Here is a 49,572-nt window from a genome sequence, read left to right on the forward strand (position 1 = left end):
GGGTGGAACTGGAGTAAAAGTAGACATTATAAGACCCTGAGAGGGTCTTATTTGCTTAGGATGGGCTGGAATGTGAGTGTTGCGGGCGTGCGGCGGCCAAGCTTAACGATGTGCCGCATCGTTAAGGCAGCTAGGAGGCGGGTAAAAGCAGTGCTTAACGATGCGCGACATCGTTAAGGAAAGAGAAAAGCCGTCAAAAGGAGCGAATCCGGCTGAATTGGGCGAGCTTAACGATGTGCCGCATCGTTAAGGCAGCTGGGAGGCGGGAAAGCTGGCCGCGTTTACGAAAGAAGGCACGGGGTACATCATAACGTTCGAGATAATAACGAAATCCCCCGCTTTCAAAATGGTATCTCATGCAAGATTACCAGCTTGCCGCGGGGGATTCAAAAGGGCTATAAAAAGATAATTCCGGCTGCTCCCGCCGCCGCGATCACGGTTAACGGGTGCAGCTTGTATTTGAACAAAAGCCATAGGCAGCCTGCGCAGATCAGCAGCGTAAACCCGGTCGTCCAGGTGTAGCTGCCCGGCTTGTCGAAGCCGCCGAAATGAAGCGCCGCATAAAAAATTAATCCGGTAACGACGGGTCGCAGGCCATAAAAGAGAGATTTCATCGTCTTATTATTCCGAAGCTTGAAGAAGAAGGCCGACAGCAAGATTACGACCAGCAGCGAAGGGAGGACAATCCCCACACAGGCGGCAATCGCACCGGCTATACCCGCTGTATCGTAGCCGATTAACGTTACGGCATTGGTGGCGATTGGCCCCGGCGCCATGCCGGCAAGGGAGACGGCCTTCTGAAATTCGGCGGTTGTCATCCATCCGTGCGAGATCACCTTGGTCTGAATCATCGGAATAACGGAATAACCGCCGCCAAACGAGATAAATCCAATTTTGAAGAAAGTCAGGAATAAGTCCCAGATCATACGTAACTCTCCCTTGCGCTTATCAAATATAATACTCCGGATACATCAGCTCTTGGCTGCTGGAGGATGGCTTTTCCGTATTGGCTTGTTTGCCTGTTTTCTCTTTGACCCGAACCATGCCGATACCAACCAGAATACCTGCTGCAACGATAAATAGCGGAGTAAGCGGAAGCGCGAGCAGAATGAGAAGCGCGAGGACCAGCATAACTAACGTTGTCTTATCAAAGATGGCAGCCTTGGCCATCCGGTACGCGGACATTGCGATCAGCGCCACAACCGCGCCGTGAATTCCCTTCAGGGCAGCCACAACCTTGGGATTGTCTTGAAACTTAAGATAAAAAAGGCTAAGCGTGATGATAATAATAAAGGTTGGCAGCGTTACGCCTATAACCGCCATAGCCGCTCCCGGTATGCCGGCTTTCCGGTACCCGATGAAGGCTGCGGCATTGACGCCAACGCCTCCCGGAGCGGATCCGGCTAGCGATACGACATCAGCAAGTTCTTTCTCGGCAATCCAATTACGCTTATTAACGACCTCACGTTCAATGACGGGCAGCATGGCATAACCGCCGCCAAAGGTGGAAGGGCCGATCCGTACAAACACCCAGAATAGCTGTGCCAAAAAATAGAGTCGTTCTTTCCAGTTTGTCTGCATGTAAACTCTCTCCTTTTTGACTCCTATATAGCTATTATAGCAACTTAAATTCATTTTGAATTAAAGTTCTTTTGATTTGGATTATAAGAAATGCTTATACCGATAAAAACAAGCGGATAACCCTTAGTACTCTGTTTAGTTTTGTTCAAAATTGAATAAAGTGGGGAAAACCAATCGGCATAGCCCCTATTCTAGATCTGGGGTATAATTGCAGGTAGCAACGACAATCTACCCGGAAAGGATGAAACGATGAGTCATTCTCTGCGTTCCGTCCCCTCGCATAAACAGCTTATTTACGATTACATCGCTAATCTTGGACCAATTGCAAAAGCGGAGCTGCTGGAAGCCCATGATATTACGAGCAGCACAATGACCCGTCTATTGGACGATATGGCCAAGGAAGGGCTTATCCTCGTTACCGGATTAGGTCCGTCGAAGGGCGGCAGAAAACCGCTTCTCTATCAGATTAATCCCGATTACGGATATATATTTGGCCTCGAAATCTCCAGGTTCACTTCAACGCTTGGTTTATTTGACATGAATATGAATCAGAAGTCCGTTGTCCGGTGGCGGATGGACGAGACGATGACGCCCGAGCGTCTGGTTGCCCATACGGTCGGTATGATGCTTGCTTTTAAGAAGGATCATGCCCTAACGCAAAGCCGTATTCTGGGGCTGGGAATCGGGGCGGTAGGACCGCTTGACCGCAGCAGCGGGGTTATTATTAATCCTCAGTATTTTCCGGCCAAGGGCTGGGAACAGGTTCCGATCTGCGCGATGTTCGAGGAGGCCGCGGGGCTGCCGACCTTGCTTGAGAATGGAGCTAATACGGCTCTGGTTGGAGAGCATTGGTCTATGAGGCAAGATAACGTGGAGCATGCGTTGTACGTCTCCGCGGGGATCAGCTTGCGATCGGCCATGATGTCCCATGGACAAATCGTGTACGGAAAGGTAGACATGGAGGGTTCCATAGGGCAAATGATTATCGATGTGGATGGCCCTAGGCTGGAGGAATCCGGCAACTACGGCTCCCTCGAAACCTTTGCTTCGGTTCAAGCGCTGGAAAGACAGGTGCGGACGAGGCTGAAGGTTGAAGGCGGCTTATTATTAAATAACGTTGCACCGGAAAAAGTAAACCTGGATACGATTACGGAGGGACTAAACGCCGGCGATCCTTTTATACGGGAGATATTCCGGCAATCCGCCTCTTATTTCGGAGTAGGGCTGGCCAATCTGATCAATACGTTCCACCCGGAGCTGATTATTCTAGGTGGGGCTCTGATTAGCGCCAATCCGATGTATTATCGGGTAGCGACGGAGGTAGCGGTTAAGAAGACGTATTACGGCGAAGCGTATATCCCGCAATTTTCGATGGGCCGATTAAAGGAAGACGCGGTTGTGACGGGTGCCGCATTAATGGTAAGAAGCCGCATGAAATTATAAGCAAATACCCAAGCCATTCCATACTTACCTACTTATAATAAATAAGCGGTTAAGTATGCTTGGGGAGGGGAAGCGCGTGAAAATGTATAGCCGGGGCAAAAAAGAATCCGCACCGCTGCTGATGTACCTGCCTCAGAAGCAGTCGGGTTTTCTAAGCCCCCCTAGTCGCATAGAACAGACAGTGAAACCAAAGAAACAGCAGAAAAAAGCAGTGAAGCCAAGCGTAACGAAGACAACGGCAGCCGCTGCCGTAACAGTAACTCCGCAACAACGCTACAAACAACCGGCAAGGAAGCTACGGAAAAGGAAATTGCAGCCGCTGCCGCAATGGCTGGATATGCTTGACGATGAGATCGGGCAAGAATCCGATTATGAAATGGAAGAGCTGCCTGAGGCCGAGTTTATAGAGGATCCTGCTCCTTCCATTACTCCGCCTTCGGCCGAAGTCCAGGTCTCGCAACTGGCTGCAGCGGCTCCAACGCCAACTCCTGCTCCAACACCGGTCCCAGTACCAACTCCAACAGCAGCAACAACTCCAACAGCAACTCAAACGTCATCTCCAGTCCCAGTGCCTGCCCAAACAGCAACTCAAACACCAGCTCCAGCCCCAGTGCCAACTCCAACAGCAGCTCAAACGCCATCTCCAGTCCCAGTGCCAACTCCAACAGCAGCTCAATCCCCAGCTCCAACAGTAGCTCCAACACCAACTCCAATGCCGGCTCCAGCTGAGGACAAAACTCCGGCAGCAATGAGGAACAATCAGCTGTTTGTCTCTTTGTCAGAGAAGGGACAGATCCTGGTTATCGACGGGGAGACGGATACCGTCGCCGATACGATTCCGTTGCCGTCTGCCGGCTCCGTTAAGGGGATAGCTCTTAACCCGGTGACGAACCGGATTTATGCAATTAACAGCGGCAAGCATCAGCTTATAGTGCTGGATGGGAGCACGAAGGAAGCGGTAGCCGTTGTACCGGTAAGCCCGTTTCCTTCGCTCGCAGCCGTCAACGTGAAGACCAACCGGGTCTATATTGCAAGCTCGCTTCTTAATACCGTGGATGTTCTGGACGGGGAAGCCAACCATCTTATCGATTCCGTTGGCGTAGGCAACATTCCTGCCGGAATCGTTATTAATGCCGATACGAATCGGATTTACGTAGCAAACGGCAGCCCGGATCATGATATTTCGGTTATAGACGGATACACCCATACAAGGCTGTTCCCGGATATTCCTGTCGGACATGAGCCGGGCCTTGCGGGTATTCACGAGGACGCGAATCTCATCTATGTGCCGAATTTCTTAAGCGATAGCTTGAGCGTTATTTATGGCGGGACCAACACGGTCTTGAAAACAATAACGGAAGGGATCGGCAAAAATCCTTATGCTGCCGGAGTGGATACCTTCGCCAATCTGGTGTACGTCTCGAATTCCGGAAGCGATACCGTCTCGGTTATAGATGCATCCAAACACAAGGTTATTGAGACTATTCCGGTAGGAAGCTGCCCGAAGGCGGTGGCCGTTCATACAAAGACCAACCGGATCTATGTAGCGGTAAGCGACGGGATAATCGTCATTGACGGAGAGACCTTTGAGGTGACGAACAAGATTGAGACAGCCGCCAGCCCTAGCGGTCTGGCTCTTCATGAATAATAGCGAAAGCCGGAGCACACTCCAAATGGAGTATGCCCCGGCTTTTCTAATGCCTTGCTTACCTAGTTGCCGTCGTTTTATAGACCTCGCGGATGGCGTCTTCCACGTTAGGCTCTTTGACGCTAATATCCTGAATCGGAAGCTTCTGCGAGAGGGCGGCGATAAGCTCCGAGGCGGAGATGCTTTCCTTTTCGAACTGGTACCAGATTTTCAGCCCTTCCTGCTTGATAACGGTGGCATGCGGAGTGGTGAGATCGTCGGCAGGCTCGTGAAGCTCCACAACCAGCAAGCGGTGAGGAGTAAGCTTATGGATAATGGAGCCGATAGGACCGTCCTCTACGAGCTTGCCGTTATTAACGACAATAATTCTGCTGCAGAGCTGCTCTACGTCATCAAGATCGTGAGTGGTCAGAATAACGGTAACGCCGCGGGTACGGTTAATCTCTTTAATGAAGTTGCGGATCGCATGCTTCGCGTCGGCATCCAGCCCAATCGTAGGCTCGTCGAGGAACAAGACCGACGGCGAATGCAGCATGGCTGCCGCGATATCGCCGCGCATGCGCTGGCCAAGCGACAGCTGGCGCACCGGCGTATTGATGAATTCCTGCAGCTTCAGCACGTCGGTTAAAATGGCTAGATTGTCGTCGTAGGCTTGTTGATCAATCTGGTAAATCCGGCACAGCAGCTCAAAGGATTCCCCGAGACGCAAATCCCAATACAGCTGCGTGCGCTGCCCGAATACAACGCCAAGCTTGCGGACGACGGCCTTCCGGTCGGCTTGCGGGGAGATGCCGCATACCTTGATGGAGCCCGAGGTCGGATGGAGAATGCCGGTCAGCATTTTGATGGTGGTGCTTTTGCCGGCGCCGTTTGGTCCGATATAGCCGACAATCTCTCCGGGCGCGATGGAGAAGCTGATGCCGTTTACGCCGTTAAATTTCGTTTTTTTCGGGAAAAGAAGACTCTTGATCGAGCCGCGCAGCCCGCTTTCTTTTTTTACGATTATATATTCTTTCACGAGATCCTTAACCTCAATAACGGTTTCCATTCCAGTCAGATCCCCCTATGGTTTAAGAGCCTGCGCTCTCGTAATTTCTCATGCCGAATTTAAAGATGCCGCCCGCAATCAGGAAGCAGATCACGCCCACGAGCGGTGTCCACAGCGCAAAGCTTAGCGGGAGATCGAGGCCGCCGCTGTCCGCATTCAGAAATTCCGCGGCAGGATAGAAGCTGATAAAGCCGATTGGGATGATGAAGGTGAATAACGCCTGCAGGAAATACGGATACATGCTAAGCGGATACATGGTTGCGCGCTCGAGCATCGTCAGGGCGAAGCCAACCATGGAGCCGTTGCGCTTGGTCCAGAATGCGATCGTTCCAAGACTGGTGAACAGCGCGGCACGGATCAGAATACCGCCAATCAGCACGAGAATCAGCTTGCCGATGTTCGCGAGCGTCCAGTCAAAGCCGGCGATATCGGCCCCATAGAGGAAGATGATAACGCCCGGTATGCAATCGATTAACCCGATAAAATTCACGTAGCTCGCAACGAGCTGGAAGAAAACGTTCATCGGTCGAAGCAGAAGACGGTCGAAGCCGCCGTTGATGACCATATGGTCGATACTCCACGTATTGATGAAGAAGACGACAAAAATGCCGTGGCTGATCAGGCCAAGTCCATACAAAAAGGTAAGCTGCGGGAAATCCCAGCCGTTAAGAGCCTGGAAGCGGTCGACGATAATCTTGAGCATCCAGATGCCGGAGAAGTATTGAATCGGAATCATGAGGAGCCAACTGAACAGGAACAGCGGATACTCAAGCTGCCGCTGCACGGCGAGACGCGCCCAGCAGGAAGCGACGGAAACATAATGCTTGATCGTAGATACCATAAGGACGTTCTCAGCCTCCCTGGATTAACGTTTTTTTCTTCGTGCGCGCCCATCCGGCTGCCAGGATCAGATACAATACCGCGATCCAGACGGCTTGAACAGCCATGGAGGTTAAAGCTTCGGACATGCTTGTGTTGCCGATATAAATGCCGAGCGGAGTCTGGTACGTGTATTGGAACGGAAGAAATTTCGAGACGGTCTGCACCGATTCCGGGAAAAACCACAGCGGCACGATACTGCCGGACAATACGCGGACGATAGCGTCCTTGACATTCCCCATGTTGCCAAGCTCCATCACCCAGAACGCAATCAGTCCGATAAGCGCGCTAAGCAGCCATAGAATGGCGTAGCTTAACAGGCAGCTTGGAAGGAAGAGCAGGAAGCTCCCGAAGGAAGCGGGCCACGGAATGCCAAAAAAGATGGAGGCAAATACGACTAGCGGAAGCGCCCTGTTTAACAAGGAGCTGAGCATTTCTCCGATATCTTCGGCCAGGTAGCAGGCAAAAAGAGGGATGGGACGGTAGAAGTCGGTCACAATTTGGCCTTCCCGTATTTTGTAATAGATGGTATTCTGTACATCGCATACGAAGATGGTAGAGATAATGATCGAGAGAATGGTGTAGGTCGTAATATCCTGCAGGCTAAGCGATTCTACCGATCCGGAGCCGCCTTTGTAAGCCGTCTGCCATAAGAATACGGAAGCCAGCATCAGAATAAGATTGGTTGCAACGGAAGTGAACACTTCAAACCTGTAAGTCAGATTAACGAGAAGCTTCATTTTCGTTATGTACCAGTAAGCTTGAAGCATATTAACCCCCTTAAAAGTGACTTGATATGTAAAATATTACAATTACAATGCTCTTATATTAATCGATTTCAATCCCGCAGGCTACGGATATTTTTAATATAGTTATTTATAAGGTTCGGCCTAAAATTGCAGGGGAGGCGTAACGGAAGTGGCAATGATTCTGATCATTCTTATCGTGGCATTTTATTTAACTTTGCTGAACTTTAAACGGTTTTGGAAGCTGGCCAAAGGCTTGAGATGGCTCTTGTATGCTTTAATGCTTTTCCTAATATGCGACGGCATTTATTCCTCTGCGAGGCACTTTAATCCCGATAATGCCGTTAATAGTCTTATTCCCAGCCTCTGCATGGCACTGCTGATTGAAGGAGCGCGATATGTGTTTAGAAAAAGGCGTGACCATGAAAAGAACTGGTCTGTGGATGATTATCCGATCGAATACATTTGCCGGAAAGGAGCGGGCATCCCGTGGGAAGCAAGCGTTAAGGATTGGCAGGAGATGAAGGGAACTGGCGAAGACCGGGAGCAGGCTTACCTGGACCTGGTCAAGAAGTTTAATGCCTTTAAAAACGAAGGGAATCAGCTGCCTGAACCATTAAGTTTAAAAAGGAGATAAGGGATCATGCTAAACCTAAAGATAACCGACAGTGATCTTATAGGAGGCGACCTGGCGTATCTGGATATCGTCTCGCGTTATGCCGCAAGGGGAGTGCTATTCAACGATCATGGACAAGTTGCGATGATGTATATGGCCGAGCTTGATCTCTACAAGCTGCCCGGCGGAGGAATGGAGGAAGGCGAGTCCCCCGAGGATGCTTTTGTACGGGAAATAAAAGAGGAGACCGGTTGCGAAGCGGATGTAATCTGCAAGCTTGGCTTTGTGGAGGAGCATAAGAATCGGAACGGGTTTCTGCAGCATTCGCATTGTTATCTGGCAAAAGCGCGGCATGGCGCGGGTGAGGCTGTTCTCACCGAAGCCGAAGAACAGCTCGGAATGTCCGTTCAATGGCTGTCTGCCGCACAAGCGCTGGATATTATGGAAAAAGCAGTGGCGGGCGGCGGCGATAATCACGCCAAGCTTTTTATGCTGATGCGCGACCGGATTATTCTGAAAGAAGCTGCGAAGTTCATGGAGAGAGAAGGCTTTTTATAAGCCTTTTTTCCAATATATACTTTATTGAAATTGCCTATGAAGATTATTGTTTTTATATATTATTCAAATAGGCTTCTTGGTTATATGATGGATTAAATATAAAAAAGGGGAGAGGGATTAATGATGAACAAGTCCATCTATGACATTCAGGTTAATGAGATAAATGGGGAGTCTATTCATCTGTCTGCTTTTTACGGCAGGGTTCTTCTAATCGTAAACACAGCAAGCCAATGCGGCTATTCCAAGCAGTTCGAAGGCCTGCAGCATTTGTACGAAAAATATTGGATGCACGGCTTCGAAATACTGGGTTTCCCGTGCAATCAGTTCAACGGCAAAGAGCCCGGGAGCAATGCGGAGGTGGAAGAGCATTGCCGGCGCAATGCCGGAGTAACCTTCTCGCTGTTCGAAAAGGTAGAGATCCGCGGTGAATCCGTTCATCCTCTCTTTCAGTATTTGACGGAGCAGGCGCCTTTCGGGGGCTTTGACGCGGATAATTCCGATGAGCTGTGGATGAAGAATTTTCTCCAGCAGAATCATCCGGACCTATATGAAGGCGACGGCGTAAAGTGGAATTTCTCCAAGTTCCTTGTTAACCGGGAAGGTAAGGTTATCGCCCGATTCGAACCTACGACGCAGCCAGCCGATTTGGAACTGGCCATCGAGGAGGCATTATCCTCGGAGCAATAAGTCTAATTATTGCGAAAATAGTAAAGAGGCAGGATAAACATGCGTCCCGGAGAAGTTTCTCTGTAGGAAAAATTTGAGGGAGGCATTCGCATTGAGCAAGCTTTTGAAGGTAGCTATGGCGGTTACGGCTGTTTTTGCGCTGCTTATGCAACCGGTCTCGGCTTCGGACAAAACAACCAAATTCAAAGTAACGCTTGTCAGCGTGGAGCTGGTCGAGAATAACCATGTCGGTAACGAGTGGTTGACTAAGGCTTACGTGAACGGCAAGGAAGTACAAAAAAACAAAAGTATCACCCTGAGCTTGAAATCGACGGACAGCATTAAGCTGAAGGCATATGCCGAAGAGCAGGATAAAATTCCCGATAGCAATTCAGCCAATGATACGGTAAAAGCATCTTCTATTACAAAAACCGTCAATAAAGCGTTGAAGGTCGTTGTGACGGAGAACCGCGGCAGGTATTCGGGGAATACGGCCGAGTGGAAGTTTACCTATAAAATCGAAAAGTAATCCGTCAGCCGATGCTTCCCAAGAAGTTTCGGCTTCTATTTTTTAGCGCTCAAACCTTGCCTTAAATTGCTCGTAGTCTCCGTTAAAAACGTTAATATCGACGTACGAGTCGATGCCTGGGATATGACCCCGGTTGTTGTATTGCCAGAATAACCAGCTGCGGTCACCTCGTAAACGCGGATGCTTGACGATATCCCTGATCCAGATTTCGTAATCCTTGAAGCTGCCTGCTATATAGGTATTAAAAGTATCGTAAGTGACATACAAGATAGGCTTCTGCTTATAATGCTCCTCCAGATGGCTGGAGAGGATGGTCAGTTCCCGCTGAATGAGGGCGACATCCTTATCAAGAGCAATCTCGATATCGATAACAGGCGGGAGATTGGCGGACTCATTGGGTACCTCTTCGATAAAATGCGCCGCCTGCTGGGCGCCGGTGCTTTGCGTCGTGAAAAAATGATAAGCGCCGATCCTCATCCCTTGGCTTCTGGCTTGCTCCCAATTCGATTTGAAGTCCTTATCCGTCATATCCTTTCCTTCGGTTGCCTTGATATAGACGAACCGCCATTTGCCGCTGCCGGCAACCTTGCCCCAATCAATCTCGCCCTGATAGTGGGACACATCGATTCCCCGAACCTTGTATTTAGACGCGAACAGGTTGTTATGCCAAATGATGCCCTTATATTCCAATACACCGGCGATCACGAAGAGCAGCAGTATACATGCGGTGCTTATCTGCCATCTTTTTAGCTTCATAGCCACCTATCCTTTGTTCCTGCCCTTAATTTTACTTTGAACATTCCGATACATAGACGTCAGCATGTCCTTATTTGTTTCCGCAAAATTTAACTTGCCCCGCGCATATGCCCGGTTTATGATAAAAGTAAATATATGGTATGTGCAACTGGCGTAAACGTGGAGAACCACGAGGGAGCACATATGTCATGAGCCGTACGCCTGGGCAGAGTATCGTTTCTCTTCAAGAGAGGCGATGCTCTTTTTTATTGGGGAGGATGAAGCGGATGCAGAAGAGAAGGAATGTAGCTATTCTGATCTATGACAACGTTGAAGTGCTGGACTTTACGGGACCGTTTGAAGTGTTTATTACGGGCAGCAATCGCGGGCAGGATTTCCATGTGTTCACCGTGGCGGAGAATAACAGTCCCGTTACGGCCTTAGGCAATCTGAGCGTCAATCCGGCCTATGCCATTCACGACTGTCCCAAGCCCGATATCGTGCTTATTCCCGGCGGCTGGGGCTCCCGTCAGGAAATGCACAACAAGGTGCTGACCGATTGGATCAGGAAATGCACTGACGAGTCGGAGCTGCTGCTATCCGTCTGCACGGGCGCGCTGCTCCTTGCGAAGGCTGGAGTGCTGGAAGGGCTGAAGCTGACGACGAATCGTCTTGCAACCGAGGAGTTAAGGCAGGTCGCTCCGGCATCCGCCGAAATATCCGAGACCGCCAGATATGTGGATAACGGAAAAATAATAATGTCTGCCGGCATTTCGGCCGGCATAGACATGTCACTCTATGTCATCAGCCGCCTTCTTGGCGAGGAGAGAGCCCTGCATACCGCAAAACTAATGGAATACGATTGGGTGCCGAAAGAGCATTCCTGATGCACTTTGGCAATGATGAAAGAAACCTATCAGAGCATGTCGAGATTCTCGGCATGTTCTTTTTTTTGTGAGATTTGTTTTGATAAATTTTCCATAAACTATATTGACAGTCGATATATCGAGACATAATATATAAGCATAAACTATATCGACAGGCGATATAGTTCGAGTGGTGGGAGGATGATAAGACATGAAAGAGATGCTGCCGCTTACCGAGGCGTTTTATTATATCCTGATCGTTCTCTATACGGAGCCATCACATGGATACGGCATTATGCAGGATACCGAGAAGAGGAGCGGCGGGCGCGTAAAGCTTGGTGCAGGCACTTTATATACGGCGCTTAATACCTTGCTGGGCAAAGGGCTGATTGAGCAATATCCCGTTCCGGAGGGAGCGGACTCGCGCCGCAAAATGTATGCCATTACGGAGAACGGCATGCTGGTAGTCGAAGCGGAGATCGCAAGACTGGAAGAGCTTCTGAACGTAGGGCGGCAAGCTCTGATTACGAAGAAAGGGTGAGGCGGATGAGCGACAAGCTGATTAAGCGGCGCCGGCTGACGATGAGCTGGAACTTTGAGAAGGAAGAGCAATGGCTTAACGAGATGTCCCGTGACGGAATGCATTTCAAGAAGGCGAGTATGGCAAGCAGCTTCTTCGCGAAGGATGAATCGGTCCGGTATACGTACAGACTGGATTACCAGACCGGGCAAAAACTTGGAAGCAGCAAGTTTCAGGAGTATATTGATTTGTATCAGGACGCAGGCTGGGAGTATGTCAGCTCTTACGGCTCGCTCTGGCATTATTTTCGCAGGGAATGGCAGCCCGGGGAGGAGCCTCGGCTCTATACGGACCGCGACTCCTTGATTCAGCTGTACAAAAGACTGCAAGGGGTTATGGCCGTAATGATGCTCGTTAACCTCGTAATCATGCTTGCCAATATGGTTAATCTGCGGAACTTCTTCAGCGGCGACAGGTTGTGGACGATAGGCCTGCCGGTGACCGTTCTTTATCTTCTCCTGTTCGGCGTATTGGGGTATGGCTGCTGGAGGATGCAGAAGAAAGTAAACGCGCTTAAACTTTAACCTGGATAACTGAAGGAGCAAATCTGCTATGAGAAAAAATCAATTGGGCGGTTCTGAATTATACGTAGGGGAGATTGGACTTGGCTGCATGTCGCTGGGTACGGATGAAGAAAAGGCCATTTCCCTTGTTCATGAAGCCTTGGAGAGGGGAGTAACCCTGCTGGATACAGCCGATCTGTATGACAGCGGCCGGAACGAAGAGCTTGTCGGCAAGGCCATCCGGGGACGCCGTGAGCAGGTGGTGCTGGCGACCAAGGTCGGCAACCGGAGAATAGCCGGACAGGAGGGCTGGGCTTGGGATCCGTCGAAGGCTTATATTTTATCCGCCGTGAAAGACAGCCTTAGACGGCTGGGAACGGACTACATCGATCTGTACCAGCTGCACGGCGGGACGATCGAGGATCCGATTGACGAGACAATCGAAGCGTTCGAGCAATTGAAGCGAGAGGGCGTAATCCGGGAATACGGCATTTCCTCGATCCGTCCGAATGTCATTCGGGAGTATGCTTCGCGGTCTTCCATCGTTAGCGTTATGAATCAGTATAGCATCGTGGACCGGCGGGCAGAGGAAACGGTGCTCCCGTTGCTGGAAGAAAAGGGGCTAAGCCTGATCGCGCGTGGGCCTGTTGCAAGCGGCGCGCTTGCGGCAAACCGCCAGCCGTCCAAAGGCGTGCTGGACTATGAGCTCGATGAGCTTCTTGAGCTTCGCAGGCAATTGGAGCAGCTGACATCGGAAGGACGGAGCCTGTCGCAGCTGGCGATTCGCTATTCCCTTAGCCATCCCGCTGTAGCCGTGGCGATTCCGGGAGCAAGCTCCCGCGAGCAGCTTCTGCAAAATATATCCGCGGCGGATATTTCGCCATTAACGGACGAAGAAGTACAGCTTATTCGCCGCTTAAGCAAAGCAAGCGTGTACAAGGTTCACCGCTAAGCTAAGCCCGATTCCAAGATCCGGAGGTTGTCAGGCGCAATGGAAAATGCGAACAAGTACAGGTTGAATGACAAGGAGATCGAAACGATCGTACGGGAGGCTTTTGGACAGGCTTATATTTCGGTTAGCGAGCTAACGGACGGCTGGGCAAACATGGCTTACTCGATTGTGCTGGGGGATGGACGAAAGACTGTCCTGAAGATTGCGCCTTCCGCGGATAAGCTGGTCATGCGTTACGAGAAGAACATGATGCGGACGGAAGTAGAAGCCATGCGCCTCGTCGCGGACACGCCAGGACTTCCTGTTCCGCGAGTCTATGCGTACGATGCTGCTTGTTCGATCATCCCGGCGGAGTATTTTTTCATGGAGTATATAGAAGGAACGGCAATGAATAAAATAAGGGACTCTCTCTCATTGGAGGAGCGGGAGGCCATCGCACGCGAGCTTGGCGGCTACAGCCGTTCCATTAATGCCTATAAGAACAGCTTCTTTGGGTCGCTTCAACCGGAGGCCGCAGGAAGGATAACTGGGCGGAAGCGTTTGAGGGTATGATGGTGGATGTGCTGGCCGACGGCAAGGATGCGGGCGTCGAGCTGCCGGTATCCTATGCGGAAATCGAGAAGGAAGTGCTTCGCTACAGGGAACTGTTGGGTGTGGTTAAGGAAGCCTCGCTTATCCATTGGGATTTGTGGGATGGCAACGTGTTTGTCCATGAAGGCAGAATCTCCGGGCTGATCGACTTCGAGCGTGCCTTCTGGGGCGATCCGCTCAGCGAATTTTATTTCGGACGTTTCGCGAAGAGTACTTTAGGCGCGTTCTGCGAGGGATACGGCATTAACGGCTTAACCGAGTCCGAGCAGAGAAGACGCGTGTTGTACGATTTCTATCTCGATCTCATCATGGCCATTGAATGCACTTATCGACAATACGAAAGCAAGGATCATATCAAGTGGGCTTACGAGAATTTTGTAGAGGGCTATAAGCAGCTGCAAGCCCTGTAAAATAGCAAAGCTGATGACGGTAATTGAGCCGCCCCCTTTGGGCGGTTTTTTTGTGCGTGGGCATAGGGAAAGCAACCGCAAGATGGCTTAACGATGTACGAGATCGTTAAGGGGGTTCAATCGGATGCTGGCTTAGTGCCTAACGATGTGCGATATCGCTAAGATAAAGGGAAAAACGGGAAAACGAAAGTAATCAGCTAAAATCGAAGAGCTTAACGATGCGCGACATCGTTAAGGCGTTAAAATGATGCTCCAGTGACATGCTTAGCGATATGCGACATCGTTAAGGGGCGAGTAGCTCCCGTTAGTAAAAAGAAACCTTTGAAACCAACTGGATTTTACTTGTAAAATATGGATAAACAATCATTTGGTAGATTTATATTCGTTTACTGCCAACAGGAGGTTTCTGATTGCTTATCCGCCAACTCCAACAGAACGATCAAGATGTTGTTATTTCTATGTTTGAAGAATATCCCCTGCAATTTCCGCCTTTCGTTATTGCTAGATATCCCGTAAGGTGGGCGGACTATTTCGCCTCATCTCCTTCTAGCAGCAGAAGCGATTATTTTGTTGCGGAGGATAAGGGTGAGGTCGTTGGGCACACGGGTTTTATTTTTAACGACGAGGTTGGTCATTACGAGATTGTTGGCGTTGTTGTTAAGCAGAGTGCGGCACGTAAAGGCGTTGGCCGGGCGCTGCTCAGCGAAATCTGCGATAGACTGAGAGAACTCGGAGAGAAGCAGGTGATTTTGTATACGCTTGGCCATCCGGGAAATCTGGGGACGATCGATTTTTACAGCAGCATCGGATTTAACTTGGCTAATGAAGAGAAGGACTTTTTTGCAGAAGGATATGACCGAGTTACTTTTACAAAGAGTTTCATTTAGGAGGCCATTGAACATGGAGCATCTATATAACAAGTACCGGTTTAGCGACGATAAGTCTCTGCTTGAGCTGGATATGATTCAAGCCTTTCTGGCGAAGAGTTATTGGGCGAATCAGCGTACAAGGGAGACGATTGAGAAATCGATTCAGAACTCCACGTGCTACGGTATTTATTATGAAGATAGGCAAGTAGGCTTTGCCCGGGTCATCACGGATTGGGCTACCGTCTATTATTTGGCTGATGTATATATAGATGAAGAGCATCGGGGGCATGGTTTAGGCAAGGAGCTTGTAGGGTGGATCGTGCAGCAATACGAAGGACTGTCGGGGCTGCTCGGTACGCTGGATGCCCATGGACTATATGAGCAGTTTGGCTTTAAGCGTAATGCCGAGCGGTTTATGGTCAGGAGGCCGGGGTCCTAGCCATTAATTTAGCTTGTCAAAAAGACCGCTCCTGCAAGCAGGAGCGGTCTTTATTTACGATTATTTATTTCTTATCCGAGCTCAGATCCAGCCAAGCCATCTCTTCGCGAGTCAGCTTGATGCGCGAGCCTTCGTCGCAGGAGCGAAGCTCCTCGAGCGATTGGGCGCCGATGAGGGCGCAGGTCGGGAAGGCTTGGTTAAGCACGTAAGCGAGCGCGATCTGGATTTGCGTGACGTTCTTTTGCTCGGCCAGCTGCTTCGCGCGCTCATAGCGCTCCCAGTTGTCGTCGCTGTAGAAGACGCGGACCAGATCGGCATTGCTGCGATCCTCCGGCGTGAAACGGCCGGTAAAGAAGCCGCGGGCCTGCGAGGACCAGGAGAACAGCGGAAGCTGGTTGGCTTCATGCCAGGCAAGAGTCTCGTCGTCGACGGACACGCAGCCGGACCAGAACGGTTCGTTGGCTTTCGCAAGGCTAAGGTTAGGGCTGCTGAACGAGAAGCCAACAAGGCCTTTTGCCGCTGCGTAGTCATTCGCCTCTTGAATGCGCTGCCAAGTCCAGTTGGATACGCCGATCGTTTGCACCGCGCCGGATTTGATATGCTCATTCAGAATCTCAATTACTTCGCCTGCAGGGACGTTGGGATCATCGCGGTGAAGACCGTACATGTCGATCGTATCGACTTGGAGACGCTCAAGGCTCGTCATCAGGTCGCTGCGGATCGCTTCACGGCTGACGCGCGGGCCATTCTGGTCGTGATGGGCGCCTTTGGTCAGGATTACCCATTGGTCGCGGGTGCCGCGTTCCTTCAGGTAACGGCCGATTACTTCCTCGCTTTGTCCGCCGCAATAAATATGAGCGGAGTCAAAGCAGTTGCCGCCAATGGCGAAGTAGGCGTCCATGTTGGCAGCGGCTTTTTCATAAGAGTCATGGTAGAAATAGTCCGTCCCTTTCATCAAGCGGGATACCGGTTTGTCCAATCCTTGCAGCTTTAAGAATTCCATAGTAAGCAGCCTCCTCAGAGATCATTATTTTACAATACTTGGACTCTCGCATGTTCACGGGCAGATAACAGACAAGCATCAATAACCTTCATATTGCGGATGGCATCGGATGTCGGGAATTCCAGAGGAGTACCGTTTGTAACGGAACGGGCAATGGAATCCGCTTGCGCTGTATACGAATTTACGTACGGTACTTCAATTTGGCGGCGCTCACCGTTTGCACTCAGGTAGATATGGCTGCTTTCCGCCGTTGGCGTAACGAACGCGGACGGAACTTCGATAATACCGTCGGTTCCGAGAATCTCCAGCGGATTGCGGAACGCCGCCCACATGCCGCAGTCGAAGGTAAGCGATATGTTGCCGTCAAATTCAATCAGGCCGGAGGCCATCATATCGACATCGTCATGCTCTTGCGAGAAAAGGGCGTTGACTGTAACCGCTTCCGGTTCTTTATCCAAAAGCAGACGCGCAACGTTAATCGGATAACAGCCTACGTCATAGATGGAGCCGCCGCCCCAAGCCTTACGGAAGCGGACATTCTTGGAGTCGTTCGGGTTGTTGAACGTAAACGCGCTCCGGATCCCGCGAATCTGACCGATTGCACCGGATGCGATCAGCTCTTTAATCTGCTGATAGCGCGGATGATAGCGATACATAAACGCCTCGGACAGAAGAACGCCTGCTTGGTCGGCTGCTTCAGCCATCTCTGCCGCTTCGTGCGCGTTCAGCGCGAGAGGCTTCTCGCACAAAATATGCTTGCCTGCTTCAGCTGCACGGATGGCCCATTCCTTATGGAGATGGTTCGGCAGCGGGATATAAATAACGTCAATCGAGCTGTCGGCCAGAAGCGCCTCGTAGCTGTCATAGGCAGTAGGAATATTCAAAGCTTCAGCCGTTTGTCTGGCTTTCTCTCCGTCGCGGCTCGCGATCGCGGCCACTTCGTTCAAATCGGATAAATGAAGGCCAGGAATTACCGCGTTTTTTGCAATATTAGCGCATCCCAGAATGCCCCATCTAAGCTTTTTGCTCATGCTTCACCCTCGCTTTGTTAGAATGATTTATGACTATATTGCGATTATAGGAGAAGATAATTAAAATTAAAATGATATTATTTTGTATACCATTAGAACAATATTGACATAAAGAGGTGCCTGCTATGAAACGTCAAAGCCTGCTGCTTACGCTTCCGAATATGCCGTATTTTTGCATGCCTGAATCGGTGGGCAATTATCGGTTTGACCCGGAGCACAGCACTACGCGCGAGGCCGGAGCCTTGAACAATTTCAATATTCATTACTGCGTTTCCGGCAAGGGCTATGCGGAGATTGACGGCGTTGTTCATGAGCTTCGGGCAGGGGAAGCCGTGCTGTATTTTCCGCTGCAGAAGCAGCGCTATTACAGCAGCCAGGACGAGCCGTGGGACGTGCGATGGTTTCATTTCTACGGAGGTACGGGCCTTCGGGATTATCTGATTGAGCAGGGCTTCCACAAAAGCCCGCTATGGAAGCTTCGCCAGCCCCAGATTTGGGAACAGGCGCATGAGGAGCTACTGCACGAAGCCGAGACGCACCGGATGCTTCGGCCGGCCCAGCTGTCGATGCTTACCTATATGCTTCTGACGGTTTTTGTTGAGCATGCGTCTGCGCTGCAAGGGAACAAGACGGGGACTTCAAGCGAGCGGATTATGGAGCTGCTTCCGCTGATGCAGCAGGAGGCGGTGAAGCCTTTTATTCTGGAGGAGTGGGCAGACCGGGTTGGGGTGACGCCTTATTATTTCTGCAAGCTGTTCCGCAGCGCTACCCGCATGACGCCAATGGACTTTATTACCCGCTGCCGCCTGCAGGCGGCGAAGCAATGGCTGCTTGAGCGGAAGGACGATAACATCGGACAGATTGCGGAAGAAGCGGGTTATCCAAGCGTCAGCTATTTCAACAAGCGATTTATGGAACATGAAGGGATGACGCCAACGGCATACCGGAGATTGTTCGGGGTGTAAAAAACGCCGGCAACCTTAACCAGGTTACCGGCGTTTTTTTTCATTTGCCTTTCGGCATTTTGCTCTCATCCATGTACAGCAGGTTCCAACGGTGGCCGTCCAGATCGGCAAAGCCCGCGCCGTACATCCAGCCGTCCGATTCGCTAGGCTTGCCGAAGATGGTGCCGCCGGCAAACTCTACTTTTTGAATAAATTCGTCCACTTCTTCTCTGCTGTTAGCGCCAAGGGAGAACAAGACCTCGGCATATTGGGAAGTATCGGCAACTTTCGCGCCGGAAAATTTCTCAAGCGCCGCATCGGGAAAGAGCAGGAACGTGGTCTGGCCAATCGTAAGCTTGGCCCTTTCGCTGCCTACGTTAGTGGCTTGGAATCCGATTTGATTAAAAAAGGTAGTTGATTTCTGAACATCCTTGACCGGCAGGTTAATCCAAATCTCCTGTGACATGGCTCTAGCCTCCTGGAATTTATATTTCAACTAGTCCTACTATACTCTACATTTGGGGAAGGAAGCGAGTCCTACGTAGGGCAATCAGCTACATTGGATTTCATACAGCGTAAGGGACGATATTGTCCGGTTTCTTATGCTAGATTGGATTGAGTACAGCATAATGCGCTCATTTGGACGCACGTGGCGTTTTTAAGCCCATTTTACTGGATAGAATCCATCGTAGCCGCTGAAATCGTTCCTTTTGCCGTAATTTTACTGGAGAAAATCCAACGTAAGGCGGAGAGAAGGAGAGTAGTAGGGGCTAACTACTGTTAGTCTGTCATACAGGGGATAGAAGGAGTCAAGAGAATCAATTAAGACTTAAGCAGATTAACCATTTATCCGCTTAAGTCTTTTTTGTTTGTTTTTTTATAAAAACGAGTTAACGAAGTGAAAAGATTTAAAAAGCTTCCGCTTGTATGATTTGTCTATCGGCTCATTCATCTCACAAATCGAGAGGGGATAGACAGAAATGAAAAAAGTGTTATCGATCCTGATGTTAACCGCATTAATCGTGGTGCTTGCCGCTTGCGGCGCGAACGGCAGCAGTAACAAAGGCGGCAACAGCAGCAACAATGGCGGTGAGAAAGCTACAAATAACGCATCGGCCGGAAACAGCGCGGAAAGCACAAACACAGGTGCCTCCACCGAAAAAGGCAAAATCGGTATCTCCATGCCGACGAAATCGTCGGAGCGCTGGGTGGGTGACGGCGCCAACATGAAGAAAGAATTCGAAGCGCTTGGTTACACGGTAGACCTTCAGTATGCGGAGGATGTAATCGAGAACCAGGTTTCCCAAATCGAGAACATGATCACGAAGGGCGTTAAGGTGCTTGTTATTGCGGCAATCGACGGCGAGTCCCTGACGGACGTGCTGCAAAAAGCGGCCGACCAGAACATTCAAGTGATCGCTTATGACCGTCTGATCAAAAATACCGAGCATGTCAGCTACTACGCGACCTTCGATAACTTCAAAGTAGGCGTGCTGCAAGCCTCTTACCTCGAAGATAAGCTTGGCCTGAAGGACGGCAAAGGGCCGTTTAACATCGAGCTGTTCGCCGGTTCCCCGGACGATAACAACGCGTACTTCTTCTTCGACGGTGCGATGTCGGTTCTCCAGCCTTACATCGACAGCGGCAAGCTGGTTGTGAAGAGCGGCCAGACGAAAATGGAGCAGGTCGCAACCCTCCGTTGGGACGGCGCAACCGCGCAATCCCGGATGGATAACCTGCTGAGCGCGAACTACGCTACCGACACGGTAAATGCCGTATTGTCTCCGTATGACGGTATCAGCATCGGCATTATCTCCTCCCTGAAAGGGGTAGGCTACGGCACGGCGGATAAGCCAATGCCAATCATTACGGGCCAAGACGCTGAGGTTGCTTCGGTGAAATCCATTATTGCCGGAGAACAAACCTCCACGATCTTTAAAGATACCCGTGAGCTTGCGAAGGTAGCGGTTAGCATGGCTCAAGCGGTAATCGAAGGCAAAGAAGCGCAAGTGAACGATACGAAAACGTACAACAACGGCGTGAAGGTAGTTCCTTCCTTCCTGCTGGAGCCAGTATCGGTAGACAGCACGAACTACAAGCAAGTACTGGTCGATTCGGGCTACTACACCGAAGACGAACTGAAATAAGACACTGAAGCATTGCGGCAGCCAAATGATTTAGCGACGGCCTCAAAGCCGTTGCTAAATCATTTTCCGTATTCCTTATCCAACTTGAAGGCGTGGTGATAGCTTTGACTGATATCCTACTCGAAATGCGGGGAATCACCAAAACCTTTCCGGGCGTAAAGGCGCTGGAGAACGTTAATTTAAAGGTAAAAGAAGGCGAAATACACGCGCTTATGGGAGAGAATGGCGCGGGCAAGTCGACGCTGATGAAGGTACTCTCCGGCGTATATCCGTTTGGATCCTATGAAGGCGACATTTTATTCAAGGGCAAAGCCTGCGAATTTAAAGATATCGGAAGCAGCGAGCAGCTTGGCATCGTCATCATCCACCAGGAGCTTGCTCTTATTCCGCAGCTGTCCGTGGCTGAAAATATTTTTTTAGGCAACGAGCAGGCAAGCCGCGGCATTATTAACTGGAACGAGACGGTTGTGAAGACGCGCGAGCTGCTCAAGACCGTAGGCTTGTCCGAATCCCCGAATACGCTTGCAGGAACGATGGGGGTAGGCAAGCAGCAGCTTGTCGAGATTGCGAAGGCTTTATCCAAGGAAGTAAAGCTGCTTATCCTGGACGAACCAACCGCAGCGCTTAATGAAGAGGATAGCGAGAATCTGCTGAATCTGATGCTGGCGTTCAAGGAGCAGGGACTGACGTCCATTATTATCTCTCACAAGCTGAACGAAATTATGAAGGTGGCCGATTCGATCACGATTCTGCGCGACGGCCAGACGATCGAGACGCTGCGGGTTCGCGAGGATCAAATTACCGAGGACCGGATTATTAAAGGGATGGTTGGGCGGGATCTGACGCATCGTTATCCGGAGCGGGTGCCGCATATCGGAGAGATCCTGTTCGAGGTCAAAGACTGGAACGTCTATCATCCGCAGCAAGCGGAACGCAAAGTGATCGACGAAGTCAGCTTCCATATTAACCGCGGCGAGATTGTTGGCATTGCGGGGCTTATGGGGGCAGGACGCACGGAGCTTGCAATGAGTATTTTCGGTCAGTCCTACGGGAAAAAAATCAGCGGCCAGCTGTTCAAGGAAGGCCGGGAAATCCGGCTGCCCGACATTAGCAAAGCAATTGACGAGGGCATTGCTTACGTAACCGAGGACCGCAAGGAATACGGGCTTGTCCTGATGGACGATATCAAACGCAATACAACGCTTGCCAACCTATGGGGCATTTCCAAATGGTTTGTGGTGGACGATTACAAAGAGATAGCAGAGGCGGAAGGCTTCCGCAAGAAGCTGAACATCAAGACGCCTAGCGTCCATCAGAAAACCGGCAACCTGAGCGGAGGAAACCAGCAGAAGGTTGTGCTGAGCAAGTGGATTTTTACCGGTCCGGACCTCCTTATTCTCGATGAACCAACCCGGGGCATCGACGTAGGGGCGAAATACGAGATTTACACCATTATCAATCAGCTGGCGGAGCAAGGAAAAGGCATTCTGATGATCTCCTCGGAGCTGCCGGAGCTGCTCGGGATGTGCGACCGGATCTATGTCATGAACGAAGGACGTTTTACCGGGGAAGTGCCAAGAGCCGAAGCCAGCCAGGAAACGCTTATGAAGTATATGACGAAAAGCAGGAGGTAGGACAGCATGGAAACCGCGCTAAAGTTATTACGCAGCAATATCCGGCAATACGGTATGTTTATTGCACTTATCCTAATCATGCTGCTCTTTCAGTTTCTATCCGACGGCATTCTGCTGAAGCCGCTTAATATTACGAACCTGATTTTGCAGAATAGCTATATTCTAATTCTGGCCATTGGCATGCTGCTCGTTATTATCACCGGCCATATCGATCTTTCCGTCGGCTCCGTTGCGGCGTTTGTTGGCGCGGTATCGGCCATCATGATGGTCAAACACGGGATGTCCTTCCCGGTTGCGATGGTGCTGTCGCTTGTGTTCGGCGCTATCGTTGGTGCTTGGCAGGGCTTCTGGGTGGCTTACGTACGGATTCCGTCCTTTATCGTCACGCTGGCGGGGATGTTATTATTCCGCGGCCTCACGATGCTGGTGCTGGACGGCAAGTCGGTGGCTCCGTTCCCGCAGGGCTTTCGCTCCATAAGCACCGGATTCCTGCCTGACATACCGGGGGGCTGGGATATTCATCTGCTCACGGTGTTAATCGGAATCGTGCTGTCGGTGCTGTACATCTTTATGGAGTGGCGCGGGCGCCTGGTTCAGAAAAGATACAAGCTTGAGCTGCTGCCGATTCCGTTCTTCCTGATCAAGCTGGCGGCCGTCGTGATTATTACGAACCTGTTCACGTATGTGCTCGCTTCCTACAAAGGTCTTCCTAACATTCTGATCATGCTGTTTATTCTGATTGCCTTGTACACCTTCGTCATGCGCAAAACGGTGATGGGCCGTCATATCTATGCGCTCGGCGGCAATGAGAAAGCGGCAAGACTGTCCGGGGTGAAGACGAAAAAGATGACCTTCTGGGTCTTCGTCAATATGGGCGTGCTTGCCGCCCTTGCGGGTCTTGTGTTTGCGGCAAGGCTAAACGCGGCTACTCCGAAGGCCGGGGTGAACTTCGAGCTGGATGCCATCGCGGCCGTCTTTATCGGCGGGGCCTCGGCAACTGGCGGAGTGGGTACGGTAATCGGGGCAATTGTTGGCGGTCTAGTTATGGGCGTCATGAATAACGGGATGTCGCTGGTGGGTCTGGGCATCGATTATCAGCAAGGCATCAAAGGTCTGGTACTGCTGCTCGCGGTCGCCTTCGACCTCTATAACAAAAACAAATCTGCTTAATAACAGAGCCGTCTCTTAGCGCGTCTAAACACTTCTTGTGTCTAGACGCGCTTAACTGCTATGTTAATGAAAGCGGTTTTTTGCATATTGGGGGGATCCGGGTGAAGAAGCTGTTGCTCGTCTATATCGTGCTGATTGGGACGCTGATGGCCTATTTGTATATGGTATTCGTCAAGGAAGACAACAGCGGACTGCTGGATGAGCCCGAAGGGCTGCACGGTACGCTGGACGAGAAGTACGTGATGGTGAATTTTCTGGCCGGTATCGACTATTGGAAAAACGGGCTGAAAGGCTTCGAGGACGCGGCGGAAGCGCTTGGCGTATCGGTGGAATACCGGGGCTCCACGCAATACGACGTGCAGGAGGAAATGATGGTGCTCGAGCAGGTTATCGCGCGCAGTCCCGCGGGAATAGCCGTAAGCGCCATCGATTCCGAGGCTTTGAACCCCGCGATTAATAAAGCGGTGGAAGCGGGCATTCCCGTTGTTATGTTCGACGCGGATGCGCCAAACAGCAAAGCGTATTCCTACATCGGCACCAATAATTACAACGCCGGGGTGACGGCAGCCCGAAAGATGGCCGAGCTGACGGGCGGAGCCGGCAAGGTTGGCGTCATTACGCTGCCTAATCAGTTGAACCATCAAGAGCGAACAAGGGGCTTCGAGGAGACGCTGGAGAAGGAATTTCCCGATCTTCAGCTGGTTGGGATTGCCGACGGCAAAGGCGATCAGATGATATCGGAGCAGAAGGTACGTGATCTGCTGAACAAGTTCCCGGATCTGAGCGGTATTTTCGTAACGGAGGCAAACGGAGGGGTTGGCGCGGGCAATGCCATTCTGCGGTTAAACAAGCTGGATCAGGTCAAGATCATCAGCTTTGACACGGATAAAGGAACGCTGGATATGGTCAAGAGCGGCACGATCTCGGCAACTCTGGCGCAGGGGACGTGGAATATGGGGTATTGGTCGCTGATGCAGCTGTTCCATCTCCGCAATCATATCGTAAATCCGATGTCCAATAACGGGGATTCCAGCATTCCGCCGCTGCCGACGAACATCGATACGGGCATTACGGTAGTGACCCCTGGTGACGTTGACCAGTTTTATGCCAAGTAACGGGTAAAGGGGAGCGCTAATCATGGTATTCAAACAGCTCCGGAAGAGCTTCCAGCTGAACAACTGGTCTATTCGATACAAGCTTATTTTTCACTTCCTGCTGATCAGTATTTTGCCTTCCCTTGTTATTGGGTTATTAATGGGGTGGATCGTTAACGGCATTGTCGAGAAACAGGTCAACGGCCATACGATGCAGCTTATCGACAATGTGAATAAGTCGCTTGATTATTACGCGGGCAATATTCAGAATATCTCCTATTTTATATCGATGAATCCGGAAATTCAGGCCTTCCTGAGCGAAGGGAAAAAAGCCATTGACGATGATCATGAGGAATACCGCATGTCCAAATTTCTGCAGGGCTTTACCTCGCTTTACTCCGAGGTGGCGGGAATTATCGTCGTACGGCCTAACGGCGATTATTTCAGCAACGAGATGTATGCCCGGACGGGAGACAGTCTGGCGAAGGAGTCTTGGTATCAAGAGGCTGTTGAGGCGAAAGGGATCTTCAAAATTATCGGCCATCCGGCCAACCGGAACGTGACGACGCATTCCAATTACAAGGACAGCGAGGTCGTCTCGGTTGTCCGCGCCATTCAGGATCCGGATACGCAGAAGACGTTAGGCGTTGTCCTTATTGATCTTAAGCTGAGGGTAATCGCGGAGACGGTTCGGGACGTGCGGCTTGGAAAATCCGGCTACTTGATGGTGATCGACGATAAGGGCGAGAGCATTTACGCGCCAAAAAACTCCAGGATCGGAAGTCTGGGCGTTGCCTTGCCCGGCCAGCAGTTATCCGGCATGTTCGCTCAAACGGTAGGGGGCCAGAAGCTGCAGTTTATTTATCAGAAATCCTCCTTCACCAATTGGACGACCGTTGGGGTCTTTGCTGTCCAAGACAGCGTGCAGGAGATTAAGGACATTAACCTCTACCTCGTTACTTTCGTGTTTATCGTGTGCATGCTTGGCATTGCCGCCTCGTATTACCTATCCCATTCGATCTCCCGGCCGATCTCGCAGCTGGCCTCCTTCATGCGCAAGGTTGAGGAGGGCAATATGAGCATCCGCATTCCGGAGGAGCGGGAGGATGAGATTGGTCTGCTCGGGCGCAGCTTTAATAAGATGCTGTCGCAGATGACCCGGCTGATCTCGCAGGTGTGGGCGGAGCAGCGGCTCAAGCGGGAAGCGGAGCTGCGCAGCCTGCAAGCCCATATTCAGCCACATTTTCTGTACAATACGCTGGATACGATCCAGTGGCTGGCCCGCAAGGACGGAGCGAAGGAAGCGACGGAGATGGTGGAGGCTTTGTCCAAGCTGTTCCGCATCGGGCTAAGCAAAGGCCAGGAGATGATCCCGCTTGCCGACGAGATTGAGCATATCCGGAGCTATTTGAAAATCCAGCAAACCCGTTATAAAGATAAGCTGAACTATAACATCGAAGTAGACGGAAGCAGCGACAGCTTGTTCGTGCTGAAGCTTATTCTTCAGCCGCTTGTGGAGAACGCGATCTATCACGGCATTAAGGAACGCCGCGGGCCGGGGATGATAACGATCCGTGCCATTATTAGCGAAGAGATATTGGAATTGGTTATTCAAGATGACGGAGCGGGAATGACGGAAGCAAGACTCGAGGCGCTGCAAGCCGTGCTTCAGGCCGTGCCATCGGTTCATGAAGCTCACGCGGCGCAGAAGGCAGCCGCAGTGGCTGCGGCGTCGAACCATCCGCAGGGGCAAGCGGCCAGCTACGGTCTCCGGAACGTGCAGGAGCGGATCCGCTTAAGCTTTGGCGAGACCTACGGCATTGCGATTGAGAGCAAAGAGAAGGCCGGAACGACGGTAATCATTAAGCATCCTATTATTCATCGGAAGGGGCAGGGTACGCATGATACGCACATGGAAGGTGTTAATCGCGGATGATGAGTCCATTATCCGGGAAGGAATCCGCAGCTCTATACCATGGGAGGATCTGCAACTGGAGGTCGTTGGGGAAGCCGAGGACGGGGAGGAAGCGCTGGAGCTCGCCGTGGAAAAGCAGGCGAATATTCTGCTCGTCGATCTGAGCATGCCCATTATGAACGGCCTCACCTTGATCAGCTACCTTCGGGAGCAGCTTCCCAAATGCAAGATCGTCATTATTACCGGCCATGATGAATTTAATTATGCTTACGAAGCCATCAAGCTGGAGGTCGACGATTATATTTTGAAGCCGGTGAATCCCGACATGCTGGGAGAAGTGCTGGCGAGAGTCGTTCAGAAGCTGGAGGAGACGACCGTTAACGAAGAGCTTCTGCAGATGGCTTCCAAGCAGATTGATAAAAACTTCGCGCTGCTCAGGGAAAGATTTTGCCTTGAATGGATCAAGGGAGAGCTGGGGGAAGCGGAGATTCGCGAGCAGCTTTCATTCCTTCGGATGCCGGGCGAGGAACCGGACTATGTAGGCGTCATCCGGTGGCCGGAGCAGTCGAAGGGCAAGGCGTTTTTCTCGGAGAAGGACCGTCAGCTTCTCTTGTTTGCTATCGAAAATATTATGGAAGAGCATCTTGAGCCGTTTACTTCCGTTCACTTCCGGGATAAAGTAGGATTAATTGTTGTTCTGATCTGGGGCAAGCCGCAGGAAGCGGTCTTTAAGCAGATTGAAGCGGATGTGGCGGGCTATTTGAAGATTGAGATTGTGGCCAGCTATCAGGAAGGCTCATCGGGGGATGTACCCTCGCTTTATGCGGAGGCAAGGGCTTCCGTTAACCGGGAGACGAAGCTAAGTCCCTTTGTCCGGCGGACGAAGGAGATTATTGCGGACCGCTATGAGAACCGGGACTTGTCGCTTGAGGGAATTGCGGGCGAGCTGAACGTGTCGGCCGTTTATCTGAGCCGTATTTTCAAGCAAGAGATGGGGACTTCTTTTATAAGCATGCTGACAACCGCCCGGATGAAGGAAGCGATTCGGCTGCTGAACGAGACGGACCTGGCCATACATGAAATCGCCGAGAAGACGGGTTATGAGTCGCAGCATTATTTCAGTACGGCATTCAAGAAAACGACGGGGCTGCCCCCGAATCAGTATCGGAAACGGAATTAGCTGGCTTTTTGGAAAAGGAGGTGTCTGGCGTGGAATTAACCTATTTGAAAACCTTCTGCGAAGTCGCGAAGCACGGGAGCTTCACCCGCGCGGCGGAAATTCTGGGCTATGCCCAGTCCAGCATTACGACGCAAATCCAGCGGCTGGAGGAGTCGTACGGAGCCGTGCTGGTTGAACGGTTCGGCCGGAGCATGAGGCTGACGATCGCCGGCGAAGCGCTGCTTCCTTACGCGAAAGAAGTGATCAGGCTCCACGAAGAGTCGAAAGAAATCGTGTCGAAGCAGTCCAAAGGAACGTTGTCCATTGGCACGATTGAGACGTTGGCTGCCTATTATTTGCCGCCGTATTTGCAGGCTTACCGCCAGCAGTATCCGGATATTAACATCATGCTGCAGCCTGGGAATGAGCCTCTTATTATAGAAGCCGTCAAAGAGGGGACGATGGATGTAGGCATTATTCTGGACCCGCCGTTCTCGGATCCGGAGCTCCATACGGTGGTGTTGAGAGAAGAGGAGCTTGTTATTATCGCGAGTCCCGAGCATCGGTTTTCGGCATTAAGCGAGGTCCGGGCAGAGGATTTATCGGGCGAGCCTCTTATCCTCACCGAGGATGGCTGCACGTACCGGGCAATGCTGCTCAAAGTGCTGCGGGATGGCGAGATTGACAGCAAGCCTTCTTACGAATTCGGGAACATGGAGGCCATCAAGCAATGCGTGGTGTATGGCCTTGGCGTTGCCTTGCTGCCGCGTATCGCGGCTGCCGAGGAAATTCGGAAGCAGCAGCTGATTGCATTGCCTTTTAACCATCCAGCCTGCAGATTCTATACCCAGCTGATTTATTCGAAGAAGAAATGGCAGTCCAAAGCCTTTGTTGGCTTCGTGGAATTAATCGGCGAGGGCAATCATCAGAATCATTGAAGTATGCAATCGAAAACGATCGATAACTCCGATGTTAGGGATCATGCTATATTGGATTCAACAAGCCAAGGCATTTGGCAAATCCCCTAAATGGAGGCACTCCCTATGACAAACCAACCATTTTCGCTCGTCCTTGAAACTCCTGCTGCATCACCGGAAGCTACGCACCGTCATTATATGAACAAGCTGTCCGTTGAGACGGACGTAGCGGATGTGTATTACGATATGAAGCACGGCCTTGACGATTTTCTGCTGATTGATGTACGCAGCCCAAAAGCATATGCCGAGTGCCACATTCCGGGGGCGATTAACCTGCCATCGAGAGAGATGACAGCGGAAACCACCGCAGGGTTCTCGAAAGAGCAGCTCATCGTCGTTTACTGCTGGAGCCCGGCGTGCAACGGCGGCACCAAAGGTGCGGCGCGCCTCTCCGGCTTAGGCTTCAAAGTAAAAGAAATGATCGGCGGCATCGAGTACTGGCGCAAAGAGGGCAACCCGGTGGAAGGCACGCATGTGGAAACCGCACCGATGGTGGGCTAGTGAATGAATGAGTGGCGGACCAGATTCCCGGAGAGGGGAATCTGGTTTTTTGCTGTGCTGATCGATCTGCTCCCCCCGCTAACGAAACTACGTAACCTTATTTGCCTAAAAACAACTTCATTTCTAATCTAACGAAACGTGGTAACGCTATTTGGCCGATTTTGAGTGAAAAGAGGCATATACACAGGGAATAATGATAGGTAGTTTCGTTAGAAATCCAAAAGGCTCCATTTTGCTGAAATAGCGTGTTACAGTTTCGTTAGAGTTTGTTGCCTGCGGCCGGCCGGGCGGGCCGGGTTAGTACGCTCGAGTTTTTTGCATTTGTGAAAGCCAAACGAAACGTTCATGCGTCTAATCTATAGTGAGGAGCATTATTGATCTGGTGAGAAAGGCGCAGCGCGGCGACGAGTTCGCGTACTTGGAGCTTTTTCAGCAGTATGAAGATGATTTGTATAGGGCCGCTTATGTGCATGTGGGGAACGAAGAGGATGCCTTGGATGTTATTCAGGAAACGGCATACCGGTCGTTCAAGGGAATACGCAAGCTGAAGGAGCCTGCTTACTTCAAAACTTGGCTCATTAAGATAGCGATAAGCTGTTCGATCGATCTTCTGCGCAAACGGAAGAGACAAATTCAATGGAAGCCGGAATATATGGAGTCGATAACCGTCAGCGATGAAGAGGACTTTACGTTGTCGATTACGTTAAAGGAACTGGTGGAGGCTTTGGAACCGGAGGAGAAAAGCGTCGTTATTCTAAGGTTTTATTATGATCTTACGATCCGGGAGGTAACGGAAATCCTGGATATTCCGCTAGGCACGGGAAAGACCTTGCTGTATCGGGCGTTGAAAAAGCTAAGGAAACGGGTAGAGGAGGATGGAGATTATGGATACGGGCTCCGATAAAATAAAACAGCAAATGCAGACCATTCCCATCCCTTCTGAGCGGCTGCTTCATAGGGCACGCCTTGGTATAGAGCAAGCAGGAAGAGAGAAGCAAAAGGAAACGCGGTTAAGGCGCACATGGACTTCTATTGCTGCTGTCATTGTTGTCCTTCTATTGTCTACGGCATTAGTTAATCACACGAAGGTATGGGCGGCTATCCATAATGCCTTGCAGTTTATCCCCGGTACGGGAATGGTGAAGGAAGAGAAATCCCCGGAAGAACGTTATATCCTGAGCAAGCCTATTACCGTAAAGGTTGGGGGAGAAGGATCCATTGTTATTACCGGTATGATGTCCGACCATGAAATGACCTATATTACGATGACCGGGCAAAACACAGCCAGATTAAAGGATGTTACTCTAATTAATGCACAGGGTGAGACCGTAACGATTGACGCAACTATGGCTTCATGGGGCGGAACGATCTGGACGTCTTCTTTCTGGCATAAAGGAGAACTGGACGTACAGGGTGATATCAAGCTGATGATTGGGGAAGAAGCTCGAATAGAAGTACCTATTCATCTAACGAAGGCGGAATCCTTCGACAGCTATTCCGAGCTTGGTCCAACCTCTACGGCAAATGGGCTGTCCATCACGGCTATTACGGATAAGGTAGATGAAAAAGCAAGGGTTTCTATTATTACCCCGCCACGGCAGGATTTTCGCATCATCGATTACGGGATCCATGGCGTCTACATGCATGAGGAAAGTCTCAAGCTTCATGTGGTGAATAAAGCGGGTAAAAAGCTGGAGATTACCACGGTGCAAGGCTTGAGCAGTCCCCAAAGCGAGCTGTACTTTCCGCTTGGCCGCACGCCCGATGAAACCTACACTCTTACGATTCCGGAAATAAACGTCGAATACCAAGATGAGGTCAAAGTAAAAGTGCCGGCCGAAACAATGGATAGCCTGAACCAAACCTTCGAAATTGCCGGTTATCCGGTTACCATTACTCACGTGGAAAAGACTTCTCCAACGACGCTTAGGGTTTACACGGATCTTCACTATGACGAGAAGGCGCCTTCCTCGCTATATATGATTGGCGCCGAGGAGAGCGGCATGGCGAAGCTTAAGGAGAAAACGGGCGAAGTGGTATATTTGGAATGTACGATAGAACCGGGGAGCAAGCACCTGACTTTGCATATCAACCGTCCTGATGTTGTCCTCCGCGGACCATGGGTGTTTCATTTGCGGCAAAGCGACTTCTCCGGTTAATCAAGAAAGAGGCAGCGGAATCCCGCTGCCTCTTTCTTTTTGACAAACGCTTAAAACGAATCCGGGGTTGGAGGCGAATGTCTGCCGGTCACTTCATCATAGAAATGAGCCTGCGTAACGCTGATGTATGGACACAGCCACAGATAACCCAGGCCAAAAGGAATCGCGGCCAGGATTGCCCAGCCGATAAAGGTCAGCTGCAGAACGAAGTAGCGCCATTTATTACCCTTCATGATTTGTTTGCTTTCGTTGATGGCTTCCAGAATGCCGATATCCGGATTATCCCGGAGAATAAAATAAGCTTGCGAGTAACGGAATGCCGCAATAATTCCCGGAATGACAAACAGCAGCGTCCATAAGAAAGTAAAGAGTCCGATCATAAAGTACAGGCAGAACGCTTTAATAAATTGGGCGAAGCCGCTGAAAACTTCCGATACAGGCGGATCTTCTTTCCTGGCAATGCCCAGATAGAAGCTGATGAGTCCAAGTGAGATGGCGCCGCTGATCAGAATGCTGATCACATTGCCGAGCACCGGGATCAAATAATTGATCAGACCGATAACGACTGCCATTAATACGGCCAGCAGAAAGCCTCCGATCGCTTTTCCCCAATTGCCTCTCAGGCTTTCTCTCGCTCTGGCCCTCAGTTCCGAGTACGATGCGTTCATGTATGTACCTCCTTAAATTTAGGGTGAATAGCCATCTAAATATACGGGGGGAACGCGGGGAACATTCCTGAAAATAAGGAAAAGGATATTTTTTCTGCACAGCGAACTATTAAGGTCATATAGAATTTAGGGGGATAATCATTGAAGAAATTTCTCGTTATTAGCCAGATTATTTATTTGCTGTTTCTGATTCCGTGGCTGTTTACGTTTGGGATGTCTTTCATGTCCTTTGACGGCGGCTTTACGGCATTAAACATTTTGTTTGTACTAGGCCTTGGCGTTTACCCGCTCTTTATGATCGCCTGCTCGATTGTTGCCTGGACTCTTCATCGGGGTTACAAAAGGGCAGCGATTCTATCGAACTGCGTGCCTATGTTATGGGTGGGCAGTATTGGGACTTTGCTTTTATACGCGACATTATCCTAAGAGAAAAAAGCCCACTCAAGCCGGCAATTAGCCTGCGCTTGAGTGGGCTTTATTATTTAACCGTCTTAATACGTTTTTACCGCATCAATATTAATCGTGCTGCTGCCGGTGCTGCCGGAGCCTTGATTAATATAGAAGTTAATCTCGGCGATGGAGCCAAGATCGCGCGTGCTGTTGCCGCCGCTGTACCAGCTAGGACGCGCAAAGCTAGTGAACGGAACCTGAATAGTTGTGGCCGTTGTGCCTGAGAGAACATAGGTCGTCTCCCAAGGCTCGCCGCTCGCTTCCTTGAACTGCACGGTCAGCGTACGGTTTGAGCCGTCCGGCTTCACCCATAAGCTGATGCCCGTTTTGCCGGTCCAGCTGGCGGAGAGCGGGTGAATGACGCCGGAATAGTTGGCGGCCGTCGTAATGCTGTAGCTCAGCTTCATGCTGTTCGTACCGTCGCTTTTGACGGACGTATCAAGAGTTGGAGTAATGGCGCTTCCGGACGAGTTCATCGTGTAGACGGCCTGCAATGCGCTGTTCGAAGCGTAGCTGTCAAAGCTGTCGATGGCATCGCTTGGTGGCTGCGTGCCTCCTCCGACCTGACCCGCCGTCACGGAATCGATATAAATTGAGCTGCTGCCCGTTGAACCGGAGCCCTGATTCACGTAGATGCTGTATTCCTTAATCGTATTCAGGTCCTTCACGCCGTTGCCGCCGCTGTACCAGCCCGGATGGTTGAAGGAGCTGAAGGGCAGATTGACGATTCCCGCGGTTGTGCCGGACAACGTATAATACGTTTCCCACAGCTCGCCGCTTGTCTCCTTGAACTGAATCGTCAGGGTCCGGTTCGAACCGTCCGGCTTAAGCCAAAGCGATAATCCGGTTGCTCCGGACCAGTCGGCCGTGCCAAGCTGCTTCGTTGCCCCTGCAAAGTTGGCAGGAGAGGCCGCGATGGTATAGGCAAATTTCATGCCGTAGGTACCGTCGTTTTTGTTCGCGGTATCCCGGGTCACCGTCAAGGCACCGCCGTCCGTATTGCGGACATAGGCGCTTTGCAGCGCGCTGTCCGAGCTGTACGATTCGAAGGCATCAATCGCAACCGACGTGGATTGAGCCGCCGTCGTAAAGGTTAGGCCGGCATTCGACGCCACCGTGGATCCGGTGCCGTTCACGGCCGTTACCTTCCAGTAGAACGTTTTGTTATAGGCAAGCGCGGAGCCTGGAGTATAAGAAGTAGAAGTAAGTCCGCTGGCGTTAATAACCGGGCTTGTATAGGAGCTGTTGTCCGCAACAACAAGCGTATAGCTTGCGGCGTTGCTGGAGGCATTCCAGCCGAATGTCGGCAGCACGCTTTGGCCCGTTGCGCCGCTTGCAGGAGACGACAACGTGAAAGCACCCGGAGCAGGCAGCGCCGTTCCGCCGGTGGCATAAACAGGAGAATAGCTGCCGGCAACCCCTGCGAGGTTATGGGCTTTCACTCTATACCAATAAGCCGTGCCCGAGACGGAGGTGGAATCGGTCCATGGCGTATCATTGTCCGTCGCGCATTGATTGCAGACAACGGTCCAAGGTCCGCTAGCACCGGCTGTTGCCCGTTCGACGGTATATTTGTCCGCCGCTGCCGCGCCTCTCCATTTCAGCTGAACCTTGCCGCCGCTTGCCTGATGGCCCGTAATAAGCGGCGCGTCAGGAACGCCTGCAGCAGGAACGGCTATCCCGCGCATCGCGTAAGCGTGGTTGCGCAGCTGCTGGGCTTTGGTCCGCATATCCGTTGTCGTGCCCGGATAGTAGATGGTGAATCCGTCGTTATGCACTTTATAACCGTAGTCGTCGTTCTGCCCGAACAGCGCCCAATAGTTGCTGCCGGCGATAGCCGGTTGGGCCTCAATGGCGGAAAGGAAGTTCGCAAGCGTACCGTAGGTTTCCAGGTTCCAAGCGAATTCGCCTACAACCATCGCTTTGCCGGCGGCTTGAACCTTGCTTGCCTGCGTATTCAGTTCCGTAACCGACAAGCCTTTGCAGCAGGCGCCAACGGCCGGCCATTGGTAGAAGTGGTCGCTGTAGATGTCTACGCTTGAGATGGAAAGATGAGCGTCCTTCACGCCGTATGTTCCGTCCATGACGAGATGGTTGCCGTCAATGCTTTTCAAATAATCGGCAATGTCCTGCGTCCAGTTCTTCATCGCCGTCGGATTGTCGTACCAGCCCAGCTCGTTGCCGGTTTCCCAGGCCATGATGGTCGGGTCGTCTTTGTACTTCACGCCGGTGTAGGTATTGGTGCGGTTGAGGAGAACGCTTAGATGCTGCTTGAAGGCGCTAATAATCTCCGGCTTGTTGTAAAACTCGTAGCCGGTGTAGCTGATGCCGTCGTCGGGGTAGCCGAACCAGCGCGTCCATGATTTTTTGCCGCCGTGGTAATAATCGTATTGGTCGATAAGCGGGAGAACAAGACGAAGTCCGGCGTCGCCGGCGGCTTTGATTGCGTAATCGAGCTTCTGGAAGGCGGTCTCGTTGTATGTACCGAGCGATGGCATAATGCACTTCGGACAGCCGAAGGAGATGGCGGCATGGGAGCGGATAACGGTTGCGCCCATTTCTTTTGCTGTCTGCAGGGCATTGTTTACGCGGAATTCGGTCGGATATTCGACGGGATTCTCGTCCAGGGCAAGCCAATAAATGTTGGGGCCGCTGTAGCGGAAAGGCTGGCCGTTCAGCATCAGCTGGCTGCCGGAGCGGGTGACGAAGCCGGAGACGGCGGCGGAAGCTTTTTTCGCCGGAGGTCCGACTAGCGCTAACAAAGACATAAAGGCCAGAAGCAGGGCAAGGGAGTAGGAGAGCATACGGAATCTAGTGGTGATCACACGATAACCTCCTTCAATTTAGGTGGCTAATAGCAGCCAAGCACGCATGGCCTGGGACAAAATGTAAACGCTTTACCTCCTTTCCGCACGAAATACGCAGGCCGCGTGCTACTAATCTAACGCCAACCGCAGCCCCCTGACTATTGGCTAATTTTTAGGTTTATTGCACTCTGTTTAGGCCTTCCCGATTTACACGAAGAAAAGGTTGCCTGTTTCTTGGGCTCTGTGTCAGAATCACAGTAAACGCTTACATATTTGAGTGACGGGAGCCGGCGCAAATGAACATAGGACGTGGCCTTTTCCATATTAACGGGTTTAGCAGCATGACCATGCAGAAGAAGCTGATTATCGTATTCGTGGTTCTGATCATTATTCCAATCTCGGCTACGGGGTTTATATCCTATCAGAATTACATTCAATCTATTAATAAGAATACAAAAAATTACGTCACCGAGCTGATCAGCAACATGCAGGCGAATCTGGACAGCCATCTGGAAGACATGATGACCGTCAGCAAAATTCCGCTCTACTCGGTCGAAATGCAGCAATACATGAGCCATCAAGAGATGACGCTCGAGAAGCAGCGCCAGATGGACTTCTATATCGGACTGCTCGACAGCATGAGGAAAAATCTCTATTCCGCCTATCTCTACGATAATTACGGCAACGTGTTCTACCGGATCAAGACGGATGCCATCCGCGAGGATATGATGAGCCATTACGAGGAATGGAAGCGAATCGCTGTGCAGGGCAACGGCAATCCCGTTATAATCCCGACCCAGCGGGTGATGCGCGCGAACGGCACTCCGCAATATCTGTTCACGGTGCTCCGGAGCATCCGGGATATCGGCACGCTGGAGACAATCGGCTATGTGGCGGTGGATGCCGACATTCACGTTATTGAGGATGTCGTGCAGGAGCTGAATACGGTAACGAACGGAAAGACCCTTATTATCGACGGCCAGAACAATGTGGCTTATGACAGCGATCATGTGCTGACGGCTACCAATATAACGGGCAATGAGGTCATTCAGAAAGCCGTTGGCGATCAGGGCAGCTTTAATGTCGTGGTCGACGGCCTCTCTTACATATGCAGTTACTCCGTGTCCAAGGATACCGGCTGGAAAATATTCGCGTTTGTTCCGGTGAACTATCTGCATCACGATGCCCAGTTGACACGGAACGTCACGCTTACGACAACCATCGGGATTATCGGCTTTGCGCTGCTTGTCTCGGTTATATTGGCTTTTATGATGACCAGATCCCTCCGCCAGATGACGGACCTGATGCGCACGGTGCGCGGCGGCAACCTGGACGTCAGCTTTGACGTGAAGCAGAAGGACGAGGTGGGTATTCTCGGCACGGAATTTAACCGCATGCTCAGGCGGATGAAGGAGCTGATCTCCGAAATTTACGTGATCCAGTCCCGCAAAAAAGAAGCCGATCTGGAGGCGCTGCAAAGCCAGATTAATCCCCATTTTATATACAACACGTTAGAGACCATCCGGATGACCGCCGAGATTAACGATGATGAAGAGGTCGCGGAGATGACCTTTACGCTTGGGAAGCTGTTAAGATACAGCATTAACCGGGGGAGGGAGACGGTTGAGCTAAGGGAAGAGCTGCAGCATTTGGAGCGGTATCTTCAATTATTGCGCTACCGGTTCAGCAACCGGTTTGTCGTTGCCTTCGACATTCCGCAGGAGCTGATGAACTTCCCGGTCATGAAGCTGACCTTCCAACCGATTGTCGAAAATGCGATTCTCCATGGCATGGAGGGCAAGCCTAACGAGGTTACGATCCGTTTGTCGGCCGAGCTAAAGGAGCAGCTGCTTATTTTTTCGATTAAAGACGAAGGTGCGGGGATGGACGGCATGACGCTGGATCTGCTCCGCCAATCGATGAACGGTACGCGCGAGGCGGGAAGCTCCAAGACCGGGGTAGGCCTGCGCAACGTCAATGAACGGATCAAGCTGCATTACGGCGAGACGTATGGGCTGGAGATTGAGAGCAAGTGGGGAGAAGGAACAGCCGTCTATCTAAAACTTCCGAGAAAGCATGGTGAATAACAAATGCTGAGCATTATGATTATCGACGATGAGGATCTGATCCGCCGCGGGCTGGAGAAGATCATTTCCAAGCTGAACGAGGAATATCTGGTTGTCGGCAGCTTTTCGAACGGCTTTGAGGCCTCCCAGGAGCTGGACCGTCTCTCTCCGGATGTTGTTATTACCGATATTAAAATGCCCTATATGGACGGGCTGCAGTTTATAGAGGAATTAAGACGCCGTCTTCCGGATGCGCGTTGTCTAATTTTGAGCGGCTATAACGACTTCGATTATGCGCGTACCGCCATGCAGTATGGCGTAAAGGATTATCTGATTAAGCCGGTGGATAAGGAAGAGCTGCTGGCGAACCTTACGCATATTCATAAGGAGTTGAAAGAAGCGAAGCAGGAAAAAGAAAAGGAGCAGCTGCTAAGCAAAAAAGCGCAGATGAGCGATCTTTTGCTGCGGGAGCAGCAGCTGCGTCGGCTGCTGGGCGGCGATAAGGATACGGCTGTATCCGCCGGGGTGGAGGAGCTCTCCTTACCGGTTGTATTTGGGTGCCCTTACGCGGTGCTTGCCGTCCGGGCTTCCAATCAAGGCATGAAAGAGCAGCTGCTGGAATGGGGAAGGACGATGGCGGCTGAAGGCATAGAGAGCGTGGCTATGGAGGCGCAGATTATCGCCCTGTTGGTTCCTGCTCCCAAGGAGGAGGAGACGGGCAGGCTTGCTCACAAAACGGCGCTTCGCTTGATGAGCGACCTGCAGTTTGCCGCCAAAGGCAAGTTTGCGATCGGAATCAGCGGCGGATATCAAGGGAGCGATAAGGCGATATGCGCTTATCAGGAGGCATTGGCGTTGTCCTGCGCCGGCATTTACAAGCGCGAAGCGTTTGCCGTTGTGACGGGCAAGGAGGGACCAAACGCTCCAGCGGATCCTGCTTTTTTCACCGGGCTGTTGACTGGCGGCTTTACCCAGGCGCTGGAGCGGCTTGATGCGGAAGGCATCGGGGCGGCGGTTCAGCGGATGTTCGCGGAGATCGAGCGGGTGCGGCCGCCTTATGCGGATCTCGTCCAGTTTATGGCGAATCTTCTGTATACCGCCGTACAGAAAGTAGACGGCCTGCTTGACGAGCTGGTCAAGCTGACGCCGCCGGGCGTGGGCGTCTACCAGTCGGTTGCGGACTTTTTTAACCTGACGGAGCTGAAGGAACGGATCCAGCATTTGCTGGAGCTGTCCCTGTACCGGCTTGCTTCCGCGCGCAAGGAGGGCGGCAACCGGGTGATTGAGACGGTTAAACAGCTGATTCAGCAGGATTACGATAAAGACCTTGAACTGACCGAGCTGTCCGAGAAGGTATTCCTTAACCCGAGTTATCTCAGCACGTTATTCAAGCAAGAGACGGGGCTGACCATCACGCAATACGTGCTGCAGCTGCGCATGATGAAGGCGAAGGAGCTGCTGAAGAAGCGTCTTGACCTGAAGGTCTACGAGGTCGGCGAGCAGGTGGGTTACCCGGACTCTATCTATTTCAATAAGGTGTTTAAAAAAATGGTAGGCATTACGCCTAAGGAGTACCGGAATTTATAATCCTATTTCACTTAAATTCCAAATTAAATACCATAAACAAAAAACCGCGACATTAAATTGCGAAGGCGCTTTCTCTATAATCGGTTTTGTAAGTAAGCGCATTCACCACATATTCGAGGGGGAGTCGGGTTTGAAAAAGCAACAGTTAATTTCCACCATGGCCGTGTTAGGCCTTGCAATGACAATGGCAGCAGGATGCGGCTCAAATAACGGGAACAACGAAGGAGCGGCAGCGCCAAGCAACAATAAAGCGGATAATGCCGCTGCAACAACGAAGGCTGATAACGCAGCCGCAACAAACGCCGCAGTCAGCGAGGAGCCGGCTGCTCCGAAGATCGCGGGCAAGGTGGTGTTCACAACCAACCGGACGGACCTGGTGGATACGGAGCTCAAGAATTACGCGGCCAAATTCCACGAGAAATATCCGGACGCGACGGTTGAGATCGAAGCGATCAAGGATTATGACCAGACGACAAAAATCCGCATGGCATCCAACGAGCTTGCCGACATCAGCCTGATCCCAGGCACGGTGAAAAACTCGGATCTGCCGAACTTTTATCTTCCTCTCGATGATCTGGGCCTGAACGACCGTATTTATTTCAAAGACAACCGCAGCCAGGACGGCAAGCTTTACGGCATCTCCTCCGGCAGCGCCGCGATGGGCGTCACGTACAACAAAAAAGCTTTTGCGCAAGCCGGCATTACCGAGGTGCCGAAGACGCTCGACGAGCTTTACACCGCAGCCGAAAAGCTGAAAGCAGCGGGCATCATCCCGCTCGCGACAAACTTCAAGGACAAATGGCCGCTGTACGGCTGGGATCAGGAGGCGTTTATTTTCGCCAATGACCCGTCCCTGCACAACACGATGGCGACGCAGGATGAACCGTTTGCGGTGGATGGCCCGCACTGGCAGGCGTTCTCCATCCTGAAGAAAATGGTGGACAGCGGTTACGTTGAGAAGGACCTGATGTCGACGAACTGGGAAGGCTCCAAGAAGGATGTCGCTTCCGGCAAAATCGCCATGTTCCTGCTTGGCAACTGGGTAGTACCGCAAGTGGTAGACAACGGCGCTGCCGCGGAGGACGTAGGCTTCTTCCCGCTGCCGCTCGACAACAGCGGCGAAGCGAAGGTGATTCTGGCTTCCGACTACTACTACGGCATCGATAAAAACAGCGAAAACCCGGAAACGGCAAAAGCCTTCCTCAAATTCCTGATCGAAGAATCCGGCTATGACGATTACGCGGGCTTTATCCCCGTTCTGAAAGACAAGAAGCCTAAGCTGGCTCAGCTGAACGAATTTATGGCGACCAATCCGAAGGTAATCGAGATGGCTGCCGAGAACGACGACTACCTCGCGATTGCGAACAAAATGCAATTCGACACAAGCGCTTTCGCTCAAGACGCGATTATGGGCAAAGACATGAAAGCGGTATTTGATTCCTACAACAAGAAGTGGAAAGATGCGAAGGCATCCTTAGGCAAATAGGTTCATAGCGGTTAACGGGAAGAGAAGATGCTTATCGGCTGAATCGATAACGTTTTCTCTTCCTCCTTATCAAGGAGTAGAGAAGGGTTGCCGATGTTTGCAATGAGTTACAAGATACAGCGCTATGTCATATTGATCTCCTTCCTCACGCTTCCGCTGCTGCTGCTTGCGGTATTTTCCTTCTATCCGGCCATTTACCTGGCTTGGTTGAGCTTTACCTCATGGGACGGCTACAGCCCGGAGAAGGCTTGGGTAGGAATCAGCAACTATAAGGAGATTTTTACGAACGCGGATATTTTCAAGGTTCTTTCCCATAACTTCGTGTACTTTATCGGGGGGATCGTCCAGAACATCGTGGCGTTATTCTTTGCCGTGCTGCTCAACTCGCGGTTAAGAGGGCGCAACGCGTTCCGGGTATTGCTCTTCCTGCCTTACATTATGAACAGCGTGGCCATCGCCTATATGTTCACCTATGTCTACGATGCGCAGAACGGCTCGCTGAATGCGCTGCTGACTTCCGTCGGGCTGCAATCCTGGATCAAAAGCTGGCTGGGAGACGCCGCGATCGTCAACTACTCGCTTGCTTTTATCTCGGCATGGAAGTTTATGGGCTTTAACATGGTTATTTATTTAGGCGCTTTACAATCGATTCCCGGCGATCTGTACGAGGCGGCGAAGATTGACGGGGCGGGACCGTTTAAGTCCTTCCTCTACATTACCTGGCCGAGCATCATCAAAATTGTGGAGCTCAGCATGCTGCTGACGGTCAGCGGCGCGCTTGAAGTATTTGATCTGCCGTTTGTCATGACGAAGGGCGGACCGGCCGGCTCCAGCCAGACCTTTGTTACCCAGACCGTCGAGACGGCTTTTAACTTCAGCAACTACGGGCTTGCATCGGCGATGGGGATGGTGCTGCTGTTTATTGTCGTGCTGGTGATATTCGTGCAGCGGAAGCTGATTTTGCGAGGGGGGGACTAGAGCATGAGCTTGGAGACATCATTGAAAAAACGTGCCGGCACCGTAACCGCGCGACCGGTCTCGCCCTCCCGCGCGATTGCCGCAGCTTTGAAATACGCGGTGCTGCTTGCCGCCGTGTTTGTTATTTTGTTCCCGCCGTATGTCGTCGTCTTGAACGCGTTCAAGGGCAATGAGGAGTACGCCAAGTCCGGCGTCTTTGATTTCCCGCATTCGTTTGCTAACCTCGATAACTTCTCCACGGTGTTCCACCGCGGGGATATGCTTAACGCTTTTATGAATACGGGCACGATTCTCGGCTTGTCCGTTCTAGGCAACGTACTGATGGGGACGATGGTGGCCTTTGCGCTTGGGCGGTTTAATTTCAAGCTGAAATCCTGGATTCTAGGCGCTTACGTCGCTGCCACGCTTATTCCGTCCGTCACTACGCAGGTCGCTACTTTCGGCATTATCAAGGAGCTTGGCTTGTTTAACTCCCTGTACGGTCCGGTGCTTCTGTACATCGGGACGGATGTGGTGCAGATCTACCTGTATCTGCAGTTTATCCGCCACATTCCTTACGATCTCGACGAGAACGCCATGATCGAAGGCGCGTCGCTGTTCCGGATTTACCGCTCGATTATTTTTCCTCTGCTTGCGCCGGCGACGGCGACGGCGGTTATTCTGAAGAGTATCTCGATCTACAACGATATGTATATCCCGTATCTGTACATGCCGTCGCAGAAGCTGCGGGTCGTCTCGACGGGGCTGATGAACTTCGTGGGCGTCAACAGCGCGCAGTGGAACGTGGTATGCGCGGCGCTGCTTATTATTCTTATACCGACGACTATCCTCTATCTTGTTATGCAGCGTTTCATCTTCTCCGGGATCGTCAACGGTTCGGTCAAATAACTAAAGTCTCAATTACCTTTGAAGGAGTGGACTTATGTTTAAACGCAAGAAGATGCTGTCGCTTGGTCTCGCGGTGCTCGTAGCGGCTTCCGTTGTTATGCCCGGAATCCAGAGCTCGAGGGTATACGCGGAGGAAGTCGATGCGCCGATAGCTGCGGAAGCCGTATCCCCGTTCATCACGCGCAGCGGCGATAAGCTGATGGACGGCGATCGGGAGTTCCGGTTTATTTCGGCCAACGTACCAACTCTGTCGATGGTAGAGGATATCTACTGGCGGACGCCAACCGAGTGGGAACAGGAGGATGCGTTCAAGACGCTAGTCCAGATGGGCGGAACGGTAACTAGGCCGTATGTGCTGTCCGTACGCAAAGCGGATGATCCCGCCGATATGGTGCGCCACATTATGGGCGTCGGCTCGGACGATAAGTTGATCTTTAACGAAGATGCGTTTGTCGCTTACGATAAAATGATCCAACTGGCCGGAGAGTACGGGATTCATCTGATTCTTCCTTTTGTCGACCAGTATCAATGGCAAGGCGGGATTGCGGAATACGCAGCCTTCCGGGGCAAAAGCAAAGACGCGTTCTGGACCGATCCGCAGCTGATCGCAGATTTCAAGTCGGTCATTTCGTATACGCTTAACCGCGTAAATACGTTCACCGGCGTTGCTTACAAGGATGATCCAACCATTCTGGCGTGGGAGACGGGCAACGAGCTGGTGCCTCAGTCCTCGGCCTGGACACATGATATGGCGACTTATATTAAAAGCATCGACGCCAACCATCTCGTGCTCGACGGCAAATACGGCATCGACGATGCTTCACTGACGGATGACGCGATCGATATCGTCTCCAATCACTACTACCCGGACCATTACCCGAGCTATGCGTCCCAGGTGAACGTCGACAAGAATAAGGCAGCGGGCAAAAAGCCGTTTATCGTTGGAGAGTTTGGCTTCAAGTCAACGAATGAACTCAGCGCATTCCTCGATAACGCGATCGAGAACGGCACCTCCGGCGCGATGATCTGGAGCCTTCGTTACCATAGCCGGGACGGCGGCTTCTATCCGCATACCGAATCAACGTTTAACGGCGTTTTTTACGGAGCGTACCGCTGGCCGGGATTCCCTTCGGGAGACGGCTTTGACGAGACGAATATGCTGAATACGCTTAGGGACAAAGCGTTCGAGATCCGCGGCTTCAGCGAAGCACCTGCGCTGCCGAAGCCGGAAGCTCCCGTCATGCTGTCGGTTGATTCCGTATCGACGATTAGCTGGCTGGGCTCGGTTGGCGCTTCTTCTTACCGGGTTGAACGTTCCGGGCAGCCTGATGGCGGCTGGACGGTAGTTGGCGAGAACGTGTATGACGCGGTACCTACGGAATCCCAGTTGTTCGACGATACGAGTGCTGTATCGGGTCAGACCTATTACTACCGGGTTACGGCGAAGAACGGCGCGGGAGAATCGGCACGATCGGCTGTTGTTGGGCCGGTTGCGGCAAAGCATGTCATTCAGGACGAAATGCGCAATTTCGGGAAGCTTTACAGCCATACCTCGGATCTGGAATACGAAAGCCGTGATCCGAATGCTTTTGGCGGGGATGTATCCCGTATTAAAGCACTGGCAACCGACAACCAGCAAAGCGTGCAATACGCGATTCCGCTTCATGAAGACGGCACGCCGGTAAAGGTGAAGTCCGTAACTGTGGAAGGTTATGTTGCCTCGGCAAGCAGCGATCAAAACTTCAGTTTGTCTGCTTCGTCCGATGGCTCGGCGTTTGAGCCGGTTGATGCGGAAGCGGCGGAGTCGGGCGGCTCGTGGAAAAAAAGGTCGTATACAACCGGCGAGCTGGCTGACGGCGTAAAAGTACTGCGGATCGATTATCCCGCCGCATCGGCTTCGGGACAGCTGGGCAAGGTTGTTATCGAGTATGAGCATGACGGCACGGCGCTTACGTTCCCGAATTCCGTGCAGCAGGGCGGCATCACGAACGGGATTTTATCCGATGATCTGAATAATTTCCTCAAGATGGATTCGCATTCGGCGAATCTTGGCTTCTCGTCGGATACGCCGGAATATTTCGGCGGCGACGCGAAGCGGCTGTCCCGTACGTCCAACGAGCACGAATGGTTCACGTACAAGGCGGACGGCGATATGAATTACTTCAAGTTCTACGAGTACGCCAGGCAGAACCCAGCCGATTACGTCCTGCCGGACTTCAAGTTCTATACCTCGGCTAACGGCACGGATTTTACCGAATTTACGAATGTGGTGAAGACGAGCAAGCTGGGCGAAGGATACTGGGCGAAAACCGACTATATCGCTTATCAGCTTCCGGCCGGTACGCGGTATGTGAAATTCGAATTTCCGGTTGTGCCGGAAAGCCATCAGGACCAGCGCTGGAATCCGCAGGTCAGCAGCCTGCAGATCGGGGTAGGCGGCGCCAAGCTGGATCCGCCGGCGGAGATCAAGAAATCGGCGATTATCGATGATTTTGAGGGCTATACAGGCTCGAACAACGCTCTCTGTGCAGCATACAAAGCGAACGCGGACGGTTCGCCGGTAACGTTGTCGCTGGATACGGCGGGTAAGGTGAACGGCGCCTATGCGATGAAGCTTGTTACGGATCTCAGCAAAGGCTGGGGCGGCATGGAGAAGGATCTGGCGGGCGCCGATTGGTCGGGCAACAGCGGCATTCAGCTGTGGGTAAACCCGGGCGGCAAGGAGGTTGGCCTCACGCTGCAGCTGACCGAAGGAATGGGCACGCAAAACGAAGTGTGGAAATCGGATACCCGCATCAGCGGCAATGAGCCGGTACTGGTGCAGTTACCGTTCCGCAACTTCTATATTCCGGATTGGTGGAAGAGCAGCCACGCCGGACAGGGCAACGGCAAAGTTGATTTGAGCGGGGCCGCTTCGTTTGGACTCTATTTCGACGGACCGGCTGGCGATACGACCTTAATGATTGACGATATTAAGCTTTATCGCTTGCCAACGATAGATACGTTCGAAGGCTATGACGGGGATAATGCCAAGCTGGCCGCGGGTTACTCGGTTAACCCGGATGGCGGTCCGATTACGTTGTCTCTGGATACCGGCCATAAGAGCGAAGGCGGTTTAGGTCTGAAGCTGGCTTATGATTTAACCGGCAAAGGTTTTGGCGGCGTGACCAAACAGCTTGGAGGCATTGATTGGACCGGCAACAACGGTATTCAGCTATGGCTGGAGCCGGACGGCCGGAATCGGGGCGTGACGGTGCAGGTGAAGGAATCAAGCGGCGAGTATTGGGAAGTGAAGATCCCAACTTCCGGCACGGCCGCGCAGACCGTCAGCGTTCCGTTCCATCTGTTTGCGATGCCTAGCTGGAGCGGCAAGGATAACGGGAAGCTTGACATCGGCTCCATTGCGGAGTTCTCGGTTTATGTGGACCGCGGAGCGGGAGAAGCCGGTACCGGCGCGATTTATCTGGATGATATCAAGGCTGCGAAGCTGAAGGATATCGATTCGTTCGACTATTATCAAGGCAGCTCCTCGCTTGTTGGGGCGGCTTATGCTCGCAATACAAGCGGCGATATGATTACGGCATCACTGGATTCGGCTTGGAAAAAGAGCGGCAGCTACGCGCTGAAGCTGGATTACACCTTAACCGATGCGGTAGGTTACGCCGGCGTAAACAAGGCGCTTGGCGCCATGAACTGGTCGGAAGGCGGCAATGCCGTTCAGTTCTGGATGCTGCCAAACGGCGCGAATCACGGTCTGACCTTCCAGTTCAAAGAGACCGACGGCGATATTTGGGAAGCTCAGGTAAGCATGGCCGGTACGGAGGAACAGTTAGTGACGATTCCGCTTGCCGGTTTAACCCGTACCAAATGGTCAACCGGGGATGGCATCATGGATGTATCCAGCGTAGCCGAATACTCCATATACGTGAACAAAGGCAGCGGCTCAGCCGGATCGTATTCGGTTAGCTTGGACGATGTTGGGCTGACGACTATTCCGGTAATCGACAACTTCGATTATTATGACGGCCGGGAGCTGGTTGCTCTGGGGGCATATACCCGCAACCCTTGGGGCGGCAGCCTGACGATAACGCCGGATGCCGGGCATAAGGAAAGCGGACGTTTCGGCATGAAGTATGAATACTCGTATCCGGATGCGGCAACCAATTTTGCCGGAGCAACAAAGCTGCTCGGCTTGTCGGATTGGAGCGGCGAGGACGGTATCCGGTTCTGGTATACGCCGGACGGCTCCGGCCGGAAGCTGGTTGTGCAGTTCAAGGAATCGGACGGCGAGACCTGGGAGTATTACGTGACGTTGACCGGTACGGAGGCAAAGGTGCTGAAGATGCCGTTTGATCAGTTCGTGCATGCGCCGTGGAATACGGCGGGCAACGGCACGCTGGACTTGAACGCGATTACGGAGTTCTCGCTTTACGTGAATCAAGGGGACGGTACGGTGGGCAGCGGTACGTTGTACTTTGACTCTATTGGTTTGTATCAAGGGAATACCGATCCGACTGATCCAACCGGTCCTACGGATCCGGGGCCAAGCGGGCCTTCTAATCCGGGTACCCCTCAAGATAAGACCGTTTGGAAAGTGACGGCCGATCAGCTCAAACCTACAGGGCAAGGTACGGTTGTGCTGAATGCTCCGGCAGGCGTAACCATGCTGAAGCTGCCGCTTCAGGCGGGAGCGCTGCTTGGGAAAAACAATCTGCAAGTTAAGATCGGCGATGCGGCCCTTACGGTAGGTGCCGGCGCGCTGCAAGCCGCTTCCCAATTGCTCACCGCAAGCGGGCAGGGCACGGGAGCAAGTCTCTATATCTCATTGACTTCCTCGGCAGGTTCGGCGCCAGCTTCTTCGGCAGCAACCGAGAAGTGGAAGGCATCGGGAACGGTATACGATATCCAGGTTGGCGTATGGACGGCAGCTGGTATCAAGCAGCCTCTAACGAAGTGGGCCTATCCTGTTCAGCTGCAGCTCCCGGTAAGCAAGGAGCTGAATCCAAAGCTTGCCGGCATTTATGCAGGCAGTTCGGACGGCGGATGGATTTATGCCGGCGGCCGTACGGATAAGGAAGGGACAGTTATCCGGGCGTTTATTACTCAGCCGGGAAGCTACGCAGTGCTGACGAGAGAGAAGTTTTTTGCCGATGTACCGGACGGCTCGTGGGCGAGCGATTCCATTAGGCAGCTTGCAGCACTACAGATTATTAACGGTACGGATGCGGAGCATTTTACGCCTAACCGGTCGATTACGCGCGGTGAATTCGCGGTTATTCTTGCGAAGGTGCTGGAGCTGCCCGCGGCTGATAACCTGCCGTTTACGGATGTAAATGCAGAAGCCTTTTATGCCGATGCGGTTGCGGCCGCCGCGCAAGCCGGTCTGATTCATGGACGCGACGCGGATACGTTTGCGCCTAACGACAAAATCAGCCGGGAAGAGATGGCCGCTCTGATTGTAAGAGCTTTTGAGCTTAAGATGGGGACGGTTGGCGTGACGGATAGACATCAATATAACGACATTAACGCGATCTCCGGCTGGACGCTTGAGGCGGTAGACAAAGCTTTTGCTTCCGGTTTGATGAATGGTACCGAAAGCGGAAACTTCGCTCCGGACAAGGAAGTTACCCGCGCCGAAGCGGCTGTTGGGCTAGCCCGCCTGCTCGACAGGCTGCTGCAGTAAAACAGAATAAAAAGGCGCCATTTAACGAAAGTTATGGCGCCTTTTTATAATAGAGACGGGGGATAGGCTCTTGTATAATGATACTTGTACCTATTTACATTTGGATGGAGCTGATCAGATGCTGAAAGGATTAACGCGGGCAGGACTTGGACCAATCGGTGATGACAAAGCCTTTATTGAGCAGGCGGCACGTTACGGATTTCAATCGGTAGATCTGGATGCTGCGGGTCTTATTCATACATACGGCTTGGAAGGCGCACGGGAATTGCTGTCGGCGAACGGGATTTCGGTCGGTTCGTGCGGCTTCCCGGTTGAATGGCGTACGACGGACGAAGCGTTCCGGGACGGGCTGCCTCAGCTGGAGGAGCAGGCGAAAGCGGCGGCACAGCTTGGTTGTACGGCAAGCTGCACGTATATTTTGCCGGCAACGGACGTATCCCCGGGGATTTTCACCATTCAGGCGGTCCGCCGTCTTAGAGAATCTGCAAATATATTAAATCATTACGGCGTTAAGCTTGGACTGGAGTTTGTTGGACCGCATCATTTGCGTACGGCTTGGAAGTATCCGTTTATCTATTCGATGGAGGATACGCTGGCATTTGCCGATGCGATTAATGCTCCGAACGTTGGCCTCCTGTTTGATGCGTATCATTGGTATACAAACGGGCTCGGCACGGAGGATATCGAAAAGCTGTCCCCTGAGCAAATCGTTCATGTTCATATTAACGATGCGAAAGACATTTCGGTTGAGCAGGTGCTGGACAATGACCGCGTGTATCCGGGCGAAGGCGTCATCGATCTTCCTGGTTTCCTGCGCAGCTTGAAGAAAATCGGCTACACCGGCGCGGTAGCGCAAGAAATTCTTGCGCCGGGCGACATCGTCAGCTCGGTTGAGGAAGCGCTTGAGCGCTCCAAAGCCGGATTTGATAAGGTGTTTGCTAATATTTAATCGAGGATAGAAAAGGCTCTCCCGTCAGGGAGAGCCTTTTCTATTTACCTGTGCTCCCGAAGTTTGTTGCCGCCAGCCCGCCAATAGAGCACCTTTCCCCGCAATCTAGCAACCTTTTATCTAGACCATTCCAAGCTTAACGATGCGCCGCATCGTTAAGCCTTCGAGAAAGTAGCGGACCAACAAACCCCATTTACTTCCAGAAACTCATTGCCCATAGCAGCAGTCACGCTTTATCTGAACGTAATGCAAAAATGCAAGATATTAAGTGCTTAACCTACTAAACTAACTCATCTAGCTGCAAAAGTGCAGGTTAATCGGGTGAGATAGGGCTTTTAGGCGCTGCAACGAGCGAATGATCTGCACTTTTGCATGACGATGGCCCGCGGCGCTACGTTGGATCAAATTTACCTGTATTACCGCAGTTTGTTACCGCCAGCCCGCCAATAGAGCACCACTCCCCGCAATCTAGCAACCTTCCATCTACCATTCCAAGCTTAACGATGTGCCGTATCGTTAAGCTCCCGAAAAAGCACCTCTGCCAGCCTCTTAACGATGTGGGACATCGTTAAGCAAGCCACAAACGCCCAATAATCGGCCCAAAACGGGCAAAGTTA

At 51.8% G+C, this 49,572-nt stretch carries 44 protein-coding genes and 1 riboswitch; of the genes, 33 read left to right on the forward strand and 11 right to left on the reverse strand.

Features of this window, described 5'->3' with window-relative positions; all coding sequences use genetic code 11:
- Positions 1–395: 395 nt before the first annotated feature.
- Positions 396–926: a chromate transporter gene (locus tag PGL01S_RS26820; protein ID WP_127498139.1), complete on the reverse strand. Its 531-nt coding sequence runs from the start codon at positions 924–926 to the stop codon at positions 396–398.
- Between the two features lie 22 nt (positions 927–948).
- Complete coding sequence (locus PGL01S_RS26825) at positions 949–1,581, reverse strand: chromate transporter (protein ID WP_127498141.1); 633 nt, start codon at positions 1,579–1,581, stop codon at positions 949–951.
- Between the two features lie 249 nt (positions 1,582–1,830).
- Here PGL01S_RS26825 and PGL01S_RS26830 point away from each other — a divergent pair, with 249 nt between their 5' ends.
- Positions 1,831–3,024 (forward strand): ROK family transcriptional regulator, encoded by a 1,194-nt coding sequence (locus PGL01S_RS26830; RefSeq protein ID WP_127498143.1) that lies wholly within the window; start codon positions 1,831–1,833, stop codon positions 3,022–3,024.
- A gap of 82 nt (positions 3,025–3,106) precedes the next feature.
- Positions 3,107–4,672 carry a YncE family protein gene (locus PGL01S_RS30990; RefSeq protein WP_244935771.1) on the forward strand — a complete coding sequence of 522 codons (1,566 nt, stop codon included), beginning with the start codon at positions 3,107–3,109 and terminating at the stop codon, positions 4,670–4,672.
- 58 nt (positions 4,673–4,730) lie between these two features.
- Here the strand turns inward: PGL01S_RS30990 and PGL01S_RS26845 are convergent, their stop codons facing one another.
- From PGL01S_RS26845 to PGL01S_RS26855, 3 genes are read right to left on the reverse strand one after another with little or no spacing between them, the layout of a single operon-like run.
- On the reverse strand, positions 4,731–5,720 hold the full coding sequence (locus PGL01S_RS26845; RefSeq protein WP_127498149.1) for an ABC transporter ATP-binding protein: 990 nt from the start codon (positions 5,718–5,720) through the stop codon (positions 4,731–4,733).
- A 22-nt stretch (positions 5,721–5,742) separates the two neighbouring features.
- A complete protein-coding gene (locus tag PGL01S_RS26850) occupies positions 5,743–6,561 on the reverse strand; it encodes an ABC transporter permease (RefSeq protein WP_116394472.1) in 819 nt (272 codons plus the stop codon).
- A 10-nt stretch (positions 6,562–6,571) separates the two neighbouring features.
- Positions 6,572–7,369 carry an ABC transporter permease gene (locus tag PGL01S_RS26855; protein ID WP_127498151.1) on the reverse strand — a complete coding sequence of 266 codons (798 nt, stop codon included), beginning with the start codon at positions 7,367–7,369 and terminating at the stop codon, positions 6,572–6,574.
- 148 nt (positions 7,370–7,517) lie between these two features.
- On the opposite strand from PGL01S_RS26855, the gene PGL01S_RS26860 reads away from it, so the two are divergent.
- The 4 genes from PGL01S_RS26860 to PGL01S_RS26875 all read left to right on the forward strand — a co-directional run bounded on the left by PGL01S_RS26860 (position 7,518) and on the right by PGL01S_RS26875 (position 9,714).
- A complete protein-coding gene (locus PGL01S_RS26860) occupies positions 7,518–7,982 on the forward strand; it encodes a hypothetical protein (protein WP_127498153.1) in 465 nt (154 codons plus the stop codon).
- Positions 7,983–7,988: 6 nt separating this feature from the next.
- Positions 7,989–8,519: an NUDIX hydrolase gene (locus tag PGL01S_RS26865; protein ID WP_127498156.1), complete on the forward strand. Its 531-nt coding sequence runs from the start codon at positions 7,989–7,991 to the stop codon at positions 8,517–8,519.
- 123 nt (positions 8,520–8,642) lie between these two features.
- Positions 8,643–9,206, forward strand: a complete 564-nt coding sequence (locus PGL01S_RS26870) for a glutathione peroxidase (protein ID WP_127498220.1) — start codon at positions 8,643–8,645, stop codon at positions 9,204–9,206.
- Between the two features lie 91 nt (positions 9,207–9,297).
- On the forward strand, positions 9,298–9,714 hold the full coding sequence (locus PGL01S_RS26875; protein WP_127498158.1) for a hypothetical protein: 417 nt from the start codon (positions 9,298–9,300) through the stop codon (positions 9,712–9,714).
- A 42-nt stretch (positions 9,715–9,756) separates the two neighbouring features.
- Here the strand turns inward: PGL01S_RS26875 and PGL01S_RS26880 are convergent, their stop codons facing one another.
- Positions 9,757–10,470 (reverse strand): glycoside hydrolase family 25 protein, encoded by a 714-nt coding sequence (locus PGL01S_RS26880; RefSeq protein WP_127498161.1) that lies wholly within the window; start codon positions 10,468–10,470, stop codon positions 9,757–9,759.
- 134 nt (positions 10,471–10,604) lie between these two features.
- Positions 10,605–10,684: riboswitch (ZMP/ZTP riboswitch) on the forward strand.
- A gap of 52 nt (positions 10,685–10,736) precedes the next feature.
- On the opposite strand from PGL01S_RS26880, the gene PGL01S_RS26885 reads away from it, so the two are divergent.
- The 8 genes from PGL01S_RS26885 to PGL01S_RS26920 all read left to right on the forward strand — a co-directional run bounded on the left by PGL01S_RS26885 (position 10,737) and on the right by PGL01S_RS26920 (position 15,659).
- Positions 10,737–11,336, forward strand: a complete 600-nt coding sequence (locus tag PGL01S_RS26885; RefSeq protein ID WP_127498163.1) for a DJ-1/PfpI family protein — start codon at positions 10,737–10,739, stop codon at positions 11,334–11,336.
- Positions 11,337–11,526: 190 nt separating this feature from the next.
- Entirely contained in the window at positions 11,527–11,856 is a 330-nt protein-coding gene (locus PGL01S_RS26890; protein WP_116394466.1) for a PadR family transcriptional regulator, read from the forward strand.
- A 5-nt stretch (positions 11,857–11,861) separates the two neighbouring features.
- On the forward strand, positions 11,862–12,419 hold the full coding sequence (locus tag PGL01S_RS26895) for a DUF2812 domain-containing protein (RefSeq protein ID WP_127498165.1): 558 nt from the start codon (positions 11,862–11,864) through the stop codon (positions 12,417–12,419).
- A 28-nt stretch (positions 12,420–12,447) separates the two neighbouring features.
- Positions 12,448–13,350 carry an aldo/keto reductase gene (locus tag PGL01S_RS26900; RefSeq protein ID WP_127498167.1) on the forward strand — a complete coding sequence of 301 codons (903 nt, stop codon included), beginning with the start codon at positions 12,448–12,450 and terminating at the stop codon, positions 13,348–13,350.
- Between the two features lie 39 nt (positions 13,351–13,389).
- On the forward strand, positions 13,390–13,902 hold the full coding sequence (locus PGL01S_RS31500) for a phosphotransferase family protein (RefSeq protein WP_127498169.1): 513 nt from the start codon (positions 13,390–13,392) through the stop codon (positions 13,900–13,902).
- The gene (locus PGL01S_RS31505) at positions 13,899–14,351 is read left to right on the forward strand and encodes a phosphotransferase family protein (protein ID WP_127498171.1); all 453 of its coding nucleotides are present in this window, start codon (positions 13,899–13,901) and stop codon (positions 14,349–14,351) included. The genes PGL01S_RS31500 and PGL01S_RS31505 overlap by 4 nt, the downstream gene beginning before the upstream one ends.
- A 410-nt stretch (positions 14,352–14,761) precedes the next feature.
- On the forward strand, positions 14,762–15,238 hold the full coding sequence (locus PGL01S_RS26915; protein WP_127498173.1) for a GNAT family N-acetyltransferase: 477 nt from the start codon (positions 14,762–14,764) through the stop codon (positions 15,236–15,238).
- Positions 15,239–15,251: 13 nt separating this feature from the next.
- Positions 15,252–15,659 carry a GNAT family N-acetyltransferase gene (locus PGL01S_RS26920; RefSeq protein ID WP_127498175.1) on the forward strand — a complete coding sequence of 136 codons (408 nt, stop codon included), beginning with the start codon at positions 15,252–15,254 and terminating at the stop codon, positions 15,657–15,659.
- A gap of 64 nt (positions 15,660–15,723) precedes the next feature.
- Here the strand turns inward: PGL01S_RS26920 and PGL01S_RS26925 are convergent, their stop codons facing one another.
- Both PGL01S_RS26925 and PGL01S_RS26930 read right to left on the reverse strand, forming a co-directional pair.
- The gene (locus PGL01S_RS26925; protein WP_012772653.1) at positions 15,724–16,662 is read right to left on the reverse strand and encodes an aldo/keto reductase; all 939 of its coding nucleotides are present in this window, start codon (positions 16,660–16,662) and stop codon (positions 15,724–15,726) included.
- A 29-nt stretch (positions 16,663–16,691) separates the two neighbouring features.
- On the reverse strand, positions 16,692–17,693 hold the full coding sequence (locus PGL01S_RS26930; protein WP_127498177.1) for a Gfo/Idh/MocA family protein: 1,002 nt from the start codon (positions 17,691–17,693) through the stop codon (positions 16,692–16,694).
- Between the two features lie 125 nt (positions 17,694–17,818).
- On the opposite strand from PGL01S_RS26930, the gene PGL01S_RS26935 reads away from it, so the two are divergent.
- Positions 17,819–18,658: an AraC family transcriptional regulator gene (locus PGL01S_RS26935; RefSeq protein WP_127498180.1), complete on the forward strand. Its 840-nt coding sequence runs from the start codon at positions 17,819–17,821 to the stop codon at positions 18,656–18,658.
- Positions 18,659–18,698: 40 nt separating this feature from the next.
- On the opposite strand, the gene PGL01S_RS26940 is transcribed toward PGL01S_RS26935, so the two are convergent.
- Positions 18,699–19,103 (reverse strand): VOC family protein, encoded by a 405-nt coding sequence (locus PGL01S_RS26940; RefSeq protein ID WP_127498182.1) that lies wholly within the window; start codon positions 19,101–19,103, stop codon positions 18,699–18,701.
- Positions 19,104–19,617: 514 nt separating this feature from the next.
- On the opposite strand from PGL01S_RS26940, the gene chvE reads away from it, so the two are divergent.
- The 10 genes from chvE (at position 19,618) to PGL01S_RS26990 (ending at position 31,393) form a co-directional block, all read left to right on the forward strand.
- Complete coding sequence (chvE, locus tag PGL01S_RS26945; RefSeq protein WP_127498184.1) at positions 19,618–20,784, forward strand: multiple monosaccharide ABC transporter substrate-binding protein; 1,167 nt, start codon at positions 19,618–19,620, stop codon at positions 20,782–20,784.
- A 104-nt stretch (positions 20,785–20,888) separates the two neighbouring features.
- On the forward strand, positions 20,889–22,418 hold the full coding sequence (gene mmsA, locus PGL01S_RS26950) for a multiple monosaccharide ABC transporter ATP-binding protein (RefSeq protein WP_127498186.1): 1,530 nt from the start codon (positions 20,889–20,891) through the stop codon (positions 22,416–22,418).
- Between the two features lie 6 nt (positions 22,419–22,424).
- Positions 22,425–23,588 carry a multiple monosaccharide ABC transporter permease gene (mmsB, locus tag PGL01S_RS26955; RefSeq protein ID WP_116394449.1) on the forward strand — a complete coding sequence of 388 codons (1,164 nt, stop codon included), beginning with the start codon at positions 22,425–22,427 and terminating at the stop codon, positions 23,586–23,588.
- Positions 23,589–23,689: 101 nt separating this feature from the next.
- Complete coding sequence (locus PGL01S_RS26960) at positions 23,690–24,703, forward strand: substrate-binding domain-containing protein (RefSeq protein ID WP_127498188.1); 1,014 nt, start codon at positions 23,690–23,692, stop codon at positions 24,701–24,703.
- A 22-nt stretch (positions 24,704–24,725) separates the two neighbouring features.
- On the forward strand, positions 24,726–26,618 hold the full coding sequence (locus tag PGL01S_RS26965) for a cache domain-containing sensor histidine kinase (protein WP_127498190.1): 1,893 nt from the start codon (positions 24,726–24,728) through the stop codon (positions 26,616–26,618).
- The gene (locus tag PGL01S_RS26970; protein WP_127498192.1) at positions 26,584–27,777 is read left to right on the forward strand and encodes a response regulator transcription factor; all 1,194 of its coding nucleotides are present in this window, start codon (positions 26,584–26,586) and stop codon (positions 27,775–27,777) included. The genes PGL01S_RS26965 and PGL01S_RS26970 overlap by 35 nt, the downstream gene beginning before the upstream one ends.
- A 29-nt stretch (positions 27,778–27,806) precedes the next feature.
- The gene (locus tag PGL01S_RS26975) at positions 27,807–28,694 is read left to right on the forward strand and encodes a LysR family transcriptional regulator (RefSeq protein WP_127498194.1); all 888 of its coding nucleotides are present in this window, start codon (positions 27,807–27,809) and stop codon (positions 28,692–28,694) included.
- Between the two features lie 105 nt (positions 28,695–28,799).
- Positions 28,800–29,234 carry a rhodanese-like domain-containing protein gene (locus tag PGL01S_RS26980; RefSeq protein WP_127498196.1) on the forward strand — a complete coding sequence of 145 codons (435 nt, stop codon included), beginning with the start codon at positions 28,800–28,802 and terminating at the stop codon, positions 29,232–29,234.
- A 361-nt stretch (positions 29,235–29,595) separates the two neighbouring features.
- Positions 29,596–30,138, forward strand: coding sequence for a sigma-70 family RNA polymerase sigma factor (locus PGL01S_RS26985; RefSeq protein WP_127498198.1), 543 nt, complete (start codon positions 29,596–29,598; stop codon positions 30,136–30,138).
- Positions 30,119–31,393, forward strand: a complete 1,275-nt coding sequence (locus PGL01S_RS26990; protein WP_127498200.1) for a hypothetical protein — start codon at positions 30,119–30,121, stop codon at positions 31,391–31,393. Before PGL01S_RS26985 ends, PGL01S_RS26990 begins: the two co-directional genes overlap by 20 nt.
- A 50-nt stretch (positions 31,394–31,443) precedes the next feature.
- Here the strand turns inward: PGL01S_RS26990 and PGL01S_RS26995 are convergent, their stop codons facing one another.
- Positions 31,444–32,061 (reverse strand): DUF975 family protein, encoded by a 618-nt coding sequence (locus PGL01S_RS26995; RefSeq protein WP_127498202.1) that lies wholly within the window; start codon positions 32,059–32,061, stop codon positions 31,444–31,446.
- Between the two features lie 141 nt (positions 32,062–32,202).
- On the opposite strand from PGL01S_RS26995, the gene PGL01S_RS27000 reads away from it, so the two are divergent.
- Positions 32,203–32,487 (forward strand): hypothetical protein, encoded by a 285-nt coding sequence (locus PGL01S_RS27000; protein WP_127498204.1) that lies wholly within the window; start codon positions 32,203–32,205, stop codon positions 32,485–32,487.
- A gap of 65 nt (positions 32,488–32,552) precedes the next feature.
- Here the strand turns inward: PGL01S_RS27000 and PGL01S_RS27005 are convergent, their stop codons facing one another.
- Entirely contained in the window at positions 32,553–35,336 is a 2,784-nt protein-coding gene (locus tag PGL01S_RS27005) for a carbohydrate binding domain-containing protein (RefSeq protein ID WP_127498206.1), read from the reverse strand.
- Between the two features lie 278 nt (positions 35,337–35,614).
- Between PGL01S_RS27005 and PGL01S_RS27010 the strand changes: the two genes are divergently transcribed.
- The 7 genes from PGL01S_RS27010 to PGL01S_RS27040 all read left to right on the forward strand — a co-directional run bounded on the left by PGL01S_RS27010 (position 35,615) and on the right by PGL01S_RS27040 (position 48,955).
- The gene (locus PGL01S_RS27010; RefSeq protein ID WP_127498208.1) at positions 35,615–37,405 is read left to right on the forward strand and encodes a cache domain-containing sensor histidine kinase; all 1,791 of its coding nucleotides are present in this window, start codon (positions 35,615–35,617) and stop codon (positions 37,403–37,405) included.
- Between the two features lie 3 nt (positions 37,406–37,408).
- Entirely contained in the window at positions 37,409–38,971 is a 1,563-nt protein-coding gene (locus tag PGL01S_RS27015) for a response regulator transcription factor (protein WP_127498210.1), read from the forward strand.
- A 130-nt stretch (positions 38,972–39,101) separates the two neighbouring features.
- Positions 39,102–40,457, forward strand: coding sequence for an ABC transporter substrate-binding protein (locus PGL01S_RS27020; protein WP_127498212.1), 1,356 nt, complete (start codon positions 39,102–39,104; stop codon positions 40,455–40,457).
- A gap of 93 nt (positions 40,458–40,550) precedes the next feature.
- Positions 40,551–41,435 carry a carbohydrate ABC transporter permease gene (locus PGL01S_RS27025; RefSeq protein ID WP_127498214.1) on the forward strand — a complete coding sequence of 295 codons (885 nt, stop codon included), beginning with the start codon at positions 40,551–40,553 and terminating at the stop codon, positions 41,433–41,435.
- A gap of 3 nt (positions 41,436–41,438) precedes the next feature.
- The gene (locus PGL01S_RS27030) at positions 41,439–42,323 is read left to right on the forward strand and encodes a carbohydrate ABC transporter permease (RefSeq protein WP_244935769.1); all 885 of its coding nucleotides are present in this window, start codon (positions 41,439–41,441) and stop codon (positions 42,321–42,323) included.
- A gap of 34 nt (positions 42,324–42,357) precedes the next feature.
- Entirely contained in the window at positions 42,358–48,006 is a 5,649-nt protein-coding gene (locus PGL01S_RS27035) for an S-layer homology domain-containing protein (RefSeq protein WP_127498216.1), read from the forward strand.
- A gap of 118 nt (positions 48,007–48,124) precedes the next feature.
- Entirely contained in the window at positions 48,125–48,955 is an 831-nt protein-coding gene (locus tag PGL01S_RS27040; protein ID WP_127498218.1) for a sugar phosphate isomerase/epimerase family protein, read from the forward strand.
- Positions 48,956–49,572 lie beyond the last annotated feature (617 nt).

Origin of the sequence: Paenibacillus glycanilyticus NBRC 16618 (assembly GCF_004000805.1) — a bacterium.
Taxonomy (GTDB): Bacteria; Bacillota; Bacilli; order Paenibacillales; family Paenibacillaceae; genus Pristimantibacillus; species Pristimantibacillus glycanilyticus.

Bases quoted from the DNA above. Each gene is read 5' to 3' on its own strand.
- PGL01S_RS26820 (WP_127498139.1), bottom strand. From the start codon at position 926: ATGATCTGGGACTTATTCCTGACTTTCTTCAAAATTGGATTTATCTCG.
- PGL01S_RS26825 (WP_127498141.1), bottom strand. From the start codon at position 1,581: ATGCAGACAAACTGGAAAGAACGACTCTATTTTTTGGCACAGCTATTC.
- PGL01S_RS26830 (WP_127498143.1), top strand. From the start codon at position 1,831: ATGAGTCATTCTCTGCGTTCCGTCCCCTCGCATAAACAGCTTATTTAC.
- PGL01S_RS30990 (WP_244935771.1), top strand. From the start codon at position 3,107: ATGTATAGCCGGGGCAAAAAAGAATCCGCACCGCTGCTGATGTACCTG.
- PGL01S_RS26845 (WP_127498149.1), bottom strand. From the start codon at position 5,720: ATGGAAACCGTTATTGAGGTTAAGGATCTCGTGAAAGAATATATAATC.
- PGL01S_RS26850 (WP_116394472.1), bottom strand. From the start codon at position 6,561: ATGGTATCTACGATCAAGCATTATGTTTCCGTCGCTTCCTGCTGGGCG.
- PGL01S_RS26855 (WP_127498151.1), bottom strand. From the start codon at position 7,369: ATGCTTCAAGCTTACTGGTACATAACGAAAATGAAGCTTCTCGTTAAT.
- PGL01S_RS26865 (WP_127498156.1), top strand. From the start codon at position 7,989: ATGCTAAACCTAAAGATAACCGACAGTGATCTTATAGGAGGCGACCTG.
- PGL01S_RS26870 (WP_127498220.1), top strand. From the start codon at position 8,643: ATGAACAAGTCCATCTATGACATTCAGGTTAATGAGATAAATGGGGAG.
- PGL01S_RS26880 (WP_127498161.1), bottom strand. From the start codon at position 10,470: ATGAAGCTAAAAAGATGGCAGATAAGCACCGCATGTATACTGCTGCTC.
- PGL01S_RS26885 (WP_127498163.1), top strand. From the start codon at position 10,737: ATGCAGAAGAGAAGGAATGTAGCTATTCTGATCTATGACAACGTTGAA.
- PGL01S_RS26890 (WP_116394466.1), top strand. From the start codon at position 11,527: ATGAAAGAGATGCTGCCGCTTACCGAGGCGTTTTATTATATCCTGATC.
- PGL01S_RS26895 (WP_127498165.1), top strand. From the start codon at position 11,862: ATGAGCGACAAGCTGATTAAGCGGCGCCGGCTGACGATGAGCTGGAAC.
- PGL01S_RS26900 (WP_127498167.1), top strand. From the start codon at position 12,448: ATGAGAAAAAATCAATTGGGCGGTTCTGAATTATACGTAGGGGAGATT.
- PGL01S_RS31500 (WP_127498169.1), top strand. From the start codon at position 13,390: ATGGAAAATGCGAACAAGTACAGGTTGAATGACAAGGAGATCGAAACG.
- PGL01S_RS31505 (WP_127498171.1), top strand. From the start codon at position 13,899: ATGATGGTGGATGTGCTGGCCGACGGCAAGGATGCGGGCGTCGAGCTG.
- PGL01S_RS26920 (WP_127498175.1), top strand. From the start codon at position 15,252: ATGGAGCATCTATATAACAAGTACCGGTTTAGCGACGATAAGTCTCTG.
- PGL01S_RS26925 (WP_012772653.1), bottom strand. From the start codon at position 16,662: ATGGAATTCTTAAAGCTGCAAGGATTGGACAAACCGGTATCCCGCTTG.
- PGL01S_RS26930 (WP_127498177.1), bottom strand. From the start codon at position 17,693: ATGAGCAAAAAGCTTAGATGGGGCATTCTGGGATGCGCTAATATTGCA.
- PGL01S_RS26935 (WP_127498180.1), top strand. From the start codon at position 17,819: ATGAAACGTCAAAGCCTGCTGCTTACGCTTCCGAATATGCCGTATTTT.
- PGL01S_RS26940 (WP_127498182.1), bottom strand. From the start codon at position 19,103: ATGTCACAGGAGATTTGGATTAACCTGCCGGTCAAGGATGTTCAGAAA.
- chvE (WP_127498184.1), top strand. From the start codon at position 19,618: ATGAAAAAAGTGTTATCGATCCTGATGTTAACCGCATTAATCGTGGTG.
- mmsB (WP_116394449.1), top strand. From the start codon at position 22,425: ATGGAAACCGCGCTAAAGTTATTACGCAGCAATATCCGGCAATACGGT.
- PGL01S_RS26965 (WP_127498190.1), top strand. From the start codon at position 24,726: ATGGTATTCAAACAGCTCCGGAAGAGCTTCCAGCTGAACAACTGGTCT.
- PGL01S_RS26970 (WP_127498192.1), top strand. From the start codon at position 26,584: ATGATACGCACATGGAAGGTGTTAATCGCGGATGATGAGTCCATTATC.
- PGL01S_RS26980 (WP_127498196.1), top strand. From the start codon at position 28,800: ATGACAAACCAACCATTTTCGCTCGTCCTTGAAACTCCTGCTGCATCA.
- PGL01S_RS26990 (WP_127498200.1), top strand. From the start codon at position 30,119: ATGGATACGGGCTCCGATAAAATAAAACAGCAAATGCAGACCATTCCC.
- PGL01S_RS26995 (WP_127498202.1), bottom strand. From the start codon at position 32,061: ATGAACGCATCGTACTCGGAACTGAGGGCCAGAGCGAGAGAAAGCCTG.
- PGL01S_RS27010 (WP_127498208.1), top strand. From the start codon at position 35,615: ATGAACATAGGACGTGGCCTTTTCCATATTAACGGGTTTAGCAGCATG.
- PGL01S_RS27015 (WP_127498210.1), top strand. From the start codon at position 37,409: ATGCTGAGCATTATGATTATCGACGATGAGGATCTGATCCGCCGCGGG.
- PGL01S_RS27025 (WP_127498214.1), top strand. From the start codon at position 40,551: ATGTTTGCAATGAGTTACAAGATACAGCGCTATGTCATATTGATCTCC.
- PGL01S_RS27030 (WP_244935769.1), top strand. From the start codon at position 41,439: ATGAGCTTGGAGACATCATTGAAAAAACGTGCCGGCACCGTAACCGCG.
- PGL01S_RS27035 (WP_127498216.1), top strand. From the start codon at position 42,358: ATGTTTAAACGCAAGAAGATGCTGTCGCTTGGTCTCGCGGTGCTCGTA.
- PGL01S_RS27040 (WP_127498218.1), top strand. From the start codon at position 48,125: ATGCTGAAAGGATTAACGCGGGCAGGACTTGGACCAATCGGTGATGAC.